General features: G+C 55.3%; 55 protein-coding genes and 2 pseudogenes (2 of these 57 only partly in view). 27 read left to right on the forward strand and 30 right to left on the reverse strand.

The window, feature by feature from the left end:
- The 4 genes and pseudogenes from ACR1XV_RS16815 to ACR1XV_RS16830 form a co-directional block, all read right to left on the reverse strand.
- Nucleotides 1-643 (reverse strand): annotated as a pseudogene (locus ACR1XV_RS16815) (NAD(P)H-dependent flavin oxidoreductase) (it extends 60 nt beyond the left edge of the window).
- Nucleotides 644-704: 61 nt separating this feature from the next.
- Nucleotides 705-986, reverse strand: a complete 282-nt coding sequence (locus ACR1XV_RS16820; RefSeq protein ID WP_480533411.1) for a nitronate monooxygenase — start codon at nt 984-986, stop codon at nt 705-707.
- A gap of 135 nt (nt 987-1121) precedes the next feature.
- A pseudogene (locus ACR1XV_RS16825) lies at nt 1122-2339 on the reverse strand (CaiB/BaiF CoA transferase family protein).
- A 45-nt stretch (nt 2340-2384) separates the two neighbouring features.
- Entirely contained in the window at nt 2385-3320 is a 936-nt protein-coding gene (locus ACR1XV_RS16830) for an MBL fold metallo-hydrolase (protein WP_480533413.1), read from the reverse strand.
- Between the two features lie 112 nt (nt 3321-3432).
- On the opposite strand from ACR1XV_RS16830, the gene ACR1XV_RS16835 reads away from it, so the two are divergent.
- On the forward strand, nt 3433-3993 hold the full coding sequence (locus ACR1XV_RS16835) for a TetR/AcrR family transcriptional regulator (protein ID WP_480533415.1): 561 nt from the start codon (nt 3433-3435) through the stop codon (nt 3991-3993).
- A gap of 11 nt (nt 3994-4004) precedes the next feature.
- Here ACR1XV_RS16835 and ACR1XV_RS16840 read toward each other — a convergent pair whose 3' ends face one another.
- Nucleotides 4005-5117, reverse strand: a complete 1113-nt coding sequence (locus tag ACR1XV_RS16840) for a GlxA family transcriptional regulator (RefSeq protein ID WP_480533417.1) — start codon at nt 5115-5117, stop codon at nt 4005-4007.
- On the opposite strand from ACR1XV_RS16840, the gene ACR1XV_RS16845 reads away from it, so the two are divergent.
- A complete protein-coding gene (locus tag ACR1XV_RS16845) occupies nt 5101-6219 on the forward strand; it encodes an MFS transporter (RefSeq protein WP_480533419.1) in 1119 nt (372 codons plus the stop codon). The genes ACR1XV_RS16840 and ACR1XV_RS16845 overlap by 17 nt on opposite strands.
- A gap of 8 nt (nt 6220-6227) precedes the next feature.
- Here ACR1XV_RS16845 and ACR1XV_RS16850 read toward each other — a convergent pair whose 3' ends face one another.
- The 3 genes from ACR1XV_RS16850 to ACR1XV_RS16860 form a co-directional block, all read right to left on the reverse strand.
- Nucleotides 6228-7205 (reverse strand): YeiH family protein, encoded by a 978-nt coding sequence (locus tag ACR1XV_RS16850; RefSeq protein ID WP_480533421.1) that lies wholly within the window; start codon nt 7203-7205, stop codon nt 6228-6230.
- Between the two features lie 174 nt (nt 7206-7379).
- Nucleotides 7380-8000: a glutathione S-transferase family protein gene (locus ACR1XV_RS16855; protein WP_480533423.1), complete on the reverse strand. Its 621-nt coding sequence runs from the start codon at nt 7998-8000 to the stop codon at nt 7380-7382.
- Between the two features lie 56 nt (nt 8001-8056).
- Nucleotides 8057-8569 (reverse strand): DUF1097 domain-containing protein, encoded by a 513-nt coding sequence (locus tag ACR1XV_RS16860; protein WP_480533425.1) that lies wholly within the window; start codon nt 8567-8569, stop codon nt 8057-8059.
- A 358-nt stretch (nt 8570-8927) separates the two neighbouring features.
- On the opposite strand from ACR1XV_RS16860, the gene ACR1XV_RS16865 reads away from it, so the two are divergent.
- The 3 genes from ACR1XV_RS16865 to ACR1XV_RS16875 all read left to right on the forward strand — a co-directional run bounded on the left by ACR1XV_RS16865 (nt 8928) and on the right by ACR1XV_RS16875 (nt 12956).
- On the forward strand, nt 8928-10370 hold the full coding sequence (locus ACR1XV_RS16865) for an amidase (RefSeq protein ID WP_480533427.1): 1443 nt from the start codon (nt 8928-8930) through the stop codon (nt 10368-10370).
- Nucleotides 10371-10503: 133 nt separating this feature from the next.
- Entirely contained in the window at nt 10504-12168 is a 1665-nt protein-coding gene (locus ACR1XV_RS16870; RefSeq protein ID WP_480533429.1) for a hypothetical protein, read from the forward strand.
- A gap of 68 nt (nt 12169-12236) precedes the next feature.
- Entirely contained in the window at nt 12237-12956 is a 720-nt protein-coding gene (locus tag ACR1XV_RS16875) for a copper chaperone (protein WP_480533431.1), read from the forward strand.
- A gap of 969 nt (nt 12957-13925) precedes the next feature.
- On the opposite strand, the gene ACR1XV_RS16880 is transcribed toward ACR1XV_RS16875, so the two are convergent.
- The 5 genes from ACR1XV_RS16880 to ACR1XV_RS16900 are packed head-to-tail and all read right to left on the reverse strand — an operon-like array spanning nt 13926 to nt 16848.
- On the reverse strand, nt 13926-14771 hold the full coding sequence (locus tag ACR1XV_RS16880) for a TauD/TfdA dioxygenase family protein (RefSeq protein ID WP_480533433.1): 846 nt from the start codon (nt 14769-14771) through the stop codon (nt 13926-13928).
- Between the two features lie 53 nt (nt 14772-14824).
- On the reverse strand, nt 14825-15472 hold the full coding sequence (locus ACR1XV_RS16885; protein WP_480533435.1) for an MSMEG_1061 family FMN-dependent PPOX-type flavoprotein: 648 nt from the start codon (nt 15470-15472) through the stop codon (nt 14825-14827).
- A complete protein-coding gene (locus tag ACR1XV_RS16890) occupies nt 15472-16122 on the reverse strand; it encodes a glutathione S-transferase family protein (protein WP_480533437.1) in 651 nt (216 codons plus the stop codon). Before ACR1XV_RS16890 ends, ACR1XV_RS16885 begins: the two co-directional genes overlap by 1 nt.
- Nucleotides 16109-16483 carry a carboxymuconolactone decarboxylase family protein gene (locus ACR1XV_RS16895; RefSeq protein WP_480533439.1) on the reverse strand — a complete coding sequence of 125 codons (375 nt, stop codon included), beginning with the start codon at nt 16481-16483 and terminating at the stop codon, nt 16109-16111. The genes ACR1XV_RS16890 and ACR1XV_RS16895 overlap by 14 nt, the downstream gene beginning before the upstream one ends.
- A 35-nt stretch (nt 16484-16518) precedes the next feature.
- On the reverse strand, nt 16519-16848 hold the full coding sequence (locus ACR1XV_RS16900) for a hypothetical protein (RefSeq protein ID WP_480533441.1): 330 nt from the start codon (nt 16846-16848) through the stop codon (nt 16519-16521).
- A 603-nt stretch (nt 16849-17451) separates the two neighbouring features.
- Between ACR1XV_RS16900 and ACR1XV_RS16905 the strand changes: the two genes are divergently transcribed.
- From ACR1XV_RS16905 to ACR1XV_RS16930, 6 genes are all read left to right on the forward strand, one after another.
- The gene (locus tag ACR1XV_RS16905; RefSeq protein ID WP_480533443.1) at nt 17452-18072 is read left to right on the forward strand and encodes a glutathione S-transferase family protein; all 621 of its coding nucleotides are present in this window, start codon (nt 17452-17454) and stop codon (nt 18070-18072) included.
- A gap of 37 nt (nt 18073-18109) precedes the next feature.
- A complete protein-coding gene (locus ACR1XV_RS16910) occupies nt 18110-18778 on the forward strand; it encodes a cupin domain-containing protein (protein ID WP_480533445.1) in 669 nt (222 codons plus the stop codon).
- 3 nt (nt 18779-18781) lie between these two features.
- Complete coding sequence (locus ACR1XV_RS16915) at nt 18782-19465, forward strand: SDR family NAD(P)-dependent oxidoreductase (protein WP_480533447.1); 684 nt, start codon at nt 18782-18784, stop codon at nt 19463-19465.
- A 3-nt stretch (nt 19466-19468) separates the two neighbouring features.
- Nucleotides 19469-20530: a flavin monoamine oxidase family protein gene (locus ACR1XV_RS16920; protein WP_480533449.1), complete on the forward strand. Its 1062-nt coding sequence runs from the start codon at nt 19469-19471 to the stop codon at nt 20528-20530.
- A gap of 6 nt (nt 20531-20536) precedes the next feature.
- Complete coding sequence (locus tag ACR1XV_RS16925) at nt 20537-21100, forward strand: TetR/AcrR family transcriptional regulator (RefSeq protein WP_480533451.1); 564 nt, start codon at nt 20537-20539, stop codon at nt 21098-21100.
- Nucleotides 21101-21169: 69 nt separating this feature from the next.
- Complete coding sequence (locus tag ACR1XV_RS16930) at nt 21170-22027, forward strand: SDR family oxidoreductase (protein WP_480533453.1); 858 nt, start codon at nt 21170-21172, stop codon at nt 22025-22027.
- A 321-nt stretch (nt 22028-22348) separates the two neighbouring features.
- Here the strand turns inward: ACR1XV_RS16930 and ACR1XV_RS16935 are convergent, their stop codons facing one another.
- Together ACR1XV_RS16935 and ACR1XV_RS16940 are read right to left on the reverse strand one after the other, a co-directional pair.
- The gene (locus ACR1XV_RS16935; protein WP_480533455.1) at nt 22349-22747 is read right to left on the reverse strand and encodes a methylglyoxal synthase; all 399 of its coding nucleotides are present in this window, start codon (nt 22745-22747) and stop codon (nt 22349-22351) included.
- Entirely contained in the window at nt 22744-23664 is a 921-nt protein-coding gene (locus tag ACR1XV_RS16940; protein WP_480533457.1) for a GntR family transcriptional regulator, read from the reverse strand. The genes ACR1XV_RS16935 and ACR1XV_RS16940 overlap by 4 nt, the downstream gene beginning before the upstream one ends.
- 383 nt (nt 23665-24047) lie before the next feature.
- Between ACR1XV_RS16940 and ACR1XV_RS16945 the strand changes: the two genes are divergently transcribed.
- The 9 genes from ACR1XV_RS16945 (at nt 24048) to ACR1XV_RS16985 (ending at nt 32424) form a co-directional block, all read left to right on the forward strand.
- Nucleotides 24048-25034, forward strand: a complete 987-nt coding sequence (locus ACR1XV_RS16945; protein WP_480533459.1) for a Bug family tripartite tricarboxylate transporter substrate binding protein — start codon at nt 24048-24050, stop codon at nt 25032-25034.
- 72 nt (nt 25035-25106) lie between these two features.
- Nucleotides 25107-25538, forward strand: coding sequence for a tripartite tricarboxylate transporter TctB family protein (locus ACR1XV_RS16950; RefSeq protein WP_480533461.1), 432 nt, complete (start codon nt 25107-25109; stop codon nt 25536-25538).
- A 9-nt stretch (nt 25539-25547) separates the two neighbouring features.
- Nucleotides 25548-27092 (forward strand): tripartite tricarboxylate transporter permease, encoded by a 1545-nt coding sequence (locus ACR1XV_RS16955; protein ID WP_480533463.1) that lies wholly within the window; start codon nt 25548-25550, stop codon nt 27090-27092.
- 50 nt (nt 27093-27142) lie between these two features.
- On the forward strand, nt 27143-28228 hold the full coding sequence (locus tag ACR1XV_RS16960; RefSeq protein WP_480533465.1) for an isocitrate/isopropylmalate dehydrogenase family protein: 1086 nt from the start codon (nt 27143-27145) through the stop codon (nt 28226-28228).
- Between the two features lie 84 nt (nt 28229-28312).
- Nucleotides 28313-28978, forward strand: a complete 666-nt coding sequence (locus ACR1XV_RS16965; RefSeq protein WP_480533467.1) for an aspartate/glutamate racemase family protein — start codon at nt 28313-28315, stop codon at nt 28976-28978.
- Between the two features lie 10 nt (nt 28979-28988).
- Nucleotides 28989-30266 carry a 3-oxo-tetronate kinase gene (gene otnK / locus ACR1XV_RS16970; protein WP_480533469.1) on the forward strand — a complete coding sequence of 426 codons (1278 nt, stop codon included), beginning with the start codon at nt 28989-28991 and terminating at the stop codon, nt 30264-30266.
- Nucleotides 30263-30904, forward strand: a complete 642-nt coding sequence (gene otnC, locus ACR1XV_RS16975) for a 3-oxo-tetronate 4-phosphate decarboxylase (protein ID WP_480533471.1) — start codon at nt 30263-30265, stop codon at nt 30902-30904. Before otnK ends, otnC begins: the two co-directional genes overlap by 4 nt.
- A gap of 6 nt (nt 30905-30910) precedes the next feature.
- Entirely contained in the window at nt 30911-31384 is a 474-nt protein-coding gene (rraA, locus tag ACR1XV_RS16980) for a ribonuclease E activity regulator RraA (RefSeq protein WP_480533473.1), read from the forward strand.
- The gene (locus ACR1XV_RS16985) at nt 31330-32424 is read left to right on the forward strand and encodes an AbrB family transcriptional regulator (RefSeq protein ID WP_480533475.1); all 1095 of its coding nucleotides are present in this window, start codon (nt 31330-31332) and stop codon (nt 32422-32424) included. The genes rraA and ACR1XV_RS16985 overlap by 55 nt, the downstream gene beginning before the upstream one ends.
- 716 nt (nt 32425-33140) lie before the next feature.
- Here the strand turns inward: ACR1XV_RS16985 and ACR1XV_RS16990 are convergent.
- The 10 genes from ACR1XV_RS16990 to ACR1XV_RS17035 all read right to left on the reverse strand — a co-directional run bounded on the left by ACR1XV_RS16990 (nt 33141) and on the right by ACR1XV_RS17035 (nt 45114).
- The gene (locus tag ACR1XV_RS16990) at nt 33141-35063 is read right to left on the reverse strand and encodes a beta-galactosidase (RefSeq protein ID WP_480533477.1); all 1923 of its coding nucleotides are present in this window, start codon (nt 35061-35063) and stop codon (nt 33141-33143) included.
- The gene (locus ACR1XV_RS16995; RefSeq protein ID WP_480533479.1) at nt 35060-35920 is read right to left on the reverse strand and encodes an SMP-30/gluconolactonase/LRE family protein; all 861 of its coding nucleotides are present in this window, start codon (nt 35918-35920) and stop codon (nt 35060-35062) included. Before ACR1XV_RS16995 ends, ACR1XV_RS16990 begins: the two co-directional genes overlap by 4 nt.
- Nucleotides 35917-36522, reverse strand: coding sequence for a 2-dehydro-3-deoxy-6-phosphogalactonate aldolase (locus ACR1XV_RS17000; protein ID WP_480533481.1), 606 nt, complete (start codon nt 36520-36522; stop codon nt 35917-35919). The genes ACR1XV_RS16995 and ACR1XV_RS17000 overlap by 4 nt, the downstream gene beginning before the upstream one ends.
- Nucleotides 36519-37412 (reverse strand): 2-dehydro-3-deoxygalactonokinase, encoded by an 894-nt coding sequence (locus tag ACR1XV_RS17005; RefSeq protein WP_480533483.1) that lies wholly within the window; start codon nt 37410-37412, stop codon nt 36519-36521. The genes ACR1XV_RS17000 and ACR1XV_RS17005 overlap by 4 nt, the downstream gene beginning before the upstream one ends.
- A 4-nt stretch (nt 37413-37416) precedes the next feature.
- Nucleotides 37417-38181: an SDR family NAD(P)-dependent oxidoreductase gene (locus ACR1XV_RS17010; protein WP_480533485.1), complete on the reverse strand. Its 765-nt coding sequence runs from the start codon at nt 38179-38181 to the stop codon at nt 37417-37419.
- Nucleotides 38181-39890: an IlvD/Edd family dehydratase gene (locus tag ACR1XV_RS17015; protein WP_480533487.1), complete on the reverse strand. Its 1710-nt coding sequence runs from the start codon at nt 39888-39890 to the stop codon at nt 38181-38183. The genes ACR1XV_RS17010 and ACR1XV_RS17015 overlap by 1 nt, the downstream gene beginning before the upstream one ends.
- Nucleotides 39887-41974, reverse strand: a complete 2088-nt coding sequence (locus tag ACR1XV_RS17020; RefSeq protein WP_480533489.1) for an alpha-galactosidase — start codon at nt 41972-41974, stop codon at nt 39887-39889. Before ACR1XV_RS17020 ends, ACR1XV_RS17015 begins: the two co-directional genes overlap by 4 nt.
- Entirely contained in the window at nt 41974-42822 is an 849-nt protein-coding gene (locus tag ACR1XV_RS17025) for a carbohydrate ABC transporter permease (protein ID WP_480533491.1), read from the reverse strand. The genes ACR1XV_RS17020 and ACR1XV_RS17025 overlap by 1 nt, the downstream gene beginning before the upstream one ends.
- 1 nt (nt 42823) lies before the next feature.
- A complete protein-coding gene (locus ACR1XV_RS17030; protein ID WP_480533493.1) occupies nt 42824-43756 on the reverse strand; it encodes a carbohydrate ABC transporter permease in 933 nt (310 codons plus the stop codon).
- Nucleotides 43757-43854: 98 nt separating this feature from the next.
- Nucleotides 43855-45114 carry an ABC transporter substrate-binding protein gene (locus tag ACR1XV_RS17035; protein WP_480533495.1) on the reverse strand — a complete coding sequence of 420 codons (1260 nt, stop codon included), beginning with the start codon at nt 45112-45114 and terminating at the stop codon, nt 43855-43857.
- Between the two features lie 140 nt (nt 45115-45254).
- Here ACR1XV_RS17035 and ACR1XV_RS17040 point away from each other — a divergent pair, with 140 nt between their 5' ends.
- The 3 genes from ACR1XV_RS17040 to ACR1XV_RS17050 all read left to right on the forward strand — a co-directional run bounded on the left by ACR1XV_RS17040 (nt 45255) and on the right by ACR1XV_RS17050 (nt 48537).
- The gene (locus tag ACR1XV_RS17040; protein WP_480533497.1) at nt 45255-46049 is read left to right on the forward strand and encodes an IclR family transcriptional regulator; all 795 of its coding nucleotides are present in this window, start codon (nt 45255-45257) and stop codon (nt 46047-46049) included.
- The gene (locus ACR1XV_RS17045) at nt 46046-47104 is read left to right on the forward strand and encodes an ABC transporter ATP-binding protein (RefSeq protein ID WP_480533499.1); all 1059 of its coding nucleotides are present in this window, start codon (nt 46046-46048) and stop codon (nt 47102-47104) included. The genes ACR1XV_RS17040 and ACR1XV_RS17045 overlap by 4 nt, the downstream gene beginning before the upstream one ends.
- A gap of 443 nt (nt 47105-47547) precedes the next feature.
- Complete coding sequence (locus ACR1XV_RS17050) at nt 47548-48537, forward strand: aldose epimerase family protein (RefSeq protein ID WP_480533501.1); 990 nt, start codon at nt 47548-47550, stop codon at nt 48535-48537.
- A 199-nt stretch (nt 48538-48736) separates the two neighbouring features.
- Here ACR1XV_RS17050 and ACR1XV_RS17055 read toward each other — a convergent pair whose 3' ends face one another.
- Nucleotides 48737-49279, reverse strand: a complete 543-nt coding sequence (locus ACR1XV_RS17055; protein ID WP_480533554.1) for a substrate binding domain-containing protein — start codon at nt 49277-49279, stop codon at nt 48737-48739.
- Nucleotides 49280-49624, reverse strand: coding sequence for a LysR family transcriptional regulator (locus ACR1XV_RS17060; protein ID WP_480533503.1), 345 nt, complete (start codon nt 49622-49624; stop codon nt 49280-49282).
- Between the two features lie 314 nt (nt 49625-49938).
- On the opposite strand from ACR1XV_RS17060, the gene ACR1XV_RS17065 reads away from it, so the two are divergent.
- From ACR1XV_RS17065 to ACR1XV_RS17075, 3 genes are all read left to right on the forward strand, one after another.
- Nucleotides 49939-50907, forward strand: a complete 969-nt coding sequence (locus ACR1XV_RS17065; RefSeq protein ID WP_480533505.1) for an amino acid ABC transporter substrate-binding protein — start codon at nt 49939-49941, stop codon at nt 50905-50907.
- 73 nt (nt 50908-50980) lie between these two features.
- On the forward strand, nt 50981-52114 hold the full coding sequence (locus ACR1XV_RS17070; RefSeq protein WP_480533507.1) for an ABC transporter permease subunit: 1134 nt from the start codon (nt 50981-50983) through the stop codon (nt 52112-52114).
- 1 nt (nt 52115) lies between these two features.
- Nucleotides 52116-53183 (forward strand): amino acid ABC transporter permease, encoded by a 1068-nt coding sequence (locus tag ACR1XV_RS17075; protein ID WP_480533509.1) that lies wholly within the window; start codon nt 52116-52118, stop codon nt 53181-53183.
- Between the two features lie 101 nt (nt 53184-53284).
- Here the strand turns inward: ACR1XV_RS17075 and ACR1XV_RS17080 are convergent, their stop codons facing one another.
- The 3 genes from ACR1XV_RS17080 to metC are packed head-to-tail and all read right to left on the reverse strand — an operon-like array spanning nt 53285 to nt 56005.
- Complete coding sequence (locus ACR1XV_RS17080) at nt 53285-54169, reverse strand: MBL fold metallo-hydrolase (protein ID WP_480533512.1); 885 nt, start codon at nt 54167-54169, stop codon at nt 53285-53287.
- Nucleotides 54170-54183: 14 nt separating this feature from the next.
- Complete coding sequence (locus tag ACR1XV_RS17085; protein WP_480533514.1) at nt 54184-54819, reverse strand: VOC family protein; 636 nt, start codon at nt 54817-54819, stop codon at nt 54184-54186.
- A 10-nt stretch (nt 54820-54829) separates the two neighbouring features.
- Nucleotides 54830-56005: a cystathionine beta-lyase gene (gene metC, locus ACR1XV_RS17090; RefSeq protein ID WP_480533516.1), complete on the reverse strand. Its 1176-nt coding sequence runs from the start codon at nt 56003-56005 to the stop codon at nt 54830-54832.
- Between the two features lie 92 nt (nt 56006-56097).
- On the opposite strand from metC, the gene ACR1XV_RS17095 reads away from it, so the two are divergent.
- Nucleotides 56098-57071, forward strand: partial view of a molybdopterin-dependent oxidoreductase gene (locus tag ACR1XV_RS17095; protein ID WP_480533518.1) — the 5' end (the start) only. The gene runs 1360 nt beyond the window's last position; only the first 974 of its 2334 coding nucleotides appear in the window; the start codon lies at nt 56098-56100; its stop codon lies off the right edge, out of view.

The following is a 57071-nucleotide window of genomic DNA, read 5'->3' on the forward strand; positions in this document are numbered from 1 at the left end:
GTCGCCGGTTCTCCAATTCTCACCTGCCCACATGGAAGCAAAGTCTTCTGTCCCCAGGGTTGCTGATTTCAGTGGCCCCAATGCGGAAATCGCAAGCGGAAAGGCCTGTACATGGGGGTTTATCGGCCCGGCCTCGCGGACCAACCTGTTGACGAACCCTCGCGCAGGGCGGCCTGTGAACACGATGGTGATTGCAGTTTCACGCGCTTCGTTGCTGTTCAAGATGGCGCGGTGAAGTGGCGTGATTTTTGACTCCGGCGACTTTAAGAACCGGGAACCGACTTGGACACCAGATGCACCGGCGGCCACTACGGCATTGACCGTGGTTGCGTCCGCAATACCACCTGCGGCGATCACGGGAATGCGTCGCATGGCAGAGGCGACACGCGGCACCAAATCCAGTGTTGGTAATCGATCAGGGCGATCGGTCGGTAGGAACACGCCTTGGTGCCCACCTGCAGCTTGGCTTTGCGATAACCGCATCGCAGCCATATTCTTCTAAGAACAATGCCTCTGCCACAGTTGTCGCGGTCGCGATAACTTTTGCGCCGGTTGCGCGAATACGGGCCAGTAAGTCAGATGCAGGCAGACCAAAGTGAAAGCTCACTACGGCGGGCTTGATCCTGCAAACCGCATCGACCATTGCGGTATCCAATGTGCGGGGCAGACCGCCTGTGGGATAGTCAGACGGGATCGAGAGTTCATCATAGAACTTGCGCAGTTCCCGAAGCCAAATCTCCTCGCGCAGTGGATCGCGATCGGTTGGGGGTATGACAAAAGAAATTGAGGTTCAATGGACCGTTGGTCGCATTCTGGAACCGAGAGGCTGAGGCCAATACATCTTGCGGGGTCAGCATCGCACATGGGATTGATCCTGTGCCGCCCGCTTGCGCCACAGCGATTGCAAGTTCTTCATCTTGTGCCCCTGCCATGGGGGCCTGGATAAGCGGAATTTGCGCGCGGGTGTCGGCGAAGAATGTATGCATGTTGGCGGCCCATAGTTTTTTGCTGCATTGACCCTTTGGTTGTACAACGGAGCGTTGTCTTTTGTCGCGCCTTCAGGTTACTAGGACCGGCGATCACAATCACCCGACCGTTCGTCGGAGCGCTTCCAGAGTCATTCATGATTTGCTGACGGCGTTGATGGGCGCAATGCCGAATTCGGAAAGCACTTCATCCGTGTGTTCCCCCAGTGCGTGGGCATGTCGATGAATGGACGTAGGCGTTCTCGAGAATTTGGACGGATGACGCGCCTGCCGTAACATGCCCGCAATTGGGTGCAGGGTCTCAACGATGATTCCGTTTGCTTGAACCTGTGGGTGCTGCCGCATCTGTTTGCGTGTCAGCACCGGCGCGTTGGGTACGTTCTCGGCGTCCAACCGCTGGATCAAATCAGCCTGGGTAAATCCTTTGACGGCCTTTTGAATGGCTTCCAGTCGGGCATCGCGATTCATTTCTCGCAGTTCCGGCGTTTAGAAACGTGGATCATCCAAAAGGGCGGTGCGGTCCACGACAGCGGCAAACCCGCGCCATTGCTTGTCTTGCATCACAGCAATGCTTAGGAAGCCATCCGCCACCTCATAGATCAAATCAATGTAGGATTGTGCCTCTTCGCGTTCCAATTCATCGCCCTCAAAGGTGTGGCCGTTCATATCCGAACTCCATAAGAACGCAATCAGTACGTCGAGCATCGACACCTGAATGTGCTGGCCGATCCCGCTGCGTTCACGGGAGAAGAGAGCCGCAGCAATTGCTTGGCTGGTTTGGATGCCGGTCAACTTGTCCGGCAGGATGGTGCGCACGAGGCGCGGGCGCTCTTCGTCCGATCCAGCCTGAACGGTGGTGAGCGCCGAGACCGCCTGAATCAAGGGATCGTAGACGGGGTTTTGGGCCAGAGGCCCCGTATGCCCGAACCCTGCGATTGAAACATAGATCAGCCTGGGGTTCAGCATCGAAAGTGCCTCATATCCAAGCCCCAGCCGGTCTGCGACCCCCGGGTGAAAGTTCTGAATGAACACATCCGATTGGGCGGCCATGGATTGAACGGCTTTCACTCCATCCTTGGACTTCAGGTCCAACGTAACCGAGCGCTTGTTACGGTTGTTGTTCAGAAAAGACGCCGACATGTCTGCGCGACGGGTTGAGACTTGGCGCGAAAAATCGCCGCCATCGGGGTGTTCGATTTTAATAATGTCCGCACCTTGATCGCCAAGGGTCATGGTGGCCAGCGGACCGGAGATCACGGTCGTGAGGTCGATGACGCGAACGCCAGTTAGGGGACCCGTCATATCATTCTCCGGTAGTTGGGTGGGTATTCGGATCGTTACACTCAACAGCATAGATCGCTGCGGGCAGAATGAAACTGCCCGCAGCACTTCGGCATCCTATGACTTGGGGAACAGGAACAAGTTCTGAATATCGACAAGCCCCGCTGCAAGATAAGACGGGTAGCGCTCAAGGATAGCGCTTTTTAGTTCCTCGGGCGTTGACGCCTTGGAATAGGCGCTCTGGACGTGGTCCAGATAGACGATAGCGTCATCAATCGCCTGGCGCGAGCCAGAGGTAGGACCATGGCCGGGCAGAACGAGGTCGAAAGTCGTGTCCTTTTGCATCGCTTTTAGTCCGGCCGCCCAGCCGTCGAAGTTGCCGTGCCCACAAAACAGGTGGCAGTTGTTATAGAGCATATCCTGCGCGATCAGGACTTTCTGATCCGGCAGGTAAATGGTCATCATGTTGTCGGACTCGGCATCCGTCACGTAGCGAAACTCAAACGGAACTCCGTCGATCACTTCTGTTGCGCCATGCTGGATGATCTGGTTCGGCACAACCTTAACCGGAGGGACGTGTTTGCCCAGTGACTCGAGGCTGATTTCGATAAAGAAGTCGCCCAGCTGATCTATCTCGGCCTGGGTTTCGGCGAAAGAATAGATCGGAACATCTCGGAACTGGTAAGCTCCAAACCAGTGATCGGGATGTAGGTGTGAAATGATCATGCGGTCCACAGGCTTGCCCGTTGCGGCGGCATAGTCGCGGACCTCCTGCCCATAGATGACAGACCGCTGACCATCGATGAACACGAGCCGTTCGGGTGTTTCGACGATATGCGTCGTCACGCATCCGGTTAGGTCGGGGCTTTGGTAGCTGTGGATTTTGACTGTCCCGAAATCCGCAATCGTCACGGTTCCATGTTCAAGCGGCGCAACGCCTTCGCCGATTGGTCCGCCTCCAAGTGTGCTGGCTTGTACAATCGCGGGAGCGGAGAGCGCCGTTGCTGCTGCGCCCAACAATATCCGGCGGCGACCTGAATTGAGATGTGACATAGAACCTCCTGTCTATCAAGTACTAGGTAGGCAAAGAGGTAGGGACGTGATCTTGACGCGTCAACCCCTATCTAGTACTTGATAGGTAAGCTGAACCGGGTTTGAATATCACATGAACGATAAGGCGAATGAAATTCTGGATGCAGCTCGGGTGCTGATGATGGATCGTGGCTATAACGGCTTCAGCTTTCGGGATGTGGCTGCTCAGGTCGGCATCAAAAGCGCCAGCATCCACTATCACTTCGCGACCAAAGCGGAATTGGTTGAAGCCGCCGCAAGAGCCTATCGTGAAGCGTTTTCAGATGCGTTGAACGAACTCATGGCCCCTAACGCGCCGGACTTGTTGAGGGCCTATGGGACTTTGTTCGTGGTGTCTTTGCGGGACCAGGGTGGGTTATGCTTGGGTGGCGTATTAGCCGCCGACGCATCAACGCTGCCGAACAACGTTCGTAACGAAGTGCAGCGGTTCTTTGAAGCGCAACATGAATGGGTTGGCGAGGTACTCAAAAAAGGCCAAGCCGATGGCGACATTCGTGCCGATATCGACGCCAGGACTTTTGCCAAAACATTTGTATCAGGCCTGGAAGGGGCGATGATGGTTTCGCGCGGCATCCAACAGCCGCAAGATCTGGATGTGGCGCTGAACCAGCTGATTCAGTTAGCCCGACCGTGACTTGGGAAAACTCATTTGGCAAAGTTCCCTGCATAGTTTCCGACTGTTGTCCCAAGTTGCCGTTTGAACGCGCGTTGCATTTGCTGGAAATCACGGAACCCCGAGATTTCAATGCTCTTCCCAATCGGGATGCCAGCGCACAGCGCGTCAGTTGCGCGCTTGATCCTGTAACGCTCCAAAAACTTTGCAGGAGAGTGCCCCGTCAGGGCGGAGAAACGCCGAACCAGGGTGCGTGATGTCAGTCCAGCGACATCGGCCATACGATCTAGCGTCCACACCTGACCTGGGTCGTCATGCAAGGCCGAGATCAGGCGGGAGATTTCTGTATCTTCTATGAATTGGGCTTCGAGAACGTCAGTGAACTGGTTTTGTCCGCCACTGCGCTTGAGATAAACCACCAACTCTCGTGCCACCGAGAGGGTAACAGTCGCACCGTAGTCCCGTCTGATGATCTCCAGCGCTAAGTCTATGCCCGATGTGACACCCGCCGACATGAAGATCGGTTCTTCAATACGATAGAGCGCGTCTGTGTTCCAGTTGACACTTGGGAACATGTCACGGGCTTGAACGGCGCGCGACCAATGGGTTGTTGCAGCCCGGCCATCCAACAACCCCGCATCTGCGAGGATCAGGGCGCCAGAGCAAATCGAGATCAGCCGCCGATCATCTGCCGACTGCAACCAGCCGCGAAGAAGCTGCCGCAGCCCTTTATGCCGCAACAGGCGATCAATACCGCGTCCGCCGGGGATGAGCAGATCCTGCCCGCCGTCATGCCCTGCCGCCCGATCCGCCTGCAACCGCAATCCGCAGGACGCGATGACGGGGCTGCCATCCAGCGACACGTAGCGCAGCTGATATCGGATCAGACTGTTATCATTGGCCGAATTGAATGCCTGAACCGGCCCGGCAACATCCAAAATATTCAGGTTGTCAAAAAGAAGCACGTCGATATGGCGTATTTTGTCCATAATTGATGATTGTATGTCATTATCGCCAAGTCGGCCAGCGTGTAAAAGAACACATAACAACACCTGAACGTTGGGCCTGTTTATGTTGAACCGGAACTTTGTACTGATCCTTTTGGGCAACGTCATTCTTGGCTCTGCCATGCCGATGCTGATCATTCTGGGCGGCTTGGCTGGCGCCTGGTTGGCGCCCCAAAGCTGGCTGGCCACCGCGCCGCCATCGGCGCAGATGCTGGCCGGGATCGCCGTGGCCTCTCCCATATCGCTATTCATGGGGCGTTTCGGCCGGCGCGCGGGCTTTTTGCTGGGGGCGGCTGCGCTTTTTGCTGGCGCGGGCCTTGCGGTGCTGGCGCTTCAGATCCAAAGCTTTGTCTTGCTGTGCGCGGCCCATGTCGCCTTGGGCAGTGCCTTGATCTGTGTGAATTATTTCCGTTTCGCAGCCTCCGAGGCGGTCACCGAAGAGCATCGACCGCAGGCGATTTCCTTTACTCTTGCCTCCGGGCTGGCCGCCGCGCTGATCGGCCCGGAATTGTTTTCCTGGTCAAAGGATGCGCTGGCACCAACCCCTTTGGCGGGAGCCTATGCGGCGATGGCGATACTGGCGATACTGGGCGCAATTCCGGTTCTTGGTTTGAAAACGCAGGCGCGGCGATCCGCTCAGACCGCGCAAAAAACCGCAACCTTGCGCAGCATCCTGAGCAACAATCCCCGGATTGCGGTCGCCATTGGCATTGCCGCGCTTTCGCAGGCGATGATGGTCTTGCTGATGACACCAACGCCTTTGGCCATGATCGGCTGCGGTTTTGCCGACACCCAGGCCGCAGATGTCATCCGCTGGCATGTGGTGGCCATGTTTGCGCCCGGCTTTTTCACCGGATCACTCATCAAACGTTTCGGGGCCGGTTGGATTGCTGCGATTGGCATTGCGCTTTTGTTGTTCTCGGCTGTTGTTGCCTGGTCAGGGCTGGAGCTGTTGAATTTCTATGCCGCGCTCATTTTGCTTGGAGTCGGGTGGAATTTCGGCTTTGTCAGCGGCACACACCTGCTGCAATCGGCGCTGAGCGTGCAGGAGCGCCCCTTAATCCAGGGCGCGAACGATACGATCCTTGCAATCTCGTCCTCGGCGGCGTCGCTTATGTCGGGCGCACTCTATGCCGGGATCGGCTGGATTGGTCTGGCTGGACTATCTGCCCCAGTCCTATTGGCGTTCGGGCTTCTTCTCTTCCAAACAAACCATCGAACAAAAGCATCCGTTTCATGAGGCAAGTATCACCACCAGGCCAGAATTGACGTGGCCACACCGAAAAGGACGGCGGTTTCCAGGCAAACAATCACCAGCGCCGTGGTTCCGACCGTGGCGAGACTTTGGAGCGAAGTCTTGATACCGATGCCAACGATACCAACAATAAGCAGCCAACCAGACAGTTCAGAGAGAACGGCGTGCACCAGTTCGGGCAAAAGGCCGGAACTGTTGACCCCGATCGCAAGAACAAAGCCATAGACAAACCAGGGTACCCCTTGGCGTTTTCCGCTTCCCGATTCATTGCGAAAAGCAACCGAGATAAGAAGGATAACCGGCACCAAGAGCGAGACGCGGAACAGTTTGATAAGTGTCGCAGTACTGCCGGCCTCGTCAGACACCGAAAAGCCTGCTCCGACCACTTGGGCGACGTCATGAATGGTAAGACCCAACAGAACGCCGATGGTCTGGTCGTCGAACCCGATGGCTTTGCCGAGAATCGGATAGAGGACCATCGCGATTGTCGACAAAGTGGTGACCGCGACCACAGTAAAGGCGGTATCGCGCTCTTTGGTTTTCGAGTCTGGCAAAGCCGCGGAAATGGCCAGTGCGGCAGAGGCCCCGCAGATCCCAACTGCTCCGCCTGTCAGCAGCCCGAATTTTAGTTTTCGGCCCAGCAAATAGGACAGCCCGATTCCCATACCTATTGTGAATCCAACGCCGCCGATGATCAGCAGGATGGTTTCTGCGTTCATGGCACCGATCTCGGCCAGGGTGATCCTCAACCCAAGCAAGGCGACGCCCAGTTTAAGCAAATCCGCTGCGGCAAAGCTGATGCCCGGCACAGCTTTTTTATCTTCCGCCAGAAAATGCAGGCTGAGCCCCAGGAGAAGCGCAAAAAGCATCGTCGGCGCGGCGTAGTGGTCTGACAGGAATCGTGCAGCGACGGCGACGATCAGACATGTCAAAACCCCCGGTACAAGCCGGGATACCTGTACAAGTGTCATGTCAGATGGCCTCGAGCACGCAGACCAAGTCGGGTTGGGGCTCCGGCATAGCGAAGTGATGCAGACCCGCCGAGGTGCAGCCCGGCGGCTTTTGCAACGAAAATAGGCGGTGGGCGGGCGCCGCGCTCGTCGGTATGTCCATGGTCTTGGTCTGTCCCTGATGCTTTATGGGCATTAGCGCGATATGGTTTTCCAGATGCCCTCCTTTTCCATCGCGCGCTGGACGCCGGGGTCTTGTTCCATCCGGTCGTGCAGTGCGTTTAGGTTGGCATAGGCTTTGTGGTCATCCGCGAATTGCATGTAGGACCAACGGATCATGGGAAACAAGAGCGCATCCACGATGGATTTCTGATCGCCCAGCATAAAGCTGCGTCCCTCAAGATGCGCATCCAGAATGGCAAAGTTCCGATAACATAGCACGAGCGCCGCCTCGCGGGCTGCTGCGTTTTCGTTGATCGCGTAGCGGTCCGGCAGAAACAGCAGATGAAACGGCGGGTGCACATCGCTGGCAAGAAACAACAGCCAACGGTCGGTCTGATAGGCGGTCTCCATATCCTCGGGCGGGCCGAGCATGGCGCTTGGGTGGCTGCGCACCAGATGTTTCATGACCGCCGCGACCTGGGTCATGACCTTCCCGTCTGGCAGCTTCAGAAAGCCGACGGTTCCAGTTGGGTTGTGTTTGTATAGGACGTCGTCAAAGAACTCGGTCTCTTGGAGATCGTAATCAACGTTCAACCAGTTCAGTACGATATGCGGCGCCAGCGAGCTGGCATGAGGTTTGATGAAAAGTTCCATTCTGTGCCCTTTCCTGACAGCGTCGCGGGGTGCTGAACGCTCCCGCGATTTGGGGATCAAAGCGTTTGCGAGCTTTCCGCGTTCTTGGTGAGAAAGCCGGCCAGCTTGGCCGTTGCCACGGCGAATCCAACGCCAATGGACATCGAAAAACCGATGTTAAGGATCGCGCTGGTCTCGAACGATGCGCTGAACAGGTTCAGCCCGCCTTTGCCTTTCAGGATCACGAAGGCGGCGACACAGGCTAATGCGTGCATCGTGATCGGGACTGCGGCAAGCAGGGCGATACGGCTCGATTGCACTGCCACTCCGGCGGACACAAAGACAACAGCGGCCGCCCAGACCGGAAGCGCCAGACTGGAACCCAAAGGTGCGGCGGTGATCAAATACATAGTCAGCCCGCCCAGCAGGGTGCCAAACAAAGCCGCCGCCAGAGTTTCCCCGATCCTCGACATCTCGCCGCCCGAGTGAAAGAAGCTTGCCCAGGCCACAAAGGCCGCCCAAAGCGACAGGCTGCCGCCGAAACTCATAAACGAAAAAGTCGCCAGGGCGCCACAGATCGCCAGAGCCAACGCCATTGCATTCAATTGTGTCATTGATCTTTCTCCCAGAAGTGTCGCAGCTAGTTTTCTGAAATATAGAATGATGTTCTATATGCTGGACATTATGGGTGGCGTCTGTCAAGTTTAGATTTAGGCGCCTCGCTAAGTACAGCTTGTTAGGCTGTATAGATAGAGGACGGTCAGAACTAATTTCAGAGATGCAGAACTCTATTGATGGGCGATGCCGCGCCGGACAGCGCAAAAAGCATAGAAAGGTAAGAGAGGGCATCTTGGGTAAGGACTTGGTCAAACTACAACACACCCCCGTCGTGGACATAGCCGATATCTGGTCAATGTCCGCAGCCGCAGAAACGAGCTTGGCCGCAGCATGACCCATCCTGCTGACTTTGGGGCCGTCGAAGCACGCCGGCTTGTCGGCGCACGCGAGTTGAAGCCAAGCGATCTTGTCAAAGCATGTATGGAGCGGATCGAAACCCGTAACCCAGCCATCAATGCCGTCATCACAACAGACTTTGACGCTGCGCTTGACGCGGCTTTGATCGCTGACAGGGCCGTAGAAGACAGCTTGCCGCTTCCGGCCCTGCACGGGCTTCCAGTTTTGATAAAGGATCTGAGCCGGACAAAAGGCCTGCGCACGACCTTTGGCAGTTGCTGTTTTGCCGATCATATCCCGGACGCGGATGACATTATCGTCGAAAGGCTGCGTTCGGCTGGCGCTATCATATTGGGCAAAACCAACACACCGGAATTTGGGGCGGGGGCCAACACCTCGAATCTGGTTTTTGGCGCAACGGGCAACCCCTATGATCCTGGCGTCACGTCCGGCGGGTCGTCCGGGGGATCAGCGGCGGCGCTTGCCAGCCATATGGCGCCTTTGGCGTCAGGTTCGGATCTGGGCGGAAGCTTGAGGATTCCCGCGTCTTTTTGCGGTGTGGTCGGGATGCGACCTTCGCCCGGTGTGGTGGCGTCGCAAAGCCATGTTTCCGGTTTCTCGCCTCTTTGGACCGATGGTCCGATGGCGCGGTCGGTTGAAGATCTTGCACTAATGCTGTCGGCAATTGCGGGCTTTGACACGCGCGATCCACTTTGCGCGCCAAGGCTTGATATCTCGTTTAGTGATTTTCACCGGATCGAGGATCTTGCGCATATGCGCGTCGGGTTTTCAACCGATCTTGGTGTAGCTCATGTTGATTCAAGGATCGCCAAGCTTTTTGAAAGTCATCAGAACACCATAGGTGCGCATTTCCGTTCGGCCGAAGCGCTTGAAATTGATCTATCGGCCGCCGCCCAGGTATTTCGAGTTCTGCGCGCCGAAAGCCTTTATGCAGCCTACGGAACACTTGCTGAGGCACAGCCCGACAAGATTGGCAAGAACGTGCGTAGCAATATCCTGGATGCAACTGAACTGACCCTTGCGGACACAGCGCGAGCCGATGCGGCCCACACAGTCTTATATCGCCAGTTTCAAAAATTGTTTGAGCAGATCGACTATCTGATCTGCCCGGCAACTGCCGTGTCCCCGTTTCCGGTTGAAGAAAACCACCCCGTTGCGATCAACGGCCAGACACTGACCGAGTACTATGCCTGGTATGCCATCACGTGGGCTTTGTCCCTGACCAGCTGTCCCGTCATCACGCTGCCGTGCGGTTTCGACCACAACGGCATGCCGTTTGGAATTCAGATCGTTGGTCCTCGCCATTCGGATGCGCGGTTGCTGCGATTCGCGCGCAGTTTAGAAGCTGCACTTATTGATGATGGGCTGGGTCGGGTGGCTCCCAAAGCTGCCTGTTTTGATGGCAATACCGTCTAATCGGCCGCCGCTTTCTACAATACGGAACATCGTCACAAAAAATGGGGATTTCCCGACAAAATCCTTGCTATAGCTTTCAGCTTTTAGAAAAATAGAAAGCAATTCTATAATACAGGAAGCACGGAGGAATGTTATGCTGGACTATCCATATGATCTCGGAAGCTATAGCCGACCGATCACCACGTCGTCCAAGGAGGCGCAGGTTTGGTTTGATCGCGGGCTGAATTGGATTTTCGGGTATCATCATGAAGAAGCCGGTCTGTGCTTCGAGAATGCAGTCAAGGCAGATCCTAACTGCGCTATGGCATATTGGGGCCTCGCTTACATCATTGGTCCGAATTACAACAAACCATGGGAGCTATTTACACCCGAGCAGGTGCTGGACACGCTGGTACAATCGCGCGTGGCAATCGAAAAGGCCAAGGCTGTCATTGAGGGTGCGTCGGATGTCGAAAAAGCGCTGATCACCGCACTGGAAAGCCGGTATCAATCGAATGAACCAGTGCCCGATCTTTATGCTTGGTCCGCTGCCTATTCGAATGAAATGCGCCGTGTATATGAGCAGTTCCCGGATGACCCGGATGTAGCGACCCTGTTTGCGGAAGCAATGATGAACCGCACACCCTGGCAGATGTGGGATCCGCGTTCAGGCGAGCCAAATCCCGATGGTGATACACTGGAATGCCGCAAAGTGCTGGAGGACTCGCTGGACAAGGTTGAAGCCCGTGGCCGGGATCGTCATCCTGGCCTTTTGCACCTTTATATCCACCTGATGGAGATGTCACCGACCCCTGAAGTGGCGCTGCGTTATGCAGATGAGTTGCGGGAGTTAATCCCCTCTGCTGGGCATCTTGCACACATGGCCACGCACATCGATGTGCTTTGTGGCAATTATCAGGATGTCGTGGTCTGGAATCACAAGGGAATTATTGCAGACGAGATTTACTGGGAGAAATCCGGGGCTATGAATTTCTATTCAATGTATCGGGTTCACAACTATCACTTCAAACTCTACGGCGCAATGTTCCTCGGGCAATACCAGCCCGCGATAGAGGCCGTCGAGGGTATGATGAAAACAATCCCTGATGCACTGGTCCGCTGTGAAGATCCACCGATGGCAGATTGGCTGGAAGGATATATGTCGATCAAGACCCATGCGCTTGTACGGTTTGGGCGTTGGCAGCAGCTGATTGATGAGCCACTGCCGGAAAACGCGGCGGAATACTCGATGACAACCGCGCTCAACTGGTACGGCAAAGGCATCGCTTACGCTGCGTTGAAACAGCACGACAAAGCTGACGAGGCACGTCGCATGTTTGAAGAGGCCTTGGCAACGGTGCCTGAGACCCGGCATATTCACGTGGTGTCTTGTCAGCAGATACTCGAAGTCGCTCGTGAAATGCTCAATGGGGAGGTTGAGTATCACCGGGGCAACTATGACATTGCTTTCGTCCGTCTGCGCAAAGCCGTAGAGCTGGAAGACGCGCTGCCTTATGACGAACCCTGGCCCTGGATGATGCCCAGCCGCCATCCCCTTGGGGCGCTACTTCTTGAGCAAGGCCATTTTGAGGAGGCCGCCGCTGCTTACGAGGCTGATTTGGGTATGAACGACACGTGTATCCGCTCAAATCGGCACCCGAACAACGTCTGGGCTTTAAAAGGATTGCACGACTGCTACCTCGCGATGGGCAAACACAAAGAGGCGGCGATGATCAAGCCTCAGCTAGATTTCGCCCTCAGCCGCGCTGATCGCGAAATCTATTCTTCTTGCTTCTGCAGCACTAAGAAAGCCGCCTGACGGTTACTTCGGTCCAGTGGCGGCCTCTGCTCGGCAAGACACGCAGGCCGTCAAAGGAAGGAACTGCGATGTACGCACTCGCAAAGGTAAAACTCCTCGACCTCGACCTTCTGTTTGTTGCTGGCGCCTGGGGAATACTGCTGCTGCTGCAACAAACAAACTACGCCATCTATCTTAACCATGGCGACTGGACCAAAGTCGGACTATTGGCCAGCATCTGCGGCTTCAATCTAGAGCAAGGCTGGATTGCCGGAGGGCTTGGGTTTCTCTCAAGCTGGCTATTGATGCTGGTTGCAATGATGGGACCCATAGCGTTCGTAAACCTCAGGCACCAAGGTCGGATGTCAGCAGGTGCCGTTTTGGGTTATGCTGTCCCATGGCTTTTGGCAGGGCTCGCATTTCACGCCTTCGGTTATTTGCTGCAAAGCTATGCTCAAACGTCTCCTTTCCTGTTCTTCAATGGATGGATTATCGGTGCCATCATGCTGCTGGCGATCGGGTTGTATCAGCTCAGCCCCATGAAATCGCAAAAGATGATTAGCCGGTTTAGTTCGTTGCGAAGCTCATTCATCGAAGGACTGCGTTACGGACTAAACTGTGTCCGACACTGTGGTCCTCTGATGTGTCTGATGTTCTTATTCTTTCCTGGAAGCTTGCTGTGGATGGCCGTGATTACCGGATTGATAACATTGGACCGTGGAAGCTTTGGAATGCACAAACTGCATAACGAGATTGGCATTGTGCTAATCGTGACGGCGGCGATTTTAACTGTTGTGAATACTGTTTGAACTGGGGGTGTGGTAGTTGGAGCGTCGTCAGGAAAACTCGTTAAATGGGTTAGTTCGGTATCGGAGATGGTCACTCGAGATCAAACTATACCTCAATGCCTAAAATCTGGCATCAAATTCCGATCTTTGTATCCGGACGTTGGCCGTGTATGACGCTCGGAACAACGGTCGCGGCACCGCAGGCACCACAATCAATAACGAAATAGGCAAGTCGCGCGATACCGAATTCAATCAGGATTCTCCTTCAGTTTTGTTGGTGTTGATTGCGGCATTCGCTTGTGATTGGAGCTGACGCGTCAGATACCAGCCATGAAAATTGATCAGCTTAGTGTTCTTGCGATACATGCCAAAGCCTTTTTTGTCCTAGGGCGTTAGAACCACTTTGAGTATCTCGGTAGTGCATGGCTCTCGAGATGTAAGTTCAGCCACGGAGCGATTTGGCGTACTTTTTCATACGGCAGCGGATCATTTGTATTTGGAACAAAGAGAAATCGGTCGTACTTTCCAAACACAAACTCAGCCATATGAGCGCGGCGGTCCAGTCCGTAAGCCTGCCAGATAAATTTCTCAAAGTATCAGCAAAAGTCGACCGTCGGATAAAGCGCGCCGATTTCATGTGCACCGATCCGAGCAAAAAGCGTTACCCAGAAAGAAGAGAATATAAGGTGCGCCGGGAATGCGTTCAACGTACCCTCCATAAGCCATCATCTCGTCCAATTTGCCTCCGGTGCCGCAGTACCCTTAACGCACATAGATTTTCTGATAGTTCGCTCGCTCTGTTATGATTTTTCGACGCAAGGTCTCAGAAATCGCCGCGGGGGATGGTGTAGTTTCGCAGGAAGGCCTGACGCATTCAGATGGGTCAGGCGGTTGACTTCGACCGCATCAAAGACTCTCGCGCTGGCGTGCTCAGGGTCGGAATCAAGCTCTGACCAGTGCCCCTTTTGGAGGTAAACGGCTGATCCGGTTCTAGCACGGTGCAGGGCCCGCAAAAGTGGTCCGGTACAACAACCGACGCATCCCGTCGTAGTCATTCGTTGCATAGTGCAAAGTCATGTGATTGTCCCAGATGGTGACATCCCCGGCTTGCCATTTCAGGCGACAGGAAAAGTCAGGCCGGGTAGCATGTTTATAGAGTGCTGCAAGGTAAGGTGCGCTTTCCTGTTCGGTCATGTCGGCAAAACGCACCACATAAACTGGGTTTATAAACAGCGCGCGACGCCCAGTTGCCGGATCGGTAATGACGGCGGGGTGCTGCACCTCTTTGTCTGCTTGGGGTTCGCCTCTAGTCATCTTGATCGAACTATTGGCCCGATCAACGCCGGGTGGGGCGTGGCGAACACCGTATGGTTTGCCTACATGAACGGCCATACGACAATCGACAAAAGACCTGAGATCAGGTGGTAGGCTTTCATACGCAGCAGTCTGATCCGACCAGACCGTATCGCCGCCGACTTTTGGGATTTCGATGGCATTCAGAACTGACCCCGCAGGTGGGCTGCGAAGAAAACTGAAATCAGTATGCCATTCGCCGCCAAAAACACCGGTGTTCTGTTCATGCGCCTCTTTGAGCACCGCAATCACATGAGGGTCGCCCGCCAATGGCTGTACATAGGGTAACTGCATCAAGTTACCAAATATTGAAGTCAATCGCTTTTGCGCTTCGATATCCAGATGTTGCCCGGGCAGTACGATCATATGATGCGCGCCAAGCGCCCCCTTCAAGGCAGACGATATGGCTGGTGTAATCGAGTCCTTTAGATCTACACCTGTGATTTGCGCACCAATAAATCCTGTTATTTTGGTGACTTGCATAGCTCATTCGTTTTCTAGATGGACAGCTAGTGATCAGGTGATCTTCTCTAGGGCTAGTACATGTTATCATTTATGTCAGCTTCAATCCGTTGATCCTGCGCGTCCCAATCCGATTTGGATACCTTAAGATGGCTCATCATCAGTTCGACAAGGCTCGGAGCAGATTTTCGGTCGATCTGAGCTTCGGTGCCCCACAAGCCGGCACGACGGATCGCTTTAGAACAATGGCCAAAAGCTTCTTCGATCTCAACTAGTAAACCAACCTTTGGCACTCGCCCCTTGATAGCTGAACCCTTCAAGAGATCTGGGTCTGTTGTTACCAGAGCATTTCCATTCACCCGCACTGTGTCGAAAACACCAGGGATCAAAAACAGAACAGAAACCGGCGGATCTTCCAGCACATTGCAAAACGTATCAAATCGCTGATTGCCTGGTCGATCCGGGATGAGCAACAGCCCAGGGTCAATAATGTCGACAAAGCCTGGCCTGTCACCTCGCGGGGATATATCGGTTTTCCCGCGCGCATCCTGCGAAGATACCACACAAAAGGGCGATAGCCCGACAAACCGCTGCATTGGCTCGCTTAGCATGGGCGCCGACTTGGCATAAATTGCCGGTCCGGTGTCACCAAACCTTTCCCGGAAATCTGATACATCTCTGACAATGAAATCCTGCCGGATTCTATCTTTGCACGATCCCATCAGGCGTTCTCCGTTATATCTTGAAGAGCAAAGGCGCAACTTGGCCGCCGAAACATTTCCTGTCTCCACGCAAGCAGTGCGGTACATTCTTTGGGGACCATTACTTTTGGAAATGCCTCTGAAAAGTTCAGTCCGGTGAATACTGTAATGTCGGCCATTGAGAACGCCTTACCCGCCACAAAGGGATGGGCTTTAAGCACCTCGTTGAAATAGCGCATCCCATCCAGCGTCTTTTCCTTGTGCATCTGCCCCCAACCCTTGTACTGGTGCAACTCAATTGCTGGTCCGAAACCCGGTGTAGCGTGATGGAAAAATGTTCCGATCGCATCCACGATCTTCTGCTCTCCCCTCCGCTGCATCATATGGATGATGGCACGGTCTTGTGGGTCACGTCCGGTGAGGATTGTTCCTTCAAATTGATGGTCGAGGTACTCAGTGATCGCGGTTGTCTCGGAAATCGCAACGCCGTTGTCCAACTCCAACAGCGGGATGGTGACAGAGGGATTCTTGGCCCGAAAACTGGGTGTGCGATGTTCACCCTTCCATAGGTCCACTTGAATGATCTCGACCTGATCCAGAATGCCTTTTTCATCCAGCGCTATGCGAACACGATCAGGGTTGGGCAGACCTTTGCTGTCATAAAATTTCAAACCACTGTCCTTCTCTATTGCGGGCATGCAAGGCCCTGTGACGATTCCGCACTGAAATTAGCCGGAAGTCGGGTGGGTTCCGTGAGTCAGAACCACCGGAGTGTGGAGCGGGGGCAATAAATACAACTTCTGCCGCTTCTTGTTTACCAACGCCTACCGCGGTTGCCGCCATACGATGGGCTTCAAGGCAGTATCTGCATTGTGTCGTCAGCGTGGCTGCCCGCGCCATCAATTTTTTGTTCTTCTTTGATGTTGCAACGTCTCTGAGCGTAGCACAATCCAAAGCTTTGAAAGTAAACTTGGGTTCAGAGGTGGCCTTTGCCAGACTGCGGATTTTCTTGAGGTTCGCAAAATCAAACATGGCGTGCTCCATTTCCAATTTGATTTTCTTAGAAGCTACCTATTGATAGGTAAGTGGAAATCAATCGCCATGTCCAGAAAAACATTGGTCATGCGCGAAACTACGCACATGTTGAGTAACGTTGATCGGTGACAGATGCCTTTTCCGGAGGGCAGCTCAAAAATGTAAGTTCTAACAAAACTGAGAATATTCAGGCCGCTCATGCAACAGCGGTCGCTTTGTTGCACGGCGAACGTGCTGGCGAAGCGCAAGCGATAACCCTGACCGTGCTGGACATAGTCGTGCCTTTTCTTTTGGGGGTCCGACATGGACGGGCATAACTCTGTCGACAACGAATTTGAGGAAAAAGATACAAAATCAATCATTTAATTTTTCCACGAGACCCAATATTGCTTTGTTTCCGTGGCAGTCATACAGGACAAACACTGGGCCGGTTTTACATATGCTATGGCGCGCATGGACACAGTTGATGATTCTCGTTTCAAGACGCCGGAATTGCGCGAAGTGAATCACAACGCACGATTGCAATTGACGCAAGTTCTTTTGCGGCCATTAGGCGTTTCAGGACGCCATAGGCCTGTTAGATACCGGAGGCGTGCCCTGTGCACCGATTCCGACCCGCACGCAGATGCGTGTGCACCCACAAATTAACACTAATAAAACCCTGCCGGAGTATGATCATTCTGGGGTTGGCTGGCTGAGATAGACAAATGCTGCCACTCGGTTCTCGAGAACTCTGGCCGCAGCACGCTTTGTTACCTTGGTTTATGGCGCTGACACCGAATCTGTTCCGGCTAAATTCGGTGTCAGGAAGTGATTCAGCGCCAGATAGACCCCGAGAAACCACCAGAGAGATTTGAATTTAATGTGTTTGTCTTTTTATCGAAAAGAACGAAAAAAGGTTGCAAAGATCTCTACCTATCAATAGGTAGAAATTGTTAAACATAACCCCTGACAGAGGTACTCAGATGAAAATCTATGACGTTGAAGGTTTCCCGAACCCCGCCCGTGTCCGAATTGCGCTGGCCGAAAAAGGCGCATCGGACAAAGTAGAGTTCATACCTGTGGATGTGATGGGAGGCGAACATCGCACACCTGAGTTCAGAGCCAAGAACCCCGATGCAGCCGTTCCCTGTTTGGAATTGGAAGACGGATCACACATCGCGCAGTGCAACGCAATTACTGAATATATCGATGCCACATTTGACGGCCCGTCCCTAACCGGTGAAACCCCGAAAGAGCGTGCGCAAATCTCGATGATGAACTTGCGTGCCGAAAATGGTCTGCTGAACGCGGTCGGCACCTATTTCCACCATGCCACACCTGGCCTCGGCCCGGATCTGGAAACCTATCAATGCGCCGAATGGGGCAACAAACAGAAAGAGGTTGCCGGGAACACCATGGCCTATCTGGATGCGGTACTGGCCGAAAACGAATATCTGGCAGGCGACAACTTTTCGGTCGCGGATATCACCGCCTTTGCCGGGCTGGCCTTTGCCGATTTCGCCAAAGTTGAAATCCCTGAAAGCCTGACCAACCTTCAGGCATGGCGTGCTAAAATAGCCGCGCGCCCGTCGATCGCCGCCTGAGAAAGACCTGCCACTTAAGTCGAAAGGACATTTCACAATGGAACTCAACTCGGATTTCTCCACCCGCGTCGTTGTTCACTCGGATCAGCTTGAGTGGCAGGCTTCACCCATGAAAGGTGTCGACCGACGCATGCTGGACCGGATCGGCGGCGAAGTTGCGCGCGCCACCACGATTGTTCGCTATGCGCCAGGCAGCAAGTTTTCGGCTCATACCCACACCGGTGGCGAAGAATTTATAGTGCTGGACGGCGTCTTTCAGGATGAGCACGGCGATTTTCCCGAAGGCACTTATGTGCGAAATCCTCCGACAACAGCGCATACACCCGGTTCGGAGCCCGGCTGCACGATCTTTGTCAAACTTTGGCAGTTCGACATGGATGACCGAAATCAATTCAGAAAAACCATGGCTGACGAACTGGCCGCGCCGGTAAACGGAGTTGCGACTGCGACCTTGCACAAGGATGACCGCGAGGTTGTCACATACAGCCATCTTGATGCGGGGGCCGAGATGACATCGAATGCACCCGGGGGCATCGAACTTTTGATGATTGACGGGTCGCTGACATCAGGTGGTGATGTCTTGCAAAAGAACGACTGGTTGCGTCTGCCCGAAGGCGAAGTGCTGTCGGTCGTTGCAGGTCCGGAAGGGGCGAAGGTCTGGATGAAGACCGGCCACCTGCCCTTTGCCCAGGCACCGAAGGCGTAAATCATGAGTGCCGACAAACCTCTGGCGCTTGTCGCCGGTGCCGGTGCTGGTCTTGGTCAATCCCTTCTTGCGCGCTTTCAGGCGGGCGGTATGACCGCGGTTGGTCTCGGCCGAACGCAGCCGGCCCATACGACAGCGCCGTTTCGTCAGATCGATCTGTCCAATCCAGATGCCGTTGCCCCGGTGATTTCTGAACTGATCGCCGCTCACGGCCCGCCAAAGATCGTTGTGCACAACACGGCAGAACTGTTGATTGCGCCATTCCAAGAAACGACATTGGAAGACTATCAAAGAACGTGGACATCGATGGTCCAGTCGCTGGTCGTACTGGGGCAATCCGTTCTGCAACCGATGGTGCGCGGTGGTGGTGGCGCGCTGATTGTGTCTGGCGCCACGGCATCACTGCGGGGCGGTCTACGGTTTTCCGCTTTTGCGTCTGCGAAATTCGCGCTGCGCGGGCTGACCCAATCGTTGGCGCGCGAGTACCAGCCGGCCGGTGTGCATGTCTCTCACGTCATTCTGGACGGGATTATCGATACGCCCCGCTCAAGGGATCTGCACTCTCTGGACCCGTCGAAGATGATGAAACCGGACGAAATCGCCGAGGCCTATTGGCAACTGGCCCATCAACCGCAATCCACCTGGACCCATGAGCTGGACCTGCGCCCCGCTTCCGAAGGGTTCTAAGCGATGCGAACAGACACGCTGATCATTGGCGCGGGCCTCTCCGGGCTCAGCCTTGCCAATCAGTTTGGCGGGCAAAACCAAGACTATCTTTTGGTTGAGGCACGTGATCGCCCGGGTGGGCGTATCCTGACGGAAAAGCTGGACGGCGGGTATTTTGACATGGGTCCGGCGTGGTTCTGGCCTGGACAGCCGCGCATCGCCGCGATGATAAAACGGCTGGGGCTGGAATGGTTCGAGCAGCATGCGACGGGCACGCTTAGCTTTGAGGATCAAAACGGCCAGGTCGAACGTGGCCTCGGCTTTGCCTCGATGCAGGGGTCTTATCGCCTCAAGGGCGGGCTGGAGACCTTAACGGATGCGCTAGCTGCGCAGATACCGGAAAAACAGCTGATGCTGTCAACGCCAATTGTTGCTTTGGAAAAATCTGCGACCGGGATCACTGCGACCACGGACTCCGGTCAGATCATTCGCGCACGTGAGATTGTGTTGGCCCTGCCGCCAAGGGTTGCTACCAAGATCGCATTTTCCCCGGCCCTGCCCACCGAAACGCTGGCCGCCATGACCGGGATCGCCACCTGGATGGCAGGTCAGGCCAAGGCCCTTGCCGTTTACGACACCCCTTTTTGGCGCGACGCCGGGTTGTCCGGTGACGCCATGAGCCGCCGCGGTCCAATGGTGGAAATCCACGACGCATCACCGGCCGAAGGTGGACCCTACGCGCTTTTCGGCTTCATTGGCGTCCCGCCGCAGTCCCGCCAAGACGAAGGCCGACTACGGCACGCTCTGACAGAACAACTAACGCGGATCTTTGGGCCTGAAGCGGCAGCGCCCAAAGCACTGTTCGTCAAAGATTGGGCCTTTGATCCCTTCACCTCTATCGAAGAGGACCAACAGCCGCTATACGCTCATCCGCAATACGGGCTGCCGCATGCATTGGCGCGCCTTTGGGAGGGTCGTGTGATCTTTGCCGGAACCGAGGTCGCGCCACAGTTTGGCGGATACCTTGAGGGCGCGCTTGAGGCAGCAGAAAACGCGATGGCCCAGGTCGTGACGGAAAGGGTTTGAACACGAATGACGAATGACACCAAGACTGCCTTACTGGATGTTGCCGAACACGCCGCACGCGCGCGCGGGTTTGACGGGTTCAGCTATGCCGATCTGGCCGAGGCCGTGGGTATTCGCAAAGCTTCGATTCACTACCATTTCCCGACCAAAGCCGCTCTGTCAGCGGCATTGATGGACCGCTATCACCAGACACTTGAGGCCGAATGCGATCGCATCCGGAAGGACCATAAAACCGGCTCCCAGCAATTATTGGCCCTGATTGGCCTCTACCGGGATGCGCTCAACGACGGAAAGACGTTGTGCCTGTGCGTGTCGCTGATCAGTAGCCGCGAAAGCTTGTCGGAAGATGTCATCCAAAAAATCAGAACGTTTCGTGCCATGATGGTCACGCAGATCGAAGCGATCCTGACGCTTGGCCAAGATGACAAGTCCATTTTCGGCGTCACCGATTCCGCCGCCGAGGCCCGGGCAGTACTGGCCCTTCTGGAAGGTGCGCATCTGACCGCGCGCGCCGAAGAAAACGTGGCAACTTTTGACGAAGCATTGAGCGTTCTAAAGTCTCGCTGTTGACGTAGCACCCGCCTCAGCAGATCGTGGAAACATGCAATTGACACGTTTCTGCCATTCGGAGCCTTCCTAATGTCCAAAGTCATTCTGATCACCGGGACATCAACCGGCCTTGGAGTTCAAATTGCCGTACAAGCCGCACAGGCCGGCCATACGGTTTATGCCACCATGCGTAATCTTGCCAAACGGGATACTCTGGATGCCGCTGCCTCTGAGGCAGGCGTCATACTCAACGTGCTTGAATTGGACGTTCAAGACAGTGCCAGCGTAAACGCCGCCGTCGATCAGATCATCGCCGCCGAAGGACGGATCGACACATTGATCAACAACGCAGGCGCTGGGTTTGTGCGAACAACCGAACAGGCTAGCGAAGAAGACGTTGCCTGGGTTATGGATGTGAATTTCATGGGCGTTGTGCGCTGCACAAAAGCAGTGATGCCACATATGCGCGTTGCGCGCTCGGGCCACGTCATTACGATCTCTTCCGTTGGTGGCCTTGTGGGTCAACCGTTCAACGAAATCTACTGCGCCGCAAAATTCGCCGTGGAGGGGTATACTGAAGCCCTGGCCTGCTATGTCTCGCCGAATTTCGGAATCCATTTCTCAGCTGTTGAACCTGGCGGCATTCAATCGGAATTTGTCGCTAATGTGTTGAAGCACGTCGAAACAACCGGCGGGATGCTTGATGACGAATATCTGCCCATTCTTCAGAAGTACATTGGTAGCGCGCAAAGCCGAGTGGAAGGAAGTGATGTCTATCAGACCTCTGAACAAGTTGCCTCAGTCGTTTTGGACGTGGTCGAGGCTTCTGACCCTCCGATCCGCATACGGACTTCGAATTGGAGCGAAGATTTTACACGCCTTAAAACCGTTGCTGACCCCGATGGCAAAAAGCAACAAGTTGCGGTGATCAAACAGTTCCTGAGCTGATTTTAGGTTATTCTTGTGAGGTTGCATGGAGCATGGCAGCGTTAACCAGACTGCCGCGAGTCTCAGAGCTGCAACATCTCATTCGGCCTTTTCTGGAGTATTGCGAATAAGCAGTATGCCATAAGGGATTGCTTGCTCTCAGAAATGGTTTTGATCGAATCTGGTCGGTGTCGTTGCGAAGTTATACGAAACATGGGTTACAAGCGCCTTGGGCGATACCCCGGCCGGGATTGGGGTAGGGGTGAGCCCACCTTGATCCCGAAAAACGCAATCACCCTAACAGCTACGTCCGGTTTGCTCGTACCGCAATTTGATTGACACTCATAGTTTTTCACCGCGCATAACAGCCGATGCAGTTTCTTCGTTTATCGCTAAAACAGTGTTATAAAGGGTCGCCAGCCTGAGAAGCGATTTTACATCGACGTCGTGTGGCAATGCTGATAGGGGATCAATGAAAAAGATCAGTGCGTCGAGCTTCCCTTCGGCAATCATAGCGCCGATTTGAGCGTCGCCTCCCAACGGACCACTTTTGAGACGCTTAATAGGTACGCCAACTTCATCCGCAATTCGCCCGCCGGTCGTGCCAGTCCCAAAAAGCTCCATTTTGCTCAGTGCGGTTTTGTGGGATTTGGCCCATTCGACCATTGTGTCTTTCATCTGATCATGCGCCACAAGCGCGACTCGTTTGCGGCCGTTTGGACCGTCGCTCCCATTGCTCATGGTGCTTTCCTCGGTGTTGAAGTGTCCGTAGCCCAACTCCATGCCAGCGGAGACTTACGCTTAAGTGCGCCACTCAAATGCTGTCGCATTCTGTAGGAGGCATCCACGGTATTGCCGGATTCGAGGAGTGTAAGGATCTCAAGATGCTCAGTACATTGCTCTATCAATCGTTGATGGTTCACCTCGGCTCGGTACTCCATGAGGCGTCGCATTCTATTCACGCGTTGGAGTGCCATGAGAAAGAACGGGTTTCCGGACAACTTGATGAGCTCCTCATGGAACAAAGCCCCACTTTCTAGCAGCGCTTCTCCATTCACGGCGTCCATATCCATATCAAGCATTCCCTGCTGAATACGCCGCTGTTCATCCAGGACTTTGTGATCGAGTTCAAACGAGGGCTCCAGCATGGCGGCCGGCTCTATCGCCATTCTAAACCGGTAAATCTCATCAAATGCCTCGGGCGTTTTTGCAACCGGAAGAAACCGCCAGCCGTAGCCTTCTTTGCGCTCAGCCCAACCTTCTCGAGAAGCGCGGATCAACAGTTCTCCGACCTTAGCTTTAGTCCAGCCGTATTTCTGCTTTAAGAACTGCTCAGTAATTTCTTCCGGAATTTCATTTGTTAGCCAATCGTTTGCAAGCAGTTGGTATTCGTCCAGCTCGCTCGGGTCGACAGTATCCAGGTTTTCTTTAATGGCTGGAGGCAACTTGTCGGCCACAAAGTACCCGCGGTTTTCCAAGCGGATGAGAACATCTTTTTCCTCCAAGGATATCAGCGCCTCGCGCACTGGGGTTCTGGATACGCCATACCTGTCGGCGACTTGCTGAGCGCTTATGTGCTGGCCACCTTCAAGTGTACCCGCAACGATATCATGCAGAAGACGGTTTGATATCTTCTTTGACAATTCGCTGGCCCGCATCGGTCTGCCTGACTCCTCTTGCCGCTCTCACCTACCTAGATTGCATCTGACAGCTAACATACAGCCAAATTTTAGGTTTTCTATACGTAAAAAGCCAAAGATGGGCGAGTTTTACACTGCTGCGACGATGATGCTCGCGTAAAATAGATTGGTTTTATGACTATTTGAGCGAAATTTTTTCTTTTTAGGTGAGTGTCGAAGTTCCTGTAATACACAATAAAACATGTACTTAAGAAGTATTGGGGGCAGCACGTTCAATTAATTTGGTTTTTTAAATATTAAAAAGCAAAATAAGATTGGCTTTTTGTGCTCCAATATGCAATCAAAATAGCCAGTGCGGGATTCGCGCTGAAAAACACTTGGAAAACTGGGGAGGATTACCCGTGTTCATAAAATTTACTCGCATCGGCGTCATAGCTGCTGCGGCAGCCGTTGCCGGCGTGACTGGCGCGTCCGCCGAATTCAAAGCTGAAAGCCCGCAATGCATTGCGCCCTCAAATCCCGGTGGGGGATGGGACTTCATCTGTCGCACAACAGCAAAGTACCTTTTCGATCTCGGGATCATCGAAGACTCGATGCAGGTTACCAATATGAGCGGTGGGGGCGGCGGAGTTGCGTTCGCGCATGTCACGAAAGAGCGCAACGAAGACAACAACCTCATCGTTGCAGCCTCTATGAGTACCAGCGCTCGAATTGCGCAGGGCATTTACGAAGGTGCCCAACAGGATGACGTGCACTTTCTTGCCACTTTCGGAGCTGAATATGGCGCCATCGCCGTGCCCGCAGACTCTAAGTACACCTCTCTGTCTCAGATGATGGAGGACATTGTCGCTGATCCAAAGTCAGTTGGGATCGCGGGTGGTTCGTCTGTGGGCAGTTTTGACCACATCAAGCCCATGTTGGTCGCCCGCGAAGCCGGCCTCGAAGATGTAACCCAGATGAAATATGTATCGTTCGATGGTGGCGGTGAAGCCATGACTGGCCTGCTTTCTGGTTCGGTCGAGGCGCTGTCTGGAGACTTCTCCGAGATGCTGGGTTTCCTGGAGTCCGGTGATATCCGTGTAATATCGGTCCTGGCCCCTGAACGTCTGAAGAACTATCCAGATATTCCTACTGCAAAAGAGGAAGGCTTCGACGTCGTTGGCGCGAACTGGCGCGGCCTTTACATGCCAGCTGGAGCAACTGACGAATCCAAAGAGTTCTGGAAAAACGCGATCATTACGTTGACCGAGGATCCTGGCTTCCAGGCAGAGTTAGAAGCAGCTGCCATTGAGCCGTTCAACAACTTTGGCGACGACATGTACACCTTTGTTGAGGGCAGTATTGCGGACGTGACCAAGCTCTCGAAAGAGATCGGTATCATCCAATAAATGTCATGCGTGCCCAACCGGTCGCATCTGGTTGGGCACCTAAAAGAAATTCCGGAAATCTGGGAGGAAACTATGAGTGACCGCATCTTCGGCGGTTTCGGGCTGGCCCTTGCGATATTCTATATTTGGGCCGCATCGATCATCAAAGACAGTTTCATGGTAGATGTCGTAGGTCCGCGCGCCTTTCCTTACATCGTGGGCACCGTGTTAGGCCTTACGTCGCTCTATTTCATAATCCGCCCGGATGAAGAGCCTAAGTGGCCAAGGTTGCGCGACTTTGCCGAGATATTGGTCGCCACTGCCGTGATGTTTCTGTACGCTTGGTCTCTTTCCGAGATTGGGTTTGTTATCGCGACAACCTTTGCGACTGCATACCTAACCTGGCGACTGGGAACCGCTCCGCTGTGGTCGCTCGTCGTAGGCCTACTGACTGCCGTCGGTATCTACGTCGTTTTTCACCTAATCCTAGGCCTTGCTTTGGCCGAAGGACCATTGGGGTTCTGAGGGGTCGCCATGGAAACGCTTGCACTTCTTGTTGATGGATTCTCGGTTGCGTTGTCACCGCAAAATTTGTTCCTTGCTGTCGTTGGATGCTTCCTCGGCACTTTGATGGGAGCATTGCCTGGCTTGGGCCCGGCAAATGGGGTCGCGATCCTCATTCCGATTGCCTTCTCGCTCGGTCTTGGACCCATCCCATCTCTCATCCTTCTTACAAGTGTCTACTACGGCGCCATGTACGGAGGCCGAATTAGTTCGATCTTGCTAAACATCCCGGGCGATGAACCCGCGATGATGACGTGCCTCGATGGATATCCGATGGCAAAGAACGGTCAGGCCGGCGAAGCCTTGTCTTTAGGGGGCATCGCATCTTTCATTGGGGCGTTTGTCGCAACAATTGGCTTGGTGATTTTGGCACCACAGTTGGTAAAAATCGCGCTGCTTTTCGGACCAGCGGAGTACTTTGTCCTCTTTACAGTCGCATTTGCGACTCTGGGTGGTGTGTCCTCTACGAACCAAGCCAAGTCTGCTTTCGCGGCTGCACTAGGACTGGGTATCGCGATGATTGGCAGTGATAGCCAAACAGGATCGCAGCGCTTCACTTTTGGTGAAATCCATCTGTTCGACGGCATCGACTTCTTGATCGCTATCGTTGGATTGTTCGCACTGAGTGAAGTGTTGATTTTTCTCGAACATCACCGTGGCGGTGCCGTTGGATCAGCTGGCGCGACGAAAGTTGGGCGCATCTTGCCAGACTTCGGCATGATCAAGCGTTGCTTGCCTTCAATCGCTCGCGGCACTGGTCTTGGTTTCTTCTCAGGCGTCTTGCCAGGTGCCGGAGCATCGCTGGGGTCATTCCTTGCGTACTCGCTGGAGAAACAAAGCGTCGACCGCGATGGGAAATCCTTTGGAAAGGGTGATCCACGCGGTGTCGCAGCTCCGGAGGCAGGCAATAATGCGGCCGCTGGAGGCGCGTTGGTGCCGATGCTTTCGTTGGGCGTACCGGGCTCGGGGACTACCGCCGTTCTGTTGGCTGTTTTGCTGCAACTTAACATTACCCCGGGACCATTGCTCTTTACAAAGAATCCGGACGTGGTTTGGGGGCTGATCGCGGCCTTGTTCATCGGTAACATCATCCTGCTTTTGATGAACGTTCCGTTGGTCGGGTTGTTCACGCGCGTGTTGCTGGTGCCGACGCGCATTCTGATGCCTGTCGTCGCCATGATCTCGTTCGTTGGGATTTACTCGATAACGGGCTCCACCTTCGATGTAATGCTCATGGTTGGTTTCGGTTTTGCAGGCTGGCTTCTACGCAAGCTCGACGTGCCGCTGGTGCCAGTCATCCTGGGCATCCTTCTTGGCAACCAGATGGAAGTGAACCTTCGCCGCGCAATGACGATTTCGGACGGGGATTGGCTGGCGCTGGTGGGAAGCCCCCTCGCAATAATCCTCTGGCTTATCGCAATCGCCGGTTTCGTATTGCCCATGTTTGTTGGCCGTCGGGTTAAGGACCGCATGGATGCGCAGCGCCATGACGAAGAGGCATCGGTGGGGGATTAAACCCACCGGAATTCAAGAATGACTGGCTTCGGCCAACAAGGAGACAAATGATGCGTATCATGACATTGCCCTGCGATGGCATCGGGCCTGAAATCATGGCGGCGACTTTGGAAGTCGTGGAGGCCGCCAACAAGAAGTACGATCTGGGATTGACGTTTGAAGAAGAGGAGTCTGGTTTTACCAGCCTCAAGAACCACGGCATCACTCTACGTGACGACGTGCTGGAACGTGCACGAACTGAGTTTGATGGGGTCATTTTAGGGACGCAGTCCCATATGGACTACCCGCCGGTCGTTGAAGGTGGTCGCAACGTTTCGGCCGGGTTCCGTATCGGCCTCGATCTTTATGCGAATGTGCGGCCGGCTCGGAGCCGTGACTTTTTACCGAACAAAGCGCCTGGGATGGATCTTGTGATCATGCGTGAGGCGACAGAGGGCTTCTATCCTGACCGCAACATGTACCAGGGCGTCGGAGAAATGATGCCCGATCCGGACATGGCTTTGTCGGTTCGCAAAATTACGCGACACGGATCAATGCGGATTTGCAGAGAGGCTTTCAAACTGGCCATGCAACGGAAGAAGAAAGTCGCCGCGATACACAAGGCTAACTCTTTCCTCATGACCGACGGCCTGTTCCTGGAATGCTTTCGCGAGGTGGCGAAGGACTACCCTGAAGTCGAAACCGAAGAGTTGATTGTCGACGCATTTGCAGCCCTGCTGGTTCGAAAACCATACGAATATGATGTTGTCGTCGCGACTAATTTCTACGGCGATATTCTCTCGGACCTTGCCTCTGAATTGTCGGGATCCTTGGGGCTCGCTGGGTCGATCAATGCAAACGCCGAAACGGGCCTTTGCTGCGCACAAGCACAGCATGGTTCTGCCCCTGACATCCAAGGGCAAAACGTTGCGAACCCGACATCACTTATTCTCTCCGCCGCTATGATGCTCATCTGGCTCGGAGAGCAGAGGGGAAGTCCGAAGCTTATGGAGGCTGGGCAAGCCATTGCGGATGCAGTTGATGCCATCATCGATGATCCTGCAAAGCGCACCCGAGACCTTGGTGGCACCGTAAAAACCGACACCTTCGGGACGCTTGTGGCCGAAATGGTCTCAAAGGAAACGATCCCGGCGTGATTGCATCTCCCGGTGGGCAAGCGTGCCCACATCAACTGGTGGCGCTGCTTTTTGCGGCGTCACCCGTCTTGAGCTGGAGCAATTATGAAACGACCAAGATTAGCGTTGATACATGCAACCCGCGTTGCGATTGATCCAATCGAAGATGCTGCGCGGGAGCACTGGCCGGAAGCGGAAACCATTTCGATCCTAGAAGAAGGGTTGTCTTTTGACAGGTCTAAGCAAGTCGAATTGTCCGCCGATCTTTTTCGGCGTATCGTAGATCTTTGCCGTTATGCGGAAGGCGCTGACGCAGATGGAGTGCTGTTCACTTGCTCGGCATTCGGGGCCGCAATCGAAAGAGCAAATTTCGAAGCGCTCATCCCAGTCATGAAGCCGAATGAAGCAATGTTCGATGCGGCTTTCTCATATGGTGACCGCATCGCAATGATTTATACATTTCCTCCAGCTGCGGCAGGTATGGAAGAGGAATTTCTAGATGCTGCCAGGGCGCGTGGCAGCAATGCGGAGATTACGTCATACTATTGCTCTGGCGCATTGGCGGCAAAGCGAGCAGGCGACGAAGATCAACACAACCTCCTGATTGCGGAGACCGCATCAAGTATCAGCGACGCCGACGTTATTCTGCTAGCCCAGTTTTCGATGTCTGACGCCGTTGAGGATGTCCGTAAGACAGTACAGGTTCCAGTGTTGACTAGTCCACAGGCGGCGATTCACGAAATCCGACGGCGCGTCGAAGGCAATCAGTGATGGAGGTTCAATGCTAATCGGTGTTATAGCGGACGATTTTACCGGTGCGAGTGATATTGCGAACACCTTGGCAAAGGGTATTGAGCCGGAAGGTGGATTACGAACGGCTCAGTTCCCGGGTATTCCAACGACCCCAGCCGACGATGAGATCGAAGCGGGTGTGATCTCACTCAAGAGCCGCACTGCACCGGTCAAGGAAGCCGTTGCAGACAGTCTGAGTGCGTTGAGGTGGCTCGCGGACCAAGGATGCCAGCAGTTCATCTTCAAGTATTGCTCCACCTTCGATTCTACGATGGAGGGAAATATCGGCCCCGTTGCGGAAGCGCTGGCCAACGATCTGGGTGCGCAAAAGGTGGTTTTCTGCCCGGCCTTTCCGACAACGGGACGCACGGTCTATCACGGTCATCTTTTTGTGCTCGGCAAGCTGTTGAACGAGTCCGGGATGGAAAATCACCCCCTTACTCCGATGACGGATGCGAACATCAGGCGTTGGCTGCAGCATCAGGCCAAGGAGGCGGTTGGGTTGGTTCCAGTTGGCACCGTGAAGCAAGGGCCAGAGGCGATTGCTGATGCGTTGCAGATCTCAGACGAACGCTTTGTGATCGGTGATGCGATTTCGGATGAGGAATTGTTGGCCTGGGGCGAAGCTCTAAAGGATGCCAAGCTCATTACTGGGGGATCGGGTATAGCGCTGGGTCTACCAAGAAACTTCTTGAGAGAGACTTCATCCAAAAGTGCTGGCAGTGCGTTCACTGGTATCGCAGGGCCTGCCGCGATCCTTGCGGGTTCTTGTTCAGGTGCGACCCGCGGGCAGATCGAGATTCATGCGAAATCCCATCCGAGCTTTGCCATTGATGTTCCGGGCGTCATGTCCGGGGATGTGACCACGCAAACGCTTCTGGATTTTTTTGAAGCGCATCTGGGTCAGGCTCCGCTCGCATATTCATCGGGAAGCCCGGATGATGTGCGCGCAATCCAAATCAAATTCGGTCAGGATGTTGTGGCGGAAAAACTGGACAATCTCTTTGCAGATGTAGCACGCGAACTTGCCGATAGGGGTTACAAGCGCCTTGTGGTGGCAGGAGGGGAGACGTCGGGAGCTGTTGCCAAAGCCGTCTCTGAGGCACTGGGATCACCGGCCATGTCAATTGGGCCAGAGATCGACCCGGGCGTGCCAGTCCTTAGCGTTGGGAAATCTGAACCCATTGCGCTGGCTTTGAAGTCTGGGAACTTTGGCGCTCCAGATTTCTTCTCGAAAGCACTGAGAATGATGGAGGCAGGCAAATGAGTTCTGAAGAACAAGCACTGCGACGGCAGATGTCGGAGCTGTGCGCCTCGCTTTTTGCGCGTGGCTTTTCCGTTGGCACTGCGGGCAATGTGTCCGCGCGTCTACATGACGGAATCCTCATGACGCCGACGAATTCGACCTTGGGAGATATCGACCCCGAGCGTATCGCCAAGATTGATTTGGATGGGAACCACGTTTCCGGGGACAAGCCGACCAAAGAGGTTTTCTTGCATCAAGCCTTCTATGAGACGCGGCCAGAAACGGGCGCCGTGGTTCATCTGCATTCGACCTGGGCTACTGCTCTGTCCTGTTTGGCAGACACCGATCCAGGTGACTGTATTTCACCGCTTACGCCGTATGTGGTTATGCGTGTTGGCACGGTCAAAATGGTTCCATACGTCAAGCCGGGTGACCCGAAATCCGGTGATCTGATCCGCGAACTGGGTGGCAACTATAGTGCGGTTCTGTTGGCCAATCACGGACCTGTCGTATCGGGAAAGGATCTCTTCTCGGCGGCCTGTGCAGCTGAAGAACTGGAAGAAACAGCCAAGCTGCTCGTGGCATTGCGGGACATGCCAACCCGGATGTTGGATGCAGCACAAGTCGCAGAACTCAAAGAGACTTTCGGAAGGATTTAAGCCATCATGAAAACCGCTGACCTTATCGATCACCATGCGTCAGAGCTCACACTTGTCCACCTACCGTTTCGGCAGTTCGGGATAAAACCGTTCTTTGCGGCGCAAATACAGACTGTGAAGTGCTTCGAAGATAACACGGAACTTAGGGCGCAACTGGAAACACCCGGTGAGGGGCGCGTTTTGGTTGTCGACGGCGGAGCATCAACGCGAATTGCAATCCTTGGCGATATGTTGGCTGATCTTGCAATCCAAAATGGATGGGCTGGTCTTATCCTGAATGCCGCAATTCGAGACAGTGCCGAAATCAATCAAATGGACACTCTGGTATTCGCCTTGGCGACCAGCCCCGTCAAAAGCGCGAAACGTGGATGGGGCGTAATCGGGGAGCCAGTGACCTTCGGTGGGGTTAAACTCCATCCTGGTGATTGGGTTTACGGCGATGCGGACGGCGTGTTGCACAGCAAGAAGCGACTGGTCTGATTTCAGGTTTAGCCAAGTTCTCACAACATGGTGCTATCGTAGTTACGGCAGTTGTTGCTGGCTGGTTTGTATCGCTTACAGGCATTCCACTGGGGTGGATGATCGGGTCAATGTTGGTGACAATCGCCGGGTCGTTGAAGCAGTTTCCTGTCAAACTACCGGGCCCTATGTTGGACTTGGTAAGAGCAACTGTAGGTGTGATGTTGGGCGCATCCTTTACGCACGAGTTGCTTTCCTCTTTTGGTGCTTGGTGGGTGTCACTGGCCTTCTTACTGTTAGCCCTTGGAATAATGTACGTCCTTGGTTTCTACCTTTTACGACGTATTTCGCGCTTTGATGCAGTGACAGCTTCTCTCTGCGCAATGCCGGGTGGCATTGCCGAAATGGTGTTGCTGTCCGAGCAAAAGGGTGCGGATCAGGCTCGTGTCGCTATCGTTCATGCGTTGCGCATTGCATTGGCAATTTTGCTGATTCCGCTACTTATCAACCTGATCGCAGACTTCGAAGTCATTCCACCAGAAGCTCAAACACAGCTGGCTTCCATCACGTTCAACGATTGGGTTTGGATCATCGGATGCATCGTTGTGGGAATGCTAGTACGGGGTAGGGTGAAGCTGCCGGCACCTATTGTGGTAGTGCCGATGTTATTCAGCGCGGCCGTTCACTTGCTGGGATGGACAGAGTTCGAGATCCCGGTTTCCGTGACCGCGTTGGTACAGGTTTTCATAGGCATTAATGTCGGTGCACGTTTTTCCGGAGTGCCCATCAAAGCTCTGATCGCAGCTCTAGGTGCAGCGGCCATGGTTGTCGCTCTCCAGGTTTCTGTGGCCTTCTCAGGCGCATTGGCTGTTGCGAACGCGTTGGAGACAGACCCGGTCGCACTCGTCTTAGCTTATTCACCTGGAGGCTTGGCGGAGATGTCAATCATAGCGGTGAGCGTTGGTCGCGATGTTGCATTCGTCGGCGTGCATCACGTCTTTAGGGTCTTGGCGGCGCTTGTTTTGGCACCTGTCCTCGTAGCGGCTCTGTCAAAAGTTTGATGATGGTAATTGAAGTTGCATTCGCACTCGCTGATGAAAACGAAAACGGTGTTCTGACCCGCTTTCTATCACCCTGACATTTTCTAGATTGCATTCGTTGTACTTGGATGTTGTTAGCCTTTACCAACACAGGTGATCTGATAGTGACCATCCGCGTGCAGTATCATATGGCTGCCTCGTAAAACCTAGTGAGGGTATTCAAAAACAGTCAAGCCCGCCGTCTGTCAACTAAAATAGTGTTTATCGAGACCGAGTGATGTGATTGTTTTCCTTCCTGGTCCGGGCCTTTTGGCAACTCTCCAGCTTCATTGTTGAATTGCCCACGAGCTTGTCTGGTGTGCTTTTCCAATTGAACTCATCCCTAAGGATCTACACGCATACTTTTCGGAACGCAGTGTTGTCGCATTCGTAGGGAAAGAAAACTCTGTGCATGTTATCTCAATTGAGCATTCTCTTTCATCGTCGAATATCTGTCCATTTTTAGAGACCTATGAACCACATTCTTTTTCCACACTTCTGCTCCCAGCGGCGAGCTGCCAATCGCAAGTTGATTGGTACTCATAGACCTTCATCCACCCTGTCCAACACATTACGGTAAGGCAAACTGCGTCAGGTTGAGCCTAGAAGGATACTCCACTTAGAGGTGAACAAATTTGGTGCAGAAACGGAAGGGCTAGTGAAACCCATTGATATGTTTTTTTAACAAGGTACTGAAACTACGCATCTGGAAGCCTATCGGTATTCTTCAAAAGAGCCACATCGCAGCCCGGGATTGTGTGGCCGTTCCACATGGCAGGATTAGCGTTATAGTTGATCAGGAACTCATGATCCGCCGTTTCCCTGCGCCGAAGACCCTCTGGCATCGGATGCAGAACCAACCCGGTTTCCTCCGCCGCCATAGCAATGACACGGTCCCAAAGGGTTTCATCCGGGAAACCCGCTAGATACCAAACACCAGCCACGCCTTTGAGTGCGGAGGTCCCGTCAGTAAAAGATAGCAGTTCCTGTGCATCGCCCGACACCCGATCAATCCAATGCTGCGCCGCTCCGCCACCCTCGACCACGCACGCGACATTTGGCGGCAGGGTTTCGACCAGATCAACGTCGCAGTCCAAACCTACCAGACCGGGGCGACCCTTTTGCGGAATTTGGAAATCTCGCGTGATTGCTCCCGTTCTGGGACCCATAATTGCAAGGTCGCAGCCATCAGTCAGCCGCCGCGCCAGATCGCCATCAACCGTGGCTACTCCGGGGGCCAGAATGAGTTTATAGTGTTGATCGACCGTGTCTGCGGCCGATATGAAATCGACGGACAAACCTGCCCGGCGCAGGGCGCGATATGCCGAGAAGACCAGCTTGAAATAGTCGAAACCTGCCCCTTGAGGCTGTGTTTTCCACGCCCAGTCCGAGGCATAGTCAAATACGATCGCGACCTCGGCACGCGCCGGTGCAAGGTGGCCTAGTCCCGCCAGGTCTTTTGCCGTGTCCTGCGCTTCGGCCAGGCCGGGCGCGTCGGTGCCGGCAGGGGTCAATAGGCCCGCATGCATTTGCTCTTGTGCCATTGGGGCTTGCCGCCAGCGAAAATAGCTCACGACCTCGGCCCCGTGCGCCACGGCCTCAAGCGACCAAAGACGCACCATGCCGGGCAGGGGGGCGGGGTTAAAAGGGGCCCAGTTCACCGGGCCGGGCTGTTGTTCCATCACCCACCATCGACCCCGCCCAACGGCGCGGTAGAGGTCGTGGTGAAAGGCCTGCATATCCGGATCACCCTGTTGCAGGAAGGCCGCCTTGTGGGTGTCATCTGCTTCCAACCGATCTGACAGAAAACCGATGGGGTAGCTATCCCAAGTGGCGATATCCAGGTCGGCACCGGTGCCGAAATGGTCGAACTCCAGCACACGACCCATGTAATTGTGCGACAGCGGCGCGTCTGTCAGCGGTCGAAGGATTTCAACCTGCGCTCGGTTGAAGGCCACAACCTGATCCGAGCTGAAGCGACGAAAGGCAAGAACATGCGCCGGACTTGCCTCGGTCACTGTCAGGTTGGGCAGTTCGATCTGGTCGAAACTGTTGTACTCCATCGACCAGAAAATGTTGCCCCAGGCCTTGTTGAGCGCGTCGATTGACCCGTAGCGATCGGCCAGCCAAACGCGAAACGCGGCCAGCGCCGGCTGGGAATAGCTGAGCGTGGTGTCATGGCAGCCGTATTCATTGTCGATTTGCCATGCGGCAACGTGCGGATTGCGGCCATAGCGTTCGCCCATGATCCGGGCGATCCGCTTGCATTCTTCGACATAACCCGCGTGGCTGAAACAATAGTGACGCCGCGATCCGAATTTGCGTGGCCTGTCGTTTTCGTCCACAGCCAACATGTCCGGGTGCTTGTCCAGCATCCAACGCGGCGGGGTGGCGGTAGGCGTGCCCATCACGACTTTCAGACCAGCGGCCCCAAGGGTTTCAACGGCGCGGTCCAGCCAGTCGAATTGCAGATCGCCGGGGGTGGGCTCCAGCCGGCTCCACGAGAATTCGCCGATGCGCACCCATGTCAATCCGGTTTCGACCATACGGGCGGCATCCTGCGCCCATGACTCTTCGGCCCAGTGTTCCGGGTAGTAGCAGACGCCAAGTTCCGGTTTCATAGAATCACTCTGTGTTCCGACTGTCCCCGGCCAATACCGGAAGCGGCCAGAACCATGCCGTTGGTGGGTTGTGTTTCAAGTACATCCTGCCCCAAGCCTTCGCGCGCCGTCGTGCAAAACAACGTGCTGAGGTCGTCCCCCCCGAAAGCCGGGCAAGAGGTGTGTTTAGCGGCAAACCCGACCGCGCGCAAGAAATCACCTGCTGGGCTATAGGCGGCAACACGCTCGGCGCCCCATTGGGCGATCCAGATATTTCCCTGGGTATCCACCACGGCACCGTCAGGGTTCAGGTCGTCCGAATTCAGATCCAGAAATACGCTGGCAGGGCCGTTTGGCCAGCCGTCATTAGGGGTCAAAGGTTGTCGCATCACCTGTTTGGTTGTGGTGTCTGCGTAAAAGGCGCAGCTTTTGTCAGGGGCAAAGCAGATCGCGTTTGAAATCGTGATATTCGGCACAAGCTGACGCAGTTCCCCATGGTAGAACCGATAGATCGCACCGGCCTGAGGTTGGGCCTGCTTGCCCATCGTTCCGATCCAGAACCCGCCCCAAGGATCCGCGCGTCCATCGTTTGAACGTGTCAGGGTGTTGTCGGCTTCCAGCGCGACAATCAGCTCTTGCGTTCCGCTTTCCAACCCGAACTTCCACAACCCGCTTTCCGACGCGATTAGCAACGTGTCACGATCCACCCATCCGGCGGCTGAGACATGTTCGTCAAACTGCCAGTGCCGCGGCGCGTCCCCCTCGCGCGTCAAAAGGCGATTGCCGATGATGTCGAACCAGAAAAGCTGTTGTCGTTCGGGGTGCCACAACGGTCCTTCGCCCAGCTCGCAGGGGCGGTCGTCGTAGATTTGGCTCATGCAACCGCACCGTCATACGCGGCGACGATGTTCCGGGCACGCTCGGCGATTTCGGTCACACTCATCCCCGGTTTGAACAGGGCCGATCCGATGCCGAACCCGTCTGCGCCCGCCTTGATCCACTGGCCAAAATTCTCGGGGCCTGCACCGCCTACGGCGTAGATCTTCGTGCCCTTCGGCAAAACAGGGCGCATGGCCGCAAGCCCTTCAGGTCCTGCCATTACTCCGGGAAAAAGCTTCAAACCAGTGGCGCCCGCTTTCAATGCGTCAAAAGCCTCGGTCGGGGTATAGACCCCCGGCCAGCTTTGCAGGTCCAGCGCAACCGACCGCGCGATGACTTCGGCATCGTAGTTGGGTGAGACAATCAGCTTGCCACCCACACCCGCCACCTGTTCGACCTCATCGGGCGTCAGAACGGTCCCGGCCCCGATCAGCGCGCGATCGCCAAAGGTGTCTGCCAAAAGCCCGATGCTCTGCAGTGGATCGGGCGAGTTCAAAGGCACCTCAATCTGATCGATCCCGGCATCGATCAGCGCTCCGCCGACGGCCGTGGCCTCGGCAGGTTTTAGCCCGCGCAGGATGGCAATGATAGGACGGCTCATGCAGTTTGCCTCGTCAGATTTCGGGCCTGGGCAAGCCCGGCCAATGTTGCTTGCGTTACATCTATGATTTCCGCTGACGCGCCTTGTGCGGCAAGCGCCTGAGCGTAAAGGCCGGACAACCCTTTGGCACCGACAATGGCAATCTGTTGGCCCAGCCAGTATGGCCGGGTTGCGGCCAGTTCGGCACCAATCAGCGTTCCAGACAAGCGCGCCCGCGCGGTGCCCTTGTCCTGGCCGTTCAGCAAGTCGGCTGCGCGCAGACTGAACAGACGCGCGGCCATTTGCTCGGGCTTGGACAGGGCATCTGCAACGGTCTCCCTGAATGCCGTGTCGTCCCAACCATCGCCGACTGAGTGTTTCAAAACCGATTGGCGCTTAAGCAGGTCAAACAGCTCGCCCGTCAAAAATGTCCGAAAGCTGACAACTTCACCGGCGCTGACCTGTACCCATTTCGTGTGTGTGCCTGGCAGGCAGATCACGCCATCCCAATTCGTTTTGGTTGCCAGATACCCGGCGATCTGAGTTTCCTCGCCGCGCATGACATCGGGTGGGGACATCTGCTTGAGCCCGGGGACCACGAACGCGCGGATTCGGGGATCCGTGCCGGGAACCCGAAACGGAGCAACCGATACCGGGGCCGCAGGCACAGCGGTATAGGGTGCTTCGACCCAACCTTGGCGGGCGCCCACCATTCCACAGGCGATGACATCCACCGGTACTGCGGGCAGCCAGGCCTCGACAAGCTCCATCAGGCAGGATTGGAAATCACCTTGGGCTACGCGAGCCATGCCATTCGCGGACTCGGCTTGATCCAGAACCGTGTCGCCCTTCATGGCCCAGGCCCGAAGTTGAGATGTTCCCCAATCGACGGCAATCCATTCCGCGTTCATCGGCTCACCCCGTCACCACAACGCCGCCATCGACAGCCATGCACTGACCGGTCATCGCACGGCTGGCCTCGGACGCTAGAAACAGCGTCGGGGCAATCATGTCCTCGGGCGTCAGATGTTCCTTGAGGCATTGGCGATCCAGATGCGCGGCCAGATCCTCGGGTGTGGCCCACATATCCAGCTGTTTCTGCGTTAAAACCCATCCCGGGGCAAGCGCGTTGACGCGGATTTTCTGAGGCCCCAACTCGCGCGCCAGCGACCGGGTCATGCCGGTGATCCCGGCATTCGACGTGGTATAGATAGGATAGCCCGCATTGCCCATCATGTAACTGATCGAGCTGAAATTGATGATCGACCCGCCGTCTGTCATCTGGCGGGCGGCCTCCTGACAGGCGAAGAAATAGGCCTTGAGGTTGACCTCGATCATCCAGTCCCAGAACTCGGGAGTGGTTTCTTCCAGCGCGTGCCGCTTGTCATTGGCGGCGTTGTTGACCAGCACCTTGATCGGGCCATGTGCCTCAGCGGCTTTCGCCATGGTAGCGTGCAGCAATTCGGTGTCGGTCATGTCACCCTGCAGAAACAGCGGCGCGCGGCCATGTTTGTCGCGCATCTGCTCCACAAAATCGCTGGCGTCCGAACGTCCGATAAAGGCGACGTTGGCACCCTGGGCCATGAACCCATCCGTGAGTGCGGCGCCAACGCCCGAGCCGCCGCCGGTGATGTAGACCGAGGCTCCGTTAAGATCGTGGAAGGTGGCGGGTTGATCCATCAGTGGCTCTCTCTGGTCACAAGGCGGGTGTCTTTGCCGACGAGGAAGTCGAGGTCGGCCCCCTGATCGGCCTGCAGCACGTGGTCGATATAGAGCTTCGCATATCCGCGGGTGTAATGGGGATCGTCCGGCTGCCATGCAGCGCGACGCGTGGCAAGCTCAGCCTCATCCACCAGCAACTCCAATTCGCCTTTGCTGGCCGAGACGCGGATACGATCGCCAGTTTTCACCAGCGCCAGAGTGCCGCCTGCCTGCGCCTCGGGGCTGACATGCAGGATAACGGTGCCGTAGGCGGTGCCGGACATGCGCGCATCCGAGATGCGGATCATGTCGCGCACGCCCTCTTGCACCAGTTTGGCCGGAATCGGCATGTTGCCAACCTCGGGCATCCCCGGATAACCCTTGGGGCCGCAACCCTTGAGCACCAGAATGGTTTCAGCGGTCACCGGCAGATCGTCCCGGTCGATATTGGCCTTGAGGTCTTCGATACTTTCAAACACGAACGCCTCAGCCTCGGTTTCCAGAAGCTCATCCGTTGCCGCCGAAGGCTTTACGATGGCCCCGTTGGGCGCAAGGTTGCCGCGCAGAACACGCAGACCAGCCGCTGGTTTAACTGGATCATCAAAGGGGCGGATGACGTCGGTGTTGTAGCACTCGGCCCCCTCGCAATGCGCCGAGATATCCTTGTTCAGCACGGTTTTCGCCGGGCGCAGGAAAGTCTTAAGTTCATTCAGCACCACCGGCACGCCGCCTGCGTAGCAAAAATCCTCCATCAGGTATTCACCCGATGGCATGCAGTTGACCAGCAAAGGGATTTCCGACCCGATCTCAAAATCTTTCAGGGTCAGATCAACGCCCACACGTCCCGCCAACGCCAGAAGATGCACCACTGCGTTGGTCGATCCGCCCACGGCTGCGTTGGCAAGAATGGCGTTCTCGAACGCCTCTTTTGTCAGAATGTCCGAGGGTTTCAGGTCTTCGTCCACCATCTCGACAATCCGCTTGCCGGTCAGATGCGCCAGCGCCATGCGACGCGCGTCAACCGCCGGAAGCGCGGCATTTGTGGGCAGGGACATGCCCATCGTCTCAACCAGAGAAGCCATCGTGGACGCAGTTCCCATAGTCATGCAGACCCCGGCGCTGCGCGACATCCCGGATTCGGCGTTCATGAAGTCCTGCAGGGTCATCTCACCGGCGCGAACCTCTTCCGAGAACTTCCACACGTCAGTGCCCGAGCCGATATCCTTGCCCTTGAACTTGCCGTTCAGCATTGGGCCGGAACTGACCACGATAGAGGGCAGATCGACCGAGGCCGCGCCCATCAACTGACCGGGTGTGGTCTTGTCACAGCCACCCAGCAGAACAACACCGTCAATGCCATAGGCGCGGATGGATTCCTCGACATCCATTGCCAGCAGGTTGCGGAACAGCATGGCGGTAGGCTTCATCTGGGTCTCGCCCAGCGACATGACGGGAAATTCGACGGGGAACCCTCCGGCCTCCCACACGCCGCGTTTGACGCCTTCGGCCAGGTCGCGCAGGCCCGAGTTGCAAGGCGTCAGTTCCGACCATGTATTGCAGATGCCGATAATGGGGCGGCCATCAAAGGCATGATCGGGAAAGCCCTGATTTTTCATCCAAGACCGATGGATGAAACCATCCTTGTCGAGCTTGCCATACCAATGCTGTGAGCGGCGTTTTTTTGTCATAGTTTATAGCCTTCAATCACCCACATAGACTGCGGGAAACTCCACGGCAGAGACAAGCCATGGCTCATCAAATACTGGCCGCTTACGGTTATTGGGCCCTGCTTAAGCGCAGGTTGGCCACGCGACAGGGTTGTGGGTGCTTCCGCAGTACTGCGCAGCGCTACACGGTACTGTGCATCTGCCTCAAGCCTGGTCAGGCGCAGTGGTCGCGGTGCGATTTGTGGCGACGTGTCCACTTTACCGGCAAAAACGACAAAGCGCGATCCGTCACTGGTCTGTTGTTGTTCTGCAAGAACGGACGGGTCGGGACTGTCGAGTCGCAGAATGTCAGCATGATATAGCCAATCGCGGTTGTCTTTCCACCATTGCGTGACGTCGCGCAACACCATCTCTTCCTCATGAGTTAGTTCACGCGGATCCATCTCAAACCCCATATGTCGCTGCGCGGCGACCCAAGCGCGAAACCGGATGTCCAGCACGCGGCCCGAGGTGTGGCAGACGCGCGGTCCTACATGGCTACCGGTGACAGCCATCGGCAGGAAGATCGCGGCGTTGTGCTGTATGCGCAACCGCTCCAGCGCGTCGTTGCTGTCGCTTAGCCAGATTCTCTGGGTCCGCTTGAGTATACCAAAGTCGATCCGACCGCCGCCGCTGGCACAGCTTTCGATTTCCACATGCGGAAAGTCCTGCCGCAGTCTATCAATCAAGGCATATGAGCCGCGTGTTTGCGCGGCATCCGGCATTGGCAAAACCCGGTTGTGGTCCCACTTGATATAGTCAATTTCGTGTCCGGCAAGAATTGTCGACATGCGATCATACAGGAAATCGCGCACTTCTGGCAGAGCCATATTCAATGCTTTTTGTTGGCGGCCCAGTATTTGATCCTCGCCCCCCAGCGCCCACTCAGGATGCGCACGGTGGATACTGCTGTCGGGATTGATCATCTCGGGTTCGAACCAAATGCCGAATGTCATGCCCAGCGAGTGGACGTGTTTGATCAGAGGATCCAGACCGTCGGGGTATTTGCGTGTGTCCACCTCCCAATCGCTTAGAGAGGACGTGTCGTCATCCCTCTGCCCGAACCAGCCATCGTCCAGAACAAATCGCTCGGCGCCAAGGACGGCGGCACGATCTGCAATGTCTTTGAGTTCAGGTAGATTGTGGTTGAAATAAACGGCCTCCCAACAATTGTAGTGCACCGGGCGCGCGCGGTCGGGTTTGGGAAAAGCAACGATCCGGTCCCGCAGGTGGCGCTGGAATGCAACGGCGCAGCCGTTTATTCCGTCGGCCGAAAAAACGGCATAGAGCGGTGCGGTCTCAAACCGTTTGGATGCTTCGCGCTCCATACGGGCCGCTTGTCCGAACTGGATTTGACGGCGTCCATCGGGTAGTTCCTCGGCCACCATGCGATGTCCACCAGACCAACCATAGTGGAAACCGTAAGCCTGACCCTGCGCGTTGGTCGCACCGCGCACCGGTACGATCAGACCGGGGAAATGCTCGTGTCCAGTGCGTCCCGTCCTGTTCTCGCGATAGCGGATGCCCGGTGACCACGGCGTGGCGTTCATCTGGAACTCGCCACACCAGCGACCTGCGAAATCAATCAGCTCGTCCGAAAGTTGCGGCGCTGGAAAAACTGGGGCAGACAACCAATGCAGAATGATAGGGCGATCCGCCTCAAGCACCGCGCGGGCTTCGATGATGTGGGTTTTTGGATCAATCGAAAACACCGCCTGATAAGTCAACCGGTGGGAATCGTCTCGGAAGGTCAACGCCAGATGATTGTCGTCAGTGTCTTCGCTGGCGTAGCAAAATTTCGGCAGGATTGGCGTACCGTCGCCGTCCCGCATAATCAGACCGGGTTGTCCCGGAAAGCTACGTGTCGCTTCGGGACAGATGGACAGTTCCGGGTTTGCGTCCAGCATGCCGCCGGTTACGTCAAGACTATGGGCGCCCAACAAAGTTTCGAGGTTCTCCCCGGCGGGCAGACGGGGACCGAAATAAACAACTTCGGGAAGGTGCTCGCGGTGGGCCGCGAGCACCAGGGATTGTCGCTCATCATGAAGCGACCAGGTTCTTTTCATTACTTTACAGCTCCGAGGGTCAAGCCCGCGATGAAGTGTTTCTGCATTAGGAAGAACATGGCCACAGGCGGTAGAGCTGCCACAATAGAGCCTGCACTCATCAAGTGGTATGCCGCCCTGAATTGAGCGTTGAAGCTTGTAATGCCTGCGGTAACAGGCTGGCTTTCAGCGCCTTGAGTCAGGACAACGGCCCAGAAATAGTCGTTCCAAATGAAGGTGAACATCAGCACGGACAATGCTGCAAGCGCGGGTTTCATCAAAGGCAGGACGACATACCAGAAAATCTTGATCTCACTGATGCCTTCCACTCGGGCCGCTTCGATTAGCGCAAATGGCAATGCTTTGATGAAGTTGCGCATGAAGAGTGTGCAAAACCCGGTTTGGAACGCGATGTGGAACAGCACCAGCCCGGTTTTAGTGTTATACAGTCCAAGTTCCAGCGTCAGGTCGCGCACTGGCACCATCAGGATTTGGAACGGGACAAAGTTGCCCGCCACGAACATGAAGAAAATCCACATATTCGCGTTGAACTTGTAAATCCCAAGCGCAAAGCCGGTCATAGTGCTGAGCGCCACCGCACCGATCACCGTCGGGACGGTGATCAGAATCGAGTTCAGCATATAGCGTGGCATGTCACTGTTAAAAAACACTTGGCCATAGTTATGTGCGAACTCGAAGGACGATGGCAGCCCCCAATAGTTTGCATTCACAAAATCTGCATCGGGTTTGACTGAGAACAGTGCAACAGCAAGAAGAGGGCCAAGCCACAACAGAAGAGCGACCGGCAAAAGTGCCTTGTAGGTAATTTGGGTCGCTTTGGGTTGTTTTTCGATAGGTGTTGGAAACATCTTAGTGCCCCTTCTCTTCACGGTACATCGACCACAGGAAGTAGACGATGAAACACATCATGATCATGAACAGCACAACGGCAATCGCGGCACCATAGCCCATGCGGAATCCGTATTCAGACAGCGCAACCTCGAACATGTAGTAGGCCAGTACGCGTGATGAACCGAAGGGGCCCCCTTGTGTCATGACCGAAATCAAGTCGAACGAACGCAACGCGCCGATGATGGTCACGACAAAGGCGATGAATGTTGCAGGGCGTAGCTGGGGCAACACAATGTACCACAGCATCTTTATGCCCTTTGCGCCATCGAGCCGCCCGGCTTCAATCTGCTCCGGGTCAACGGCGTTCAGTCCGGTTAAGTAGAGAATCATACAATACGCAGTTTGCGGCCAAAGCCCGGCTGCAATGATTCCGTAGGTAACCAGATGCTCGTTGCCGAGCACGTTGATTGGGCCGGCGCCGAACAGAGCTAGAAACTGATTCAATAAACCGAATGTCGGATCATAGAACCAAGTGAAGACAAGCCCCACCACGACCTGAGATATTACAAAGGGAAAGAAGAACAGTGATTTATAGAGGCGGATGCCGAAAACCGTTTGGTTCAACAGCAGTGCTATAAACAAGCCCGCAGGTATAGCGAGAAGGTACAGGACCAGCCAAATCAGGTTGTTCTTGAGTGAGACATAGAATGCGTCGCGATCAACCCATTCATAATAAAGGTCTTCGTAGTTGCGCAGCCCGACATACTCTGCTTGGCCCAAGCCATCCCACTCGTACAGGGACAGATTGAACGACTGAAAAACGGGGGCAATAACATATACGAGGAAGAACAAGATACCCGGGGCCAGGAACAGCCAAGGCGAGATAGCTTGTTGGTTGCGGTGGAACCAGCTTTCTGGTTCGGTGTCTAAAACATCAGTCGAGGCGGTCATGGTGGCCATCTCTTTTCTGGGGAGTGTTTGAATCGGCGGAGTTTGTCACACCGCCGATTGTTTTTGCGTTCGCGATTCAAAGCCGATCTTAGGACCGCTTAGTTGTCGTAGATACGACCGCGTGCGCGCTCCAGCTTGGATAGAACCTTGTCAAGGCTATCGGGTTTGACCATGAACTCCTGGAAGCCTTCCATCGAGACTTTGGCCATTTCCGCAGGTGCGTCGCGGTCCCAGAACTGGGCGACGCCACCAGGGCTGTTCTCACTGAGCATCACGAAACCCTTTTGCAGGAATTTGTCGTCATCCACAGTGGATTTCGAGTTGACCGGCAATTGCCCCAGGTTCTTTCCATTGTTGATAATCGTTTGCTCTTCAGGTGAAGCAACGAACCTGAGGAATTCCCGGGCTGCCTCTTTGTTCTGGGCCGCCGAAGGTATGTGGAACGTGTCTGTCGGGGCATCTTCAGCAAGTTCCACATTGGGGTCGATCGAAACAAACTGGTAGAAATCCAGCTGGTCATCGGTCAGGCCTGCATCGCGCAACGGGGCAACAGCAAAGTTGCCCATGAGATATGCCGCTGCTTCACCGTTGACCATGAATGGTAACGCTTCCTGCCAGCTGTAGGTCTGGTGGTTGTCAATGAACGCACCCATGTCGATCAGCTCCTTCCAATTGGCAAAGGTCTGCTTGACACGATCGTCTTCCCAGCTGATTTCCCCGTTCGCGAGTTGGTTATGGAAATCGTAACCATTGGTCCGCATGTTCAGGTAGTCGAACCAGCCACCTGCGGTCCACAAGAACTTGGTTCCAATGGTGTAGCAGGCCCGGTCAGAGGCCACGATCTTCTCACAGTTCGCCTTTTCTTCTTCCCAAGTGCTCGGCTCACTCAGGCCAAGTTCTTCAAAGATGTCTTTGCGATAATACACGCCCCACTGGTAGTAGGTATACGGAACGCCCCACTGTTTACCGTCGATGGTCATCGCACCTCTGGTCGACTTCAGGTCGTCCTGGAACATTGGCTCAGCCCAGAGGTCCGATACGTCTTCGAAAAGACCAGCGTCTACGTAAGGCTTCATGCGGTTGGCCGCGTACCATGTGGCGACGTCTGGAGCATTCGCCGTCAGGAAGTTCCGGATTTGTGTCTTGTAAGCTTCGCGATCAATCACAGTGATTTCGATGTTCAGGTCAGGGTGTTTTTCCCCGAACCGAGCAATCATCTCTTCCATCGTCGCACGAGGCGCCGGGTTCGATGTGTCCAAAAAAATCGACAGGTCGCCACTCAACTCAGCCGATGCAGGTGCTGCGAGTGCCGTACAGGCAGCAAGCGCGGCCAGCGCTCTTTTGGTTTTGGAATACATTGTTTCCTCCCTTTTTGCATCCAAGCAAGTTCCATTATTTGGAACAAAAATTTATATATTGAAAACTACACATCATTTCCGTTAGGGTTGTCAACAATATTCCTGCGGGAGGGCAGGGGTCAGAGAGGAGACGTCACCAAATGTCTGGAGACGGAACAGTCGGCAAAGCGTGCGATGTGTTAGATCTTGTTGCGGGATTTAACCGTCCGGTGCGCTTTGTGGAGCTATTGGAACAAAGCCCTTTTCCCAAAGCGACCTTGTACCGCTTTCTCCAAACTCTAACGAATCAAGGTATGCTCAATTACGATCCTGACCGGCAGTCATATGCGCCAGGGATTCGACTGGTGCGTCTGGCCCATGCGGCCTGGACCCAAAGCTCTTTGGCGCCCGTGGCTCGACCACATTTGGATGCGCTTAGCCACGAACTTGGTGAGACCGTACATCTGGCGCAGCTTGATGCCAATCAAGTCTTATACGTCGACAAACGCAACGCCGCAGACCCCGTCGAGATGTTTAGCCAAGCCGGTAAAGTAGGCCCGGCCTACTGTACTGGCGTAGGAAAAGCGATGCTTGCCTTTCTTCCAGAAAAAACGCTTGCCGCGGCGCTGTCGCAGCAAAGCTATTTCCGGTTTACGCCGACCACTTTGGGCTCGGAAAAGGAACTACGAGAAGAGCTGAATGCAATCAGAAAGTGCGGATACGCATTCGACCGCGAAGAGCATGAGCCAGGGATCATCTGTATTGCCGCTCCCATACTGACATCCAATGGACGGATGTTGGGCGCACTGTCGATAACGGGTCCAACCAGCCGCACAGACATTAGGAAACTCGAACAGTGGGCACCGTGCGTGCTCCAGACTGCAAAAGATATTGGGCGGGAAGCGCAATCTTGGCGCTTTCCCGAAACACAACAGGAAAAGGTACTTATCTCATGACAGGAGTGACACTGGAAAAGGCGATTAAACGCTATGGGGCCACGCAGGTCATTCATGGCGTTGACCTGGAAATTCAGGACGGTGAGTTTTGCGTTTTTGTGGGACCGTCCGGCTGTGGTAAGTCAACGCTTTTGCGGATGATCGCCGGGTTGGAAGAGACCTCTGAAGGGATTATCAATATCGGCGCCCGCGATGTGACGCACATGGATCCCGCCAAACGTGGTGTGGCGATGGTGTTCCAGACCTATGCTTTGTATCCGCACATGACGGTAGCCGAAAACATGGGTTTCGGCTTAAAAATGAATGGTGTTCCGAAAACTGAAATCGACAAGAAAGTCCAGGAAGCCTCTAACATCCTGAAACTCGACCAATATTTGAAGCGTAAGCCCAAGGCGATGTCAGGTGGTCAGCGCCAGCGTGTTGCAATAGGACGTGCAATTGTGCGTGGCCCCGAGGTTTTCCTATTTGACGAGCCGCTGTCCAACCTCGACGCTGAGCTGCGCGTCGAGATGCGCGTTGAAATCGCTCGGCTGCACAAAGAAATCGGTGCAACCATGATCTACGTGACCCACGACCAGGTCGAAGCCATGACAATGGCTGACAAAATTGTGGTCTTGCGTGATGGTCGAATCGAACAAGTTGGCGCTCCGCTTGAACTTTATCGCAATCCGGACAATAAGTTTGTGGCAGGTTTTATAGGTTCTCCGTCCATGAATTTCCTGGATTGCGACGTTGTGGATGGCAAACTGACCCATCCGGCGTTATCCGAGCCATTGGCACCTCCGGCAACAATTCCTACCGGCCAAAGCAAAGTTACCCTGGGTATCCGTCCTGAGCATATCGGCCTGGACCGCAATGGTGATGCACTGTCCGTTGACCTTACTGAAGCGCTTGGGGGTGTTTCTTACAGCTACCTTACGGCTTCCAACGGTGACAAGCTGATCGTTGAAGAACGTGACGACGAACGCAGTCGCGAGGGCAGCAGAGTCAGTTTGGTCCTGCGACCAGAGCGGGCGATGATCTTCGACGTGGATACGGGAGCGCGCATTCGTTGAGCGAGGGTGGTAACCTCTGAATTGCCCAAGTTGATCGCCTTCGTGTGACGGGTTTGAACGGTGTAGTTGCCAGTTGGCCTCAAAGTGTCAAAATACAGCTATACACTCATCTTGGCTCAGATTGACCTTCATTATCCGTACCGAGCGCAGTGTTCGGTCATCTTTGAGTGGCGTCAGGAGAGTAACGTGAACAGACAGAGGCGATGAGGCTGTCAGTGTAGGTGAAGCGCTACGATAATTTCCTTGGGGAATATCGGTTACCATGATGCCCCTGACTTTAAGTTCGCAAGGTACGGTGGAGATTGTCTGTGCCACTAAGAGCACATGTACACTCTGGTGCAGAAAATCGGAGAAGACGACTAGCAGGGATCAATGACACCAATGGCCGACGTTTTCACTTTCGTTCACCGTGTCTTCTTTTCTCCTCTTGTTGAGGAAGTTCGATGCCGGCAGGTTTAACATCCGATGGCGTCACGGTTGAGACCGTCAGCATTGAGAACGGCCCTGCGCAGGCTGAGCTGATGACATACGGTGCTTCGCTTACGGCGTATTACCTCGAAGGATTCGAGCACTCGTTGGTGCTGGGCAGCCCGGATCTTGAGAGCTACTTCGGGCCATTGCAGTATTTCGGCGCCATCGTCGGGCCGGTGGCCAACCGAATTGCAGGCGGCCGGGCTCCATTGGGGGATACCACGCTCGAACTTGCCGTGAACGAGAATGGCAATGCTTTGCACGGTGGTCCGAATGGCCTGTCTGAGCAAATCTGGACTATTGCAGATAGGGGCGCAGCCCAGGTGACCTTTGCGTTGCATCATTCAGATGGCAAGGACGGTTTGCCAGGGCCATTACATTTCGATGTGACCTATACAATCGAAGAGAGTGGCGCACTGACAGTCGATGTCGTTGCCACAAGCGGGGTGCTGACATTGTGCAACCCGGCCTTCCACGGCTATTGGTGCTTGTCAGAAAACGGTCTTTGCGATCATCGTTTGAGCATCGCCGCAGATTACTATCTACCCACCGATACGTCGCTGATCCCGACTGGGGAAGTTGCTCCAGTCGCGAATACCCTTTACGACCTCAGCCGGCCAACGCAGCTTCCTGCCGCATGCAACCTCGACACCAACTACTGCCTAAACGGTCAGGGAAAGCGACCTGTTGCGCGGCTGGAGACTGACCGGCTTGCGCTGATCTTGGAAACAAACGCGCCCGGCCTGCAGGTCTTTGACGCCGCTCAACTTGATACAGAACCGGCCAAAGGGCACCAAGGAGTGTGCTATGGGCCGTTCGCAGGGTTGGCTTTGGAGCCCCAGTTCTGGCCCGATGCTCCGAACCACTCGGGGTTCCCTTCTATCATTCTCAACCCCGAAGCGCGGTTCCACCAATATTCCCGGTTTTCTTTCGTGCGTAAGGAGATCCCCGCGAGGCCGTAAGGGCAATGCTCGTGCCGATTGACGCAACGCAGGGGGCAGGGATCAAATAGCCTGTTGACCATTGAAGGTGGGGAGGGAAGTACTCTGGCAAATAGAAATCTTGGGCGGATGACAAAGCGGCGATTAACATCAGATAATCTTGTGTCCACTTTGCATTTTGACAGAAACAAACACCGAAAGCTGTAGTGTCGTATTCGGCTCAACTCTTCAGTTTTGTAATCACCGTATCCAGAAACAGCCGCGCGAGTTTCGACAGAGACGCGTTTCCCGCATGGACGGCGAAGAGTTTGATTTCTGGAAAAGACCACTCCGGAAGCACCTCGCTGAGTTGCCCCGTCTGCAACGCTTCGCGGCACAGCGGCTCAGGCAATTCGCTGATGCCATGGCCTGCCAGAATGGCTGCCCTGATCGCGGTATAGTCATTGACGGCGAGGTTGGATTCGAAGCGGATGTGTTCGATATGCCCCCGCCTGGACAAACTCCATTTCACATCGCGAGATGGGTGGAAACTGAAACCTATGATTTTGTGATCCTGATGATCCGCGACCAGACGAGGTGGCGGGTTAGCGGCAATGTAACCTGGCGAAGCGAGCAACCGGTGTCGGTATCTGAGCAATGTCTTGACTACCAGGTCAGACTCTTCTGGTAGAGCAACGCGAAAAGAAAGGTCCACGCCGTCATCGACAAAATCCAGCAATCGTTCCGATATTAGCCCGCGCAGCTGCGCGTTTGGATAGCGCAGCTAGAAGATTTCAACTGCCTCCAGAAACAGGACCTCCATCAAGTTCGGCGGCACCGTGATCGTGACCGTTCCAGCCGTGTCGCTATGCCTGTCGGTCATCACCCGATTGGCATAGCTGATCGTTTCGAGCCCTTTACGGCAGAGTTCAAGATAAGTCTGGCCCGTCTCGGTTAAGCGGATTTGACGCTTGTTCCGGTCGATCAGGCGGGCGTTCAAATCAGCCTCCAGTTCAGATACTTTCCGGCTGACCGATGACAACGGCATTCCCAATACTCTCGCGGCTTCACTGAAGCTCTGAGACTTTGCAACTTGAGCAAAGATAGCAATCGCGTCGTAGCTGGCCATTATGTTTCCATATCTGGAAGAACTATCCCAATAGTTCTGGTCTCTTCACAATATGAACCGCCCCGACAAATACCGGAGCAGATTGCTAAACAGGGTCCCTGCGCGCACAAAACCTAATCAAAACGTCATTGTTTTTTAGCCGAACAGAGAGTCTCGCCCTCGAAACAGTTGACTCAACGAGATAAGTTGTACATTCTCTATATCGACACAAGTGTGCCGTTATAGAGAACAACAGCGGAGTTAGAAAAATGCAAGTCAAAGGTTTAGCGGCAGGATTTGCCGTTGCCGCAGGGCTCACATTCCCAAGCCTGGCGATGGCAGAAAGCCCCACCATCAAAGCAATCCAGGACCGCGGCACCTTGCTGTGCTCGGGCCATAACGGGTCGTATTTCGGATTTGTCGAAGTGAATGACAAAAACGAGTGGAAAGGCCTGGATATCGATCTTTGCCGCGCGATGACGACAGCACTTCTGGGCGATCCGGAAAAGGCCAAGATCGTCCCGCTGAGCTGGGCGCAGCGTTTTCCAGCGCTGCAATCGGGCGATGTGGATGTCATCATCAAAGCCACTGGCTGGACCATGGGCCGTGACACTGAGCTGGGTCTGCAGTTCTCGATCCCCTATTTCTTTGGCGGTGCCCAATTCATGGCGCATGGCGATCTGGGGATCACCGAAGCAAAAGATCTTGAAGGCGGCACGATCTGTGTCGAAGCCGGTACCACGATCGAGCGTATTGCGGCAAACTATCTGCAAAGCCTTGGCGTTGAACACACCATGGTCAGCTATGAAAAAGCATCGGAACTGCGTGCGGCCTATCTGGCCAACCGTTGCGACAGCTTTGTTGCCTGGGGTCCGTTCCTGGCCGTTCTGCGTGCCACCGAGATGGAAGACCCCGATGCACATGTGATCCTGAACGACCAACTGTCGAACGAGCCGATCTCGGCCGCGATGCGTCAGGGGGACGAGGACTTTGTTGACTTCACCAACTGGATGCTGGCTGCTCTGCTGATCGCCGAAGAAGAAGACATCACCTCGGAGAATGTCGAAGAAATGGCAGCCAACCCGCCGAACCCGAAAATCGCGCGGCTGCTGGGTGCAGAGCCGGGCATGGGTGAGCGTCTGGGCATCCGTGACACATGGGCCAAAGAGATGATCGCAGCCGTTGGTAACTATGGCGAGATCTACCACCGCAACCTTGGTGACAACAGCCCGTACAAACTGGAACGCGGTTTGAACAATCTCTGGAGCCACGGTGGCGTTCTGTACGCCCCACAGCTTGACTAAGCACTGACTTAGCCTCGGGGCCGCGCGATGTTGCGGCTCCGCATTCTCCACTAAAATCAGAAGATTAAGAGCCATGGACGCATCCGAACTGAAGGCGCGCGCCAACAGGCGCAAATTGATCATCCAAAGCGCGCTGATCGTGTTTTCTGCGCTGGTTGTCATCAGCGCCATCCAAAGTGCCAAGGTCAATCTGAATGCGCTGGGTCTGGCCAGCGGCTTTGGCTTCCTTGAACGGTCTACAGGCTGGTCCTACTCTTTCTCGCTGATCGACCGGGATATCAATGACAGCTACGCCCGGACCTTGACGATCGGGTTCCTGAACACCGTTTTCCTGGGCTTTCTGACGATTGTGCTGTCCACGGTCTTTGGGTTTCTGATCGGGACGTTCCGCGACGCGCGGAACCCGGCACTGAAAACCGCCGCGACGGTCTATATCCAGACCTTCCGGAACATTCCGCTGATCCTGCAGGGTATCTTCTGGTACGCCGTTGTGATCCACCTGCCGGGACCACGGCAGGCGATGAATCTGGGCGAAGCGATTTTCCTGTCCAATCGCGGGTTGATGATCCCGCTGCTGAACGTGTCTCTGACCGTCGCTCTTGTCATGGTCTTGGTTCTGATCGCGGCAGCATTCTTTTTGTCGCGGATGAAGATCAGCTTTACCAAGATCGTGCTGGCGCTGATTGGTCTGGGCTTTTTCATGGTCCTGGTCGCTACCGGCCTGACGGTTCCGGCAGGTGAGGGCGCGATTTCGTGGCCCGAGCTCAAGGGGCTGCGCTTTGTCGGCGGTCTGACGATCTCACCCGAGCTGTTGGTCATGATCATCGCCATCACGCTGTATGGCTCGGCCTATATCGCCGAGGTCGTGCGTGGAGGCCTTGCCGAAGTACCAAAGGGCCTGATCGAGGCCGGTGAGGCGCTGGGGCTGACCCAGCGTGCGATCTGGGCGCGGATCAAGATGCCCATGGCGCTGCGGACGATTATTCCGCCGCTTGGCAACCAGTGGATTTTCATCATGAAAGCCACAACCATCGGTGTCGCCATCGGGTTCTCTGACCTATTCTACATCGTCTCTACTTCGATCACGCAGTCCGGGCAGACGCTGGAACTGATCGCCATCCTCATGGGCGCGTTCCTGCTGGTCAATTTCTCGATTGCTCAGTTCATCAACTGGCTGAACGAAAGCCTTAAACTGAAGGCGCATTGATATGGCTGACGCGGTACTTGATAAGAAATTCGACTGGGAGAGATTCCGCCGCCGCTCGTTCGCCACGCCGACGGATTCGATCATCACGGTTGTTGTCTTTGCGGGCCTCGCATGGCTGGTTTGGCAGGCGCTCAGCTGGGGGGTATTCCACGCAGTGTGGAGCGCGGATAATGTCGAGGAATGCGGCCACGGCGGGGCATGCTGGTCGGTTATCGACGCGCGTCACCGGCTGATCCTGTTTGGCCTCTATCCGTATGACGAACACTGGCGCTCGGCCCTGGCCTGTCTGTCGATTGTTGGCACGGTTATCATTTCGTGCTTTCCCTGGACCTGGACAGCCAAGCGCCTGTCGACCATCTGGATCGTAGGATTCGCCATCTACTATCTGCTGATGGAAGGCAGCCTGCTGGGCTTACCGCAGGTCACCACCGACCAGTGGGGCGGTCTGGCGCTGACGCTGTTCCTGTTCTCAAGCGTTGTTCTGATCGGGATGCCAACGGGGCTGGGTCTGGCGCTGATGCGCCGGTCCGAGATGCCCGTCGTGCGCGGCTTTGCTTCGCTGGTGATCGATATGATCCGCTCGCTGCCGCTGCTGACGACGCTTTTCACAGCTGCTGTGGTCATTCCGATCCTGCTGCCAAGCTGGCTGGAAGGGGATAAGATCTGGCGCGTGATCATCGCCTTTGGCCTGTTCTTTGCCTGCTATCAGGCCGAAGTGCTGCGCGGCGGATTCCAAGCCATCCCCAAAGGGCAGTTCGAAGCGGGCAAGGCGCTGGGTCTGACCTATTGGCAGATTTTGGGGCGCATTGTTCTGCCGCAGGTGTTCCGTCACGCGCTGCCTGCCACGGTCAACAACGTTGTCGTGACCTTCAAAGAAACCGCGATCGTGATCATCATTGGGTTCTTCGATGTGCTTGCCTCGGCCAATGCGGCCTTCGGGACTGGCGAATGGGCACCTTACTATATCGAAGTGCTGGCCTTTGTTGCCGCGATTTACTGGGTGTTTCTGTTCGGCCTTGGCCAGTATGGAGAGTACCTCAAGCGTCGCATAAAAGTTGCAGAGCGGTAACCTCCCCGTCTTCCTTCACCGCAACTGCATCGGCAGCCGCTCATCCGAACCTCGGATGAGCGGTTTGTTTTAAAATTGGGTCTTATTTTGTTGGTTAGAGATCAAAGCTTGTTGATGGGGGTCTTGAGCATCATGTTCCCCTCTTCATCTTCGGGCACCTCACCGGCGCGCATGTTCACCTGAAGCGAAGGCAGGATGAGTTTTGGGACGGCCAGCTGCGCGTCGCGTTCATTGCGGAACTTGATGAACTCTTCACGGGATTTGCCGCCGCCAACATGGATGTTCTTGGCCTTCTGCTCGCCAATGGTGGTTTCCCATGCAACCGCGCGCCCACCGGGGCCGTAATCGTGGCAGATGAAAAGCCGCATCTCATCGGGAAGAGACAGAACCCGCTGGATCGAGTCATAAAGCTGCCCTGCATCGCCGCCGGGGAAGTCGGCCCGTGCTGACCCTCCGTCCGGCATGAACAGCGTGTCGCCGACAAAAACGGCGTCACCGATCACATGGACCATGCAGGCCGGAGTATGACCCGGTGTGTGCAGCGCAAAACAGGACATACCGCCCAACTGATACGCCTCGCCATCTGCAAAAAGCGCATCAAACTGCGAGCCGTCGCGTTGAAACTCTGTCCCTTCGTTGAAGATCTTGCCGAAGGTGTCTTGAACGGTTTGTACATGCTCGCCTATGCCGATCTTGCCCCCCAGCTCCTGCTGCAGATAAGGCGCGGCTGACAGGTGGTCGGCATGGACATGTGTTTCGATGATCCATTCAAGGTTCAGATCGTTCTCGCAAATATAGGCGATGACCTGATCGGCGCTTTCAAAGGTCAGTCGGCCTGCTGCAAGGTCGAACTCCATCACCGGATCGACAATAGCACAGGCCGTCGAGCCTGGGTCGCGCACAACATAAGTGATCGTGTTGGACCCCGGGTCAAAGAAACCGATAACCTCCGGTTTTTGCGACAGATTGACCGATGGGATCGTCATAGAGCACCTCTTGCTTAGTCGAGCGTTACCGTACCGTTTGGGGTTTCCAGAACAAAGGAAAGCGCGGTGGGGCCTTCGGAAACCTCTGCCAGATGCGAGATTTGAAGTTTCTCGAACATATCCGTCATACGCGCAGCATCCGGTGTTTGTATCTGCACCTTCGAAAGCGTTACCCCCAGGTTCTGCTGGCCGGTCGATGGGTGTGGACCGGGCGACCATTCGATGAAGACTGGAATCAGGCCGTTTTCCGGCAGGTGTCCGTTTTTTGGCACGGTCAGACGCCAGCTGCGGTCGCCGCGCTGGAAATGGACAACTTCGCCCAGATCAACCGGGCTGGCGGCGATGACGGCATCCAGATCATCGGTGTTCACCACCCAGCACAACGCCCGAGGGCGCGCGTTCAGTCGGTCTTGCGTCGCGGGATCATCAAGAGTGAACCAGCGGACCCGGCCCGGATCGGGGGCATCGGGGTCAATTGCGATCAACTCAAAAAAGCTCCCGTTCCCCGCCTGCATGACGCAGTTATGCGTGCTCATCGCATCGTGTTTCGAGCCTTGCGGCACCTCGACACCCAACGCGTCTTTCATGGCCGCAACGCCTTGGGCCAGAGTGTCTGCGCCGATGGCAAAATGGTCGATCTTGTTGAGCATTCTCAAATCCTTACTGATCAAGCAGGGGGAGGGCGTTTGCGACGTCTGCTTTCAGACTGTCAAGGTCCTCTAACCCGATATTGAAACGGACAAGCTGGCCGGTTTCCGACCACTCGGTCGCTGTGCGTACGGGTGTGACCGGCAGGGCAAGGCTTTCATATCCGCCCCAGCTGACCCCTATTCCGAAATGGTGCAACGCATCGACAAAGCGATGCGCCGCGCTTTCGCTTGTGGTGTGGAAGACGACGCCAAACAGCCCCGCAGCGCCGGCAAAATCCCGCGCCCAGTTCTCGTGACCCGTGCAGGAAGGTAGTGCCGGGTGCAGAACGGTTTTCACCTGCGGCTGGTCCGCAAACCACTTTGCCATTTCGCGACCGGCTTTGTCGAAATACTCCATCCGCAGCTTCAGGGTTCTGAGCCCGCGCAGGGTCAGCAGGATTTCCTGTCCACCGGTTTTGTCGCCGATCTGCATGACCGCCTGGCGAATGATCTTTGCATACGCCGCTTTGCTGGCGGTGATCCCCAACATGCAGTCAGAATGACCTGAGATATATTTGCTGCCCGAATAGACAACGATGTCGACACCGCAAGACAGGGGTTGGCTGAATACGGGCGTTCCCCATGTGTTGTCGAGAATCGTGGGCACATTTGCCGATTTTGCCGCTGCTGCGATGGCCCGGATATCGGGCATCTCGAACGTGCCGGAGCCCGGGCTTTCGAACATGATTGCAGCGGTTTCGGCGCGGATCAGATCGCTGATCGCGCTGCCCACCATCGGATCGAAATACTCGATCTCGACCCCTTGCTGGGTCAGCAGCCCGTCGCAAAACCCACGCGTGTTGCCATAAACGTTGTCGGCGACCAGAACGTGGCAGCCGGGGCGGGTCAGCGCCATCAGGGTTGTGGCGATCGCAGCCACCCCCGAAGATGTCAGCGTGATCGCCTCGGCGCCTTCAAGCTTTGCCAGCATCTGCTCAAGCTTATGGGTCGCGGCATTGCCATAGCGCCCATAATAGAGTGTGCCGCTTTCATAGCGCGCGTCGCGCGCGGCGTCGAACTCAGCAAAGCTGTCGAAAACCATTGTTGAGCCAAGCTCGATTGGCATATTCACGTGCCGACCCTCTTCGCGATCGGGTCGACCATCCTGCACCAGGCAGTCTGCTAAACTGAATGGGGTGTCCTGCACTTTTGCGCCCTCTGAAGTCGTTCGGAATGATGACAGCCCACTTATTTTGTGTCAATATTCAGAAAGATAGTTTATTATATCGGAACAACAACGTGACCGAAGAAACCTCCCGGACCCTGACAGGTAACCATTGGGGTGCGGGTATCTCTGAAACCAGAAATGGCAAACTGGTGGCGGTGCATGCGCACCCGGATGATCCGAATCCCTCTGAGATCAACCGCAACATAGCTTCAAGTCTGAATGGCAAAGCGCGCGTCCTGCGCCCCGCGGTCCGTCGCGGCTGGCTGGACGGGAAGGGGGTGCGAGGACGCGACAGCTTTGTCGAAGTCAGTTGGGACGACGCGCTGGATCTGATTGCCACCGACCTGACCCGGGTGCGTAGCGAGCATGGCAATCAGGCGATTTTTGCCGGGTCCTATGGCTGGTCAAGCGCGGGGCGCTTTCACCATGCCCAAAGCCAGCTCAAGCGTTTCCTGAACGGGCAGGGCGGTTTTGTTCGCTCTGAGGGCAATTACAGCTACAACGCGGCCCTTGTGCTGATGCCTTACATTGTTGGCCCGTTCAGAGCGCATGTTGCGCAGGCCACCCGATGGCCGGTGATTGCCAAACACTCCGATCTGGTGGTGATGTTTGGCGGTATGGCCACACGCAACACACAGGTCAGCGATGGCGGCGTGGCGCGCCATAGAATGGTGGACAACCTGAAAGCCTGCTCTGCATCCGGCGTGAAATTCGTAAGTTTCAGCCCGTTGAAAACGGATGCCGATGCCGAGATCGGGGCAGACTGGGTGCCGCCCAAGCCCGGCACCGATACCGCCGTTATGATGGGGCTGTCGCACACACTTCTGACAGAAGGTCTGCACGACGCGGAATTCCTTGACCGGTATACGGTCGGATTCGACAAGTTCGCCGCCTACCTTCTGGGCGATTCCGATGGCATCGCCAAATCCGCCCGGTGGGCGGCGTCGGCCTCGGGTGTTCCTGCGGATCGCATCGTTTCGCTGGCGCGGGAAATGGCGGCGGGCCGTACAATGATCACCTGCGCCGCAGCACTTCAGCGGGCCGA

It is taken from the genome of Ruegeria sp. AD2(2025) (assembly GCF_056542385.1).

Coding starts and splice junctions, on each gene's coding strand:
- otnC (WP_480533471.1), top strand. CDS start 30,263: ATGAGTTCTGAAGAACAAGCACTGCGACGGCAGATGTCGGAGCTGTGC.
- ACR1XV_RS16820 (WP_480533411.1), bottom strand. CDS start 986: ATGCATACATTCTTCGCCGACACCCGCGCGCAAATTCCGCTTATCCAG.
- ACR1XV_RS16950 (WP_480533461.1), top strand. CDS start 25,107: ATGAGTGACCGCATCTTCGGCGGTTTCGGGCTGGCCCTTGCGATATTC.
- ACR1XV_RS17035 (WP_480533495.1), bottom strand. CDS start 45,114: ATGTATTCCAAAACCAAAAGAGCGCTGGCCGCGCTTGCTGCCTGTACG.
- ACR1XV_RS16935 (WP_480533455.1), bottom strand. CDS start 22,747: ATGAGCAATGGGAGCGACGGTCCAAACGGCCGCAAACGAGTCGCGCTT.
- ACR1XV_RS16955 (WP_480533463.1), top strand. CDS start 25,548: ATGGAAACGCTTGCACTTCTTGTTGATGGATTCTCGGTTGCGTTGTCA.
- ACR1XV_RS17070 (WP_480533507.1), top strand. CDS start 50,981: ATGGACGCATCCGAACTGAAGGCGCGCGCCAACAGGCGCAAATTGATC.
- ACR1XV_RS16915 (WP_480533447.1), top strand. CDS start 18,782: ATGAGTGCCGACAAACCTCTGGCGCTTGTCGCCGGTGCCGGTGCTGGT.
- ACR1XV_RS16995 (WP_480533479.1), bottom strand. CDS start 35,920: ATGAGCCAAATCTACGACGACCGCCCCTGCGAGCTGGGCGAAGGACCG.
- ACR1XV_RS16830 (WP_480533413.1), bottom strand. CDS start 3,320: ATGTCACATCTCAATTCAGGTCGCCGCCGGATATTGTTGGGCGCAGCA.
- ACR1XV_RS16865 (WP_480533427.1), top strand. CDS start 8,928: ATGACCCATCCTGCTGACTTTGGGGCCGTCGAAGCACGCCGGCTTGTC.
- ACR1XV_RS17025 (WP_480533491.1), bottom strand. CDS start 42,822: ATGTTTCCAACACCTATCGAAAAACAACCCAAAGCGACCCAAATTACC.
- ACR1XV_RS16875 (WP_480533431.1), top strand. CDS start 12,237: ATGTACGCACTCGCAAAGGTAAAACTCCTCGACCTCGACCTTCTGTTT.
- ACR1XV_RS16925 (WP_480533451.1), top strand. CDS start 20,537: ATGACGAATGACACCAAGACTGCCTTACTGGATGTTGCCGAACACGCC.
- ACR1XV_RS16900 (WP_480533441.1), bottom strand. CDS start 16,848: ATGATTGATTTTGTATCTTTTTCCTCAAATTCGTTGTCGACAGAGTTA.
- ACR1XV_RS17045 (WP_480533499.1), top strand. CDS start 46,046: ATGACAGGAGTGACACTGGAAAAGGCGATTAAACGCTATGGGGCCACG.
- ACR1XV_RS17060 (WP_480533503.1), bottom strand. CDS start 49,624: ATGGCCAGCTACGACGCGATTGCTATCTTTGCTCAAGTTGCAAAGTCT.
- ACR1XV_RS17020 (WP_480533489.1), bottom strand. CDS start 41,974: ATGAAAAGAACCTGGTCGCTTCATGATGAGCGACAATCCCTGGTGCTC.
- ACR1XV_RS17010 (WP_480533485.1), bottom strand. CDS start 38,181: ATGGATCAACCCGCCACCTTCCACGATCTTAACGGAGCCTCGGTCTAC.
- otnK (WP_480533469.1), top strand. CDS start 28,989: ATGCTAATCGGTGTTATAGCGGACGATTTTACCGGTGCGAGTGATATT.
- ACR1XV_RS17050 (WP_480533501.1), top strand. CDS start 47,548: ATGCCGGCAGGTTTAACATCCGATGGCGTCACGGTTGAGACCGTCAGC.
- ACR1XV_RS16940 (WP_480533457.1), bottom strand. CDS start 23,664: ATGCGGGCCAGCGAATTGTCAAAGAAGATATCAAACCGTCTTCTGCAT.
- ACR1XV_RS17005 (WP_480533483.1), bottom strand. CDS start 37,412: ATGAACGCGGAATGGATTGCCGTCGATTGGGGAACATCTCAACTTCGG.
- ACR1XV_RS16845 (WP_480533419.1), top strand. CDS start 5,101: ATGCCGATGCTGATCATTCTGGGCGGCTTGGCTGGCGCCTGGTTGGCG.
- ACR1XV_RS16920 (WP_480533449.1), top strand. CDS start 19,469: ATGCGAACAGACACGCTGATCATTGGCGCGGGCCTCTCCGGGCTCAGC.
- ACR1XV_RS16960 (WP_480533465.1), top strand. CDS start 27,143: ATGCGTATCATGACATTGCCCTGCGATGGCATCGGGCCTGAAATCATG.
- ACR1XV_RS16870 (WP_480533429.1), top strand. CDS start 10,504: ATGCTGGACTATCCATATGATCTCGGAAGCTATAGCCGACCGATCACC.
- ACR1XV_RS16880 (WP_480533433.1), bottom strand. CDS start 14,771: ATGCAAGTCACCAAAATAACAGGATTTATTGGTGCGCAAATCACAGGT.
- ACR1XV_RS16855 (WP_480533423.1), bottom strand. CDS start 8,000: ATGGAACTTTTCATCAAACCTCATGCCAGCTCGCTGGCGCCGCATATC.
- rraA (WP_480533473.1), top strand. CDS start 30,911: ATGAAAACCGCTGACCTTATCGATCACCATGCGTCAGAGCTCACACTT.
- ACR1XV_RS16835 (WP_480533415.1), top strand. CDS start 3,433: ATGAACGATAAGGCGAATGAAATTCTGGATGCAGCTCGGGTGCTGATG.
- ACR1XV_RS16850 (WP_480533421.1), bottom strand. CDS start 7,205: ATGACACTTGTACAGGTATCCCGGCTTGTACCGGGGGTTTTGACATGT.
- ACR1XV_RS16895 (WP_480533439.1), bottom strand. CDS start 16,483: ATGTTTGATTTTGCGAACCTCAAGAAAATCCGCAGTCTGGCAAAGGCC.
- ACR1XV_RS17000 (WP_480533481.1), bottom strand. CDS start 36,522: ATGAGCCGTCCTATCATTGCCATCCTGCGCGGGCTAAAACCTGCCGAG.
- ACR1XV_RS17065 (WP_480533505.1), top strand. CDS start 49,939: ATGGCAGAAAGCCCCACCATCAAAGCAATCCAGGACCGCGGCACCTTG.
- ACR1XV_RS17085 (WP_480533514.1), bottom strand. CDS start 54,819: ATGCTCAACAAGATCGACCATTTTGCCATCGGCGCAGACACTCTGGCC.
- ACR1XV_RS17080 (WP_480533512.1), bottom strand. CDS start 54,169: ATGACGATCCCATCGGTCAATCTGTCGCAAAAACCGGAGGTTATCGGT.
- ACR1XV_RS16930 (WP_480533453.1), top strand. CDS start 21,170: ATGTCCAAAGTCATTCTGATCACCGGGACATCAACCGGCCTTGGAGTT.
- ACR1XV_RS17075 (WP_480533509.1), top strand. CDS start 52,116: ATGGCTGACGCGGTACTTGATAAGAAATTCGACTGGGAGAGATTCCGC.
- ACR1XV_RS17030 (WP_480533493.1), bottom strand. CDS start 43,756: ATGACCGCCTCGACTGATGTTTTAGACACCGAACCAGAAAGCTGGTTC.
- ACR1XV_RS17040 (WP_480533497.1), top strand. CDS start 45,255: ATGTCTGGAGACGGAACAGTCGGCAAAGCGTGCGATGTGTTAGATCTT.
- ACR1XV_RS16885 (WP_480533435.1), bottom strand. CDS start 15,472: ATGGGATCGTGCAAAGATAGAATCCGGCAGGATTTCATTGTCAGAGAT.
- ACR1XV_RS16910 (WP_480533445.1), top strand. CDS start 18,110: ATGGAACTCAACTCGGATTTCTCCACCCGCGTCGTTGTTCACTCGGAT.
- ACR1XV_RS16840 (WP_480533417.1), bottom strand. CDS start 5,117: ATGATCAGCATCGGCATGGCAGAGCCAAGAATGACGTTGCCCAAAAGG.
- ACR1XV_RS16990 (WP_480533477.1), bottom strand. CDS start 35,063: ATGAAACCGGAACTTGGCGTCTGCTACTACCCGGAACACTGGGCCGAA.
- ACR1XV_RS16905 (WP_480533443.1), top strand. CDS start 17,452: ATGAAAATCTATGACGTTGAAGGTTTCCCGAACCCCGCCCGTGTCCGA.
- ACR1XV_RS17015 (WP_480533487.1), bottom strand. CDS start 39,890: ATGACAAAAAAACGCCGCTCACAGCATTGGTATGGCAAGCTCGACAAG.
- ACR1XV_RS16965 (WP_480533467.1), top strand. CDS start 28,313: ATGAAACGACCAAGATTAGCGTTGATACATGCAACCCGCGTTGCGATT.